The organism is Saprospiraceae bacterium (assembly GCA_016712145.1).
In the GTDB taxonomy this organism is placed as follows: Bacteria; Bacteroidota; Bacteroidia; order Chitinophagales; family Saprospiraceae; genus Vicinibacter.
Window position 1 is genome coordinate 692,059 of sequence record JADJRO010000003.1, and the last position, 57,671, is coordinate 749,729.

The window sequence follows — 57,671 nt, forward strand, 5'->3', positions numbered from 1 at the left end:
TAATCAGCATCGGGTATTTTATATACACCAGGAGAATAAATTCGATAAAGAAGTTAGAGCAGTTGAATTCAGATACCGTTCGTCAAATTGCAGAAGCGCGATTAATAGCACTTCGTGCACAAATGAACCCACATTTTATTTTTAATTCTTTAAACGCGATCCAACAACTCATATCAGAATCAGAAAACGAACTCGCGCTTAGATATCTTTCTAAGTTTTCAAAGCTTATCAGACTTATTTTAAAAAACGCTAGTAAGAATACCCATACGATCGCAGAGGAATTAAAGATTCTGGAATATTATTTGGAGTTGGAATCCCTTCGATTTTCACCAAAATTCTCTTACCATTTTGATATTGACCCCAAACTAAATGTAGAAATGATTGAAATTCCATCGATGCTCATTCAACCTTTTGTAGAAAATGCATTGGTTCATGGATTGCTGCATAAAGAAACAGCTGGATTTGTTGAAATTCGTTTGCAGAAAGCTGAGAAGTTCCTGATCTGTTCAATTACAGATAACGGAATTGGAAGAGAAGCTGCTGCGATCATTCAAAAACAGAAGGGGCTCGTTCATGAGTCGATGGCTGTTCGGCTTAGTACAGAACGTGTTGACACATTGGCCAGGTTGAGCAATCATAAAGTATCCATTGAAATTAAAGATATAAAGGATGCGAAGGGCACCATTTTAGGAACGTGTGTTACAATTGAGATTCCAATAGATATATAAGTATGATCAAAGCAATTATTATTGAGGATGAACCTAGAAGCATTAAGTTGCTTAAAAATTTATTGATTGAGTATTGTCCGGAAGTTCGTATCGTTGGTGAAGCCCAAACCGTTGAGGAAGGCTATCAATGCATCGTGCAACATCATCCGGATGTTATTTTTTTAGATATTGAGTTGCAACGAGAATCCGGATTTGATTTATTAAATAAGTTTGTTGACATCCAGTTTGAAATTATTTTTACAACTGCTTTTGAACAGTATGCGCTTAAAGCAATTAAGGCATGTGCCCTGGATTATTTATTAAAGCCAATCGATATTGATGAATTGCAATTGGCAGTCGGTAAAATTAGCAATGCCACGACAACACCTAAATCCAATAAAAAAATAGCTGTATTTAAGCAAAATTTGAATGAGTCCAAATCCGGAATCTATCAATTGGCACTCCCTTCTGTTGATGGACTTACGATTGTTCCTGTTAATGAAATCATGTATTTGCGATCCGATCGTCAGTATACCATTTTTTATTTGAATTCAGGAGAGAAATTGGTAACTTCAAAAAACCTGGGTGAGTATGAAGAATTATTATCGGAATATAATTTTTTTAGAGTGCACCATTCCTCCATCGTCAACATTGCAGAAGTAAAAAAATATTTGCGGGGAGAAGGCGGTTCGGTTGTGATGAGTAATGGCGAACAAATTGAAGTTGCCAAGCGAAGAAAAGACGATTTTTTAAATAATTTCATTCGAAGGTAATTGGTGTTTTTCCGGATACCAGTTGTATATTAGTTTCTACCGCAAGTAAATTCTCGCTTTCTAAGCTGTTTAATTGATTCATATTTGTGAAGGATTAAATAAGTTTATTCTTATTTAATCTACAATCAAGCTTTAACCTTACCTTTTTTATTTATTCAATACTTTTTACTTCTGACTTTTTGATTCAGTAGCATATTTTATTTTAATGATTGCCATAGGACGTAAGTGTCGGGCAATTGGTTTGTAAAGTCATTACATAGTCTTTTGCAAGTACTTCAATGACTGGTAGGTTTTATTGGAATAAATTAAATTATTATTTACTTATAATTCTAACTATGAAAAAATTAATTCAATTGGTTATTGTGTTTTCTACATTTGGAAATGCAATTGGGCAATCTTTTAATCCCAATTTGGCTTCTAAGTTACAACAGAAATTAGATGCCTTGGTGTCATCAAATCCGAACACGAAAGGGATGGCAGCGAGTGTGTATTATCCCGGTCAAGGTATATGGACGGGGGCAAGCGGGCTGTCGTACAGCGGCCATCCAATTACGGCGGACATGGAGTTTGGACTGGCCAGTAATTCTAAATTATTCACTTCGGTGATGTTATTAAAGCTTGCGGAGCAACAGGTTTTATCATTAGAGGATTCACTCCATGAATGGTTGCCAAATTATAATAATATCAATCCAAATGTCACAATTCGTCAACTATTGAATCACCGGAGTGGCATTGATGATATGTTTTATACACAAGCGCATTTAGATTCCATATTAAAAAAACATGACCGGATTTGGAAACCTGAGGAAGTATTAAAATGGATTGGCCCCATGCGATTTACTCCCGGTACGAATTTTTATTATTCTAACACGAATTATATATTGGCAGGTTTAATTGTCAAAAGTGCAACCGGGCAATCCATTGCAAAGCTCATCAGAGATAGCTTATTAACTCCACTGCAATTAGACAGCACATTCAGTGATGTTGAAGAAGCTCCGATCGGTACGATTTCACACCGATGGTATAATGGGATTGATTTTCACGATACGTCCAGATTGTCTTTAAATAGCGCGAGCGGACCTGCAGGTGCTATATTTTCAACCGTAAGTGAAATGGCACAATGGTATCATGCATTGTTGGATGGAAATATCTTGTCGCCAAATTCTTTAGCAGAGTTGACTAATTTTCTCACTCCTGGAAATTACGGTTTGGGTTTTGCTAAGTATACGTTCTTTGGAAATCTCTGTTGGGGTCATGGAGGTCAAACACTGGGTTATAAAACACGTATGATTTATGATCCTTGCATGAAGGCAGTAGTTTGTGGTCTTTCAAATTCTTTTCCTTCTGCATCTGATGGAATCACCGCATCATTGTATCAGGTGTTGGTAGATTATTTACCAGCCTGTCCAGGTTTAATAACAGGATTGACTACAGTTTGCCAGGGACAATCGAATGTTGTCTATACCATACCGGCCATTAAAAATGCGACGAGTTATATATGGACCCTTCCTGATGGAGCACAAGGCTTTAGTTCAACGAATAGTATAAGCATTCATTTTGGATCGAATGCAATTTCCGGAACTATAATCGTACGCGGTGTAAATGACTATGGTGAAGGTGCTATCGCAAAATTGGCAATCACTGTAAATCCAATGCCCAATGCGATTATTACCGCAAATGGTTCAACAACTATATGTCAAGGAAGCAAATTGGAACTTACAGCAAATCAAGCCAGTTCATATCTTTGGAATACGGGTGCAATAACACAAAGCATTGAAGTAGCAACTGCTGGAAATTATATTGTCACGGTAACAAATTCAATTGGATGCAAGGCGGTATCCAATCCAACTACAGTAAAAGTCATAACAATTCCTGGATTGCCGGATCCAATTGTTGGACAAACGTTTGCCGTGTGTGCAAATTCAAGTGGAACGTATTCAGTAAGCCAAGTGAATGATGTACAATATTATTGGACGCCTCCACCTGGATCAACAATCACCCAGGGACAAGGAACGCATTCAATTAGTATAAACTTCAATGGCAATTTTATAAGTGGAAGTTTAAGTGTGTTAATGTATAATGCCTGTGGTTTGGGTCCAAAAAGAAAAATAACGATTAGTTCTGTTCCAGCCGTACCTGGTTCAATCGTTGGAAAAGTGTATGCAAATTGCAATGCTACTTCCAGCTATTCAATACGGACGGTAGAATCGGCTTTAAATTATACCTGGACTACTGACATTCCAGGTGCAGAAATTACAACATATCAAAGTCCGGGTGATACCGCTGTCAGTATAAAGTTTCAACAATTTTATAGTGGGTACATACAAGTCACAGCCAATAATAATTGTGGCTCCAGTGCCCCTAGGAAATTGCTTGTATATGGCGTTCCTTCAGTTGCTGGAACAATTTATGGGAATACAGCACCTTGCGCTGGTTCAACACAAAACTATTACATCGCAGCGGTTACAGGTGCTACATCCTACCAGTGGACGGTTCCTACTGGATCTGTGATACTTTCCGGAAGCAATACCAATAACATCAAAGTATTAATAGGTGCAAATGGCGGGGATGTTTCAGTAATTGCAAAAAATGCATGTGGAAATGGTCCAGTTAAAAAACTTTCAATAACAGTTCCTTGCCAAAGTATTAAACAGCCGGATGATTTGGGATTGACCTTATCTGTTTATCCCAATCCATGCAATGAATCTGTTCACCTAAGTTTTAATGAGACAAAATTTGGGACAGGGCTCATTCAGATAACGGATTTCAAAGGGACTTTATTAAAGGAAATACAACAAGCTTATGTTTCTGGAAGCAATTCAGCCATTGTTCAATTAAATGGCTTAAGCAGTGGAATTTATTTTTTAAATTGGATTTCAAACGATAAAATCAAAACAGTTAAACTAATCAAGATGAATTCCAATTAAATGATATTGGAATCTTTAAAATCGCTTGGACAAAGAATGTAGTCCAAGCGATTTTAAAGATGTTTTATAAATTTTATTTATTCAACAAGCAGTTTTTTTGTTATTCGCTCATGCCCGTGAACGAGCTCAATAATATAAACACCTTTCACCAAATTGGAAACAGCTAACGGGATAGTGTGCAAACCGGAAGCCAAGGTTCCGTTTGTAAAAGTTTGAATCTTAGTTCCGTGAATATCAAAAATGGATAGTGAAACATCCTGGGATTCATTCAATTCAAAATTTACAAATGTCTGTGTACTGGCAGGATTTGGAATGATTTGAAATTTAATATTAGAGTTTGATTCATTGGTTGCAGTTACAGGAATGGATGCTTTCATCGTAACGATGCTGTAAGCTGGTAAGGAAATATTTGTTTGCAATCCGCTTACATTCAAGTTGCTGGATTTCCAATAATTATTTAAATAGGATGTAAATTGATTGAATTGCAATCCACTATAGGGTAAATTTAATAAAGCAGTTTGAACTGAATTCCGTGTATTGATGAGAACGATGGTCAAGGTATGATCCGTATCATGCAAATATGCACTGCCCAATAAATCTGTTGAACCGTTTGTAATGCAGAAAATGCGTTGAGCTCCCGGACGAATAAATTTATAATAGTGTTTAGCTGCATTGTATTTTGGCGAATTGGTGGAAGCATTTGAATTGGTTAATCCATAATTTGTAACATTGCCATTGTTGTCAGCCGTTGTAAATGTCCAATAGATCCAGGCGCTTTCCATACCGGTTGTTAAAGCTTGATGAATGCGAATACCAATTCCAAAAGCACCGTCTCCTGGAAATCCGTTTGCTGGAAATAACCATTCCGGACTTTCACCAGACGTTTCGGTCATCCAGGATTTTTTATTGAAGGAAGAAAATCCTTTGATGTTTGCAGGTATTCCAGGTGCCGGACTGGCATTCCATCCATTAACCCACCAATTCCATAAATTTGGATTTGCACCCGCTGCGGTTACACCATCATTTGCATAGCCATGAATACAGAAAAAGTCAATGGCTTTTAATGCATCTGGATCTTGTCCGATGGTACGCAGGTATTGTAAATTTTTATGAGTGGGTCCACCATATTCCCATAAACCATAGGAATCACCTCCCAGCAAATCCTCGGGTCCCATGATGCGGATGGATTTTAATTCGGGGTATTTATCAAATTCATTTCGAACGGCTTTAAGTGCGGCTATGTATTGCGAAGAAAGGGGATAGGTCATGCTGGAATAATACTCTTCAAAATTTAATTCATTTTGAATGCTGATCGCATAAAAATTCATCCCATGAAATCGTTGATATCCGGCAATGTATGCAGCCGTACTGCGTGCAAATTGAGTAAGTGAAGAAGTAGGTCCGGTTCCACCCTGAGATTGATCATTAAAAATTGCAAGGGGTGTTCCTGAAACATCCAAACGACCTCCTGCAAAATTACCGCCCCATACAAAAGGCCATGGAGTATTGGCAACCGGTCCCGGCCACCAGTTTTGATTGTAGCGATTTCCGGAACTGACTTTTAACCAAGGGAGCGGCGACCAGATAGATCCTACCAATTTGAAGTCACCCAATTGCGGGATCTTGGCTTTTCCGGTTGGAATGGCTCCATCCGTCTGATATCGAAAATAGCTGATGTTCTTTTCCATATCCGGACCCATTACGGCAATGGGCGCATTTCGACCTCCAAAACTTCTTGAATAATCTGTGGGATTTGTATAGGTTCGAACCCGATTTCCTTCAGGACCATCCGGGTTGGCAGCGTCTTCAAAGTTAAATACGTTTTTTACGGATGAACCCATAAACCAGGGAGAGAAATAACTGAGATCTGAATAGGGAGAAATTAAACTGGGTGTCAGATCCACTCTATAAATGCTGCAGCCCATGTCGTCAAAATACAATTGGTTCCACCAGGACTGATTTACGGAAGCATCGCCTTGATGGGCTCCAAATCCGTCAATAAACTGGTATTTTGTATTCGTAGATACATTGATCGTTGCAGTTTGCGAAAATGCGGTTGCAAGAAGGAACTGAACGATACTGAAGCTTGCGATTAGATAGTTTTTGTGATTATTCATTGCAATTTTTTAATAGAGGCAAATTAGATCGATAAATGAAAAGCTGTTTGACATTCTGACTCTTGGACTAAAAGACTCTTAGTTTATCAATCTATAGAGTGAAAGGCCATAAGAACCATAGAACCATAGCTTAAAGAAGAAGACCCCTTAAGGTACTAAAATGTTGTCTGTGAATCGTAATAAAATAGTAGGATATTATTTTTGGTAAGTATTGTTTTAAGTAATTAACTGGAGCATGTGATATTCAAAATTGGATATTTGAGATCCTGTGCTTTTAACTGCAGCGTATGGAAAGAGTGTGTAAAAATGTGCTCAATGAAATTTAAGATTTCTGATATAGGTATGACTAAAACAATCATCACAAATTTCGTTAAGTACCAATATATTTTTATGCAGGTAAATTGCTGCATTGTTGAAACCACCAAAATCCATAAGCCAATTGACATCGTTTGCAGGATTCAAAATCTTTTTGTATTTAAAATTGCTTTCATATACCAAGCTGTCATTGATAAATTCAAGATAACGTGTGCCATCGATGATCAGGCTTTTCGAGTAATTTTGATTTAAATGGCTTAGGGTCCATCCGCCAATTCCACCTTCAGATTTTTCCCAAATCCATCGACCGTTTAGATTGGGTTCAATATCCAGGTCATTTTGTTGGTTGCAAGATAGACTTAAAATGATCAGGCTGAGTACTAGCAATTTCATAGCATAATTATTAATTTAATTTCTAATTTTAAGATGCGGTCAATCGGTTCCTGCTTAAAATCTTTTGTGTCAATAAATTCCGTTTTAAAAAATTTCAATTAAATCCTATAGCGAATTTAAATAAAATTATTCAAAATGTCCATTCATTAACTAAATGCTGTCTAATGCATCGATTATAAAACATCAGAGGATGGTAAATTATTTTATAGAAACCCAAAAGAAATGACAGTAAATTGAATTCCTGACATAGCTTTATTTCTTTCTTGCTATCTCATACACCTGCCACGCTACTCCCTTTTCTAAAATGCATTTACTAAAATGCATCCCAATTTTCTGAAGCACGCAAATGGAAGCTGCATTTTGTTCCATTGCCCGTCCCACGATTGCAGGTAAATCCAAATGTTGAAATCCATAATCTAAACAAGCTCTTGAAGCTTCAGTTGCAAATCCTTGTCCCCAGTATGTTTTAAAAAATCTAAAACCTAGATCATATTCATTGAGATCCGGATTGTATTTTAAACCACACCAACCTAAAAATTGATCGGTTGTTTTATGGATGACAGCCCATCGTCCCAATCCAGGTGCCTGGGTCTTGATATATTGCTTTATAAAATTGTTAGCCTCCTCCAACGAATGGAATGGAACATCCCCGGTATATTTTAGTACATCCGGATCTTGATTTAAATTAAAAAGTGAAATGCCGTCTTCAATAATAAAGGGCCGCAGGACGGTACGTTCTGTTTCCAAAAATTGCATTCTCAAAAATAATTCTTTTACATTAAATCAGATCCATTCCAATTCGTTTACAGTCATCTCACTTTTCACCGTTCCGGTATGAGCAGTTTCTTTGGGTTCAAACAATAAATTAAAAACCAGTTCACCATCCGTATGGGGGCGGTGTTCTACACCTTTTGGAACGATCAATACTTCTCCTTCATGGACTGCTACCGTCGTGCCATCTCTAAAATCCATAAGCAGGGTTCCTTTGAAAACCATAAACAATTCATCTTCATGTTCATGACTGTGCCAGACAAAGTCGCCTTTAAGTTTACATAATTTAACATATTGGCCGTTTAGTTCGCCAATGATATGAGGCGTCCAAAGTTTATCAAACAATGAAAATTTTTGCATTAAATTAATGGACTGAATATGCTGATTAGCTTGCATACGTTTGTATTTATTTAGATCTAATGGATAAAATTATAAAATAAGCAATACTACCGACCAAACAAACTAATGCAATGGGGAGAAACCAAAAGCCAAGTTCATGCGATCCTCCTTTTGCAATAAAGATGGTTTTAATTACTAACGAACTAAAAATCAATACAAGAATTAATTTTACATAGCGAAGCATTCTGGTAGCGATTGCATATTGTCTGATTGCATTTTCTTTCGTAATTTCAACCGAATAATTATAGTGATGCGGATATTTTTTAAGAGCGCTAAGCCCTATATTGAGTAGGCTTGCAATACCTGCCAAAATAAATAAATTTGATTTACTTCCAAAGTCATCTGCTTTTCCATATGCATTGTAATGCTGAGGTATTACTTCAGGCAAATCGGAATAATTTGCAAGGAGAAAGACCCACATCGCAACGAGCGCAATCCAGCTGCATACTTCAACAAGGCTGTCTAAAGTACTTTCTTGATTTTTTATTTTAAATCTGGTGTCTATACTATTTGTTTTAAAGTTTTACAAGCTGTAAAGTCCATTGTCTCAGTTTATGCAATCATGTGCATTATGCATTAGTTGAATTGAAAAATAAATGGGAATATAAAAGTAACCAAACAGATCCACAAAATGTAAACTGGTATAAATAAAACGATGGAATATTCCACCCGCTGAATTTCAGCTTTTTTAAATACATGTCTCATGAGTTGAATCGTTATAAAAACCAGGTGAATCAACATCAAGGTATTTGCGCCCAATACAGCCATGCGGTTTGGGGTAATTCCCCATTCTGAAATTCTATATAAAATGGCAGAAAGTGCAATTCCATTTACAATAATGGTTACTAGTGACAATCCCAAAAGGATATAGCTTCCTAATTTGCCCGTGCGTTGTTTACCGGTTTCTGAAATTGAAAACAAGATAATTGCCATCACGCCTATTAAGAGTGCATTAAAGATCAATAAAAACTCGCGGTCATTGTATGGATCTTTTCCTGAATAGAAAATAGCCACTAGATAAATAAGCAGCATGATGAATACCAGCGGACTGAAAATCCCTGCAATGACAGGAGAAATTTTATTTACTAATTGGGGATTTGTTTGGGTTAAGTACGTACCAACGATAGGAGCAGCGGCAATTCCGAAGATCCCAAAGTAATTAAAATAGAAATCCTCAATTTGAATTCCAATGACAGAGAATAAACCAATGGTAATGCCAGTAAGCATTCCGCCTGAAATTAAAATCAAGCCTGTTATGATGATTAAGTCCCCATTGTATCGAAGAAACTCAAGAATTTTGGATGTGTTTTTGAATTCCCCGTTTGCATAGGAAAATCCTACGACGGCCCATAACAATAAAGGCAAGTGGATGCATGCTAAGATCAAGGTATCGCTTTTTTCAGCCGACGGCAATAAATTAATATACACAACACCAAAAAGGAAAATAAAACCGGCAAAGATTGTTCTTTTTATGGACAGTCCTCTGCTCCAGGCAAAGTAACAAGTTAATATTGGAAAGACTATAAATCCGATGTTTCTCTGATAAAACAACTCAGGATTTAAATCAAATAAGGACGGTATTTTAGCCAATGCACCTGCAACAAGTGAAGCAATCAATAAAAACAGGAGTTCATTTCGATTGCCCCAGGATATGTCGGGTCGATCATAGTTAATTCGTTCATTCCAATAGGCAATCAATTTTTGATCCATCTGCTGAGGATTAAGCAATTTCAAGGCTGCTTTAAATTCAGATTTATTGTCGCGGTACATTTTTTCCAATTGTTTTGGATTGTCAATGTGTGATTGTATGTCCATGATGTTCTATTTTACGTTGATGAGTTTATTGTTTTTTTAAGAATTTTTCCAACAATTTTAAATGGGCATTAAATGCCTTTTTTCCTTCACTGGTGGTGCTGTAGCTGGTGTTCGGTTTTCGATCTATAAATTGTTTTTTTACTTTTAGATAGCCTGCTTTTTCAAGAGCTGACAAATGGCTTGCGAGATTGCCGTCTGTTAGTTCAAGCAATTCTTTCAAGCTTTTAAATTCGACTTTATCGTTGACCATCAGTATGGACATGATCCCTAAACGGATTCGACTTTCAAATTCGCGATTCAGACCATAGATCAATTCTTTCATCGTTCATAATTGTAATAAAAACGAATTCCGTATACGATATGCAAGACCCCAAATCCAATTGCCCAGCATAGCAATCCATAAGCTGGAACCAAGGCTGCAATCAATCCAAGAAGAATTTCCAATAACCCCAGATAGCGAATTTCAGTTCGGGTAAAATGACTTGCATTTAATAGGGCCAGCCCATAGAAGATCAACATAGAAGAAAGTATCCATTCGATTCGTTGGTGAACGATGAGGATCAAGCAAAAAAAAGCTCCGGTTAAAAATGGGATTAATAAATTGATCAACAGACGTTTTGCAGTTGCATCCCAATGTTGCATTCCTTGTTTTTTGGCTAGCCGTTGGGTAAATAGATAGGTGCTTAGAATGGACAACATTAAAACCAACAGGGTGTCGATCATTAAAAAGACGGTTATGCTATAGGTAGATCCCTCTGAAGCGCTTGCAAATTGTTTAAAATAGCTGTTTAAATCTATGGATTGATTTAGAAGATACCAATAGCCAACAGCAGCACCAACAAGTGCGTACAATCCAATGCAGATACTGGAAAGTCCGCTGAGGGATAGGAAACGTGAAGAACGTTCCATGAGCTGTTTTATCTCAGAAAGCGTATTTAAATGGTCTTGTTCATTCATTTCAAAAGTACTTTGTAATGCAAAGTAAACGCATTTAAAGCGTATTATTGTATATTCATTAAAAAAATACTATTGATGTTAGCATATTTCTACATTCTTAATGGAATTACAGTGTGTATTGAGTCCGAATTGCTTAAATGAAAAATCTCGTAGGTGGATATTTCTTGGATTATGTATTTTTTTCTGTTAATTTGCTTTTATAAATGAATTCATGAAAATTTTACTCCTCATTGGGATCAGCTTGGTCGCTTGTATTTATTGGTTTTATGGCAGAAAATCTTTTCGAACGATTGAAAAGGATATTTCCTATGGACCTTTTACAATCCGCGCTACGGCAAACACAGGCCGCGAGCTCAATATGAATTATGGGATGGTTGATCGAACCCAGGTAGCCTATTCCATTTTATACCAAAACAAAGCCATTGAATTTCCGGGCGGTTTACAAAGCAATACCGGCTTGCCCTTTTTATGGAATGTCTATGCTTTAGAAGGTGCCAAGCAAGCCAGCTTGATAGCAGGCAGTCAAAATCTCTATTTAATTTATATCAACGAGGGTACTCCGGTAGTTGAACCCTTATTAAAACAATCCCACGATTTTGCTTCGTTGCAATTTTTAGATAGCAATCAGGGTCAGCCTGGTCTTTATGAAGAAGTATTTTCTAAAAGCGACACCACCAATCTGGAGCAATTGAATCGTCTGGTAGGTGGCCGTTTTTTAATGATTGGTGAACAAACGATTCTTGATATTCAAACTTTTGAGAAATGGAATTTTCATGTTAGCAATGAACCCATTGAAAATTATTCATTTCCGGTTCCACACGGTGCATTGGCTTTTGCACCCGATCAAAAAAGCATTGTCTTTCTGGCAGAATTTCAATCCTGGAATACTCAGGATGAAGATTTGCCTGAATCTGAAAATGCCCTGGTGGTCTATAATTATTTAAAGGATACGGGCTATGCTGTTAAATTTGATAATACAGCGACCCGCTTAATCAACATCAAGGAAGCAAACCTTCAATGGTTCAATCGATTTTTTGAATGGCGCCAAGCGCAAGAGGGCTATCATCTGGAATTGATCCAAAATCAAAAGCCTCCCAATTGGACCGGTCGATTTGATTCGACGGATGCTTATTATACCTTGTATCCGGTGAAGCCATCCATGTTGCCTGTTTTTTTAGATTTTGTTTTAAATCAATTGGGATGGACGAAAGCGAACATCGTCCGGGATGAAACCCATGAATACACAGGTCATTGTTTAGATCTTGAGTTTGAAAATACCAAATTGGATATTCGTTTTAAGGAAGACGAACAAAGCTTGACATTCAGCAAGAATTTATATGTAGAAAATTCAACTAAATATGGATTGCTTGTAAAAAAAATTGCCGATACGTTTGATGTTGAATTGCAATCCGGAAAATACCAGGATCATTTTGGACAGATCCTCAGTGAAACCAAGAAGATTCGGGGGGTGTATAAAGATAAATAGAAAACGTCACAATTGTTTTAATCAGTGTAGCTGTAAAATTGAGCTGGCTGAATAATCAACTCAATAGCTGGTTCATTCGTATTGACAAATTAGTTTTCGAGGATATTTTTCAAATTAGTCAAACTGCTGTCCATGTCCTTGGGAAGCATTTTTTCTAACATGGGGATCATGATGTTTATTGGATAGTTTAATGTACCTGCATTGCTCCAGGATACTTTGGTTTGATTGTCACTGATAGATTCTAAGTCCATTATAATATAGGAAGAAGTTTTCATAGGTTTTATAAAACGAATTTCCGCCTCCATTTTTTTTCCTTCTATTAGATTTATAATTTCCTTTTCACCCTGACCGGCATCTTTGTTTCCGCTCCAGGAATAAATAAATCCAACCGTCCCATCTGTGCCTTTATATTCTCTAATTCGGTCTGGTCCCGCCATAGCACTTTTGTTGAAATGGTCCTGGTTTTTAAGCAGCTTGATGTAGTCAAATACTTTTTGACGTGGCGCATTGATTATGGTTTCACATTTTACATAATGTTCTTTTTTCATGAAAAGTGCCAGGATTAAAAGCAATGCTATAATGCCTGCAATAACCATCAGAATTATAAGTATAATTTTCATTTCTATAATTTAAACTGTTGAATTGTAAAGGTAATAAACCGAAATAAAATTTACCTTATTAATAAATTATAGATAGATTTCTTATCTGGATTCAATTCTTCTAGAGGTGACCACTATGTCAAAACAATAGCCATCTTCTGAATATTCACCATATTGTAATGTTTTATTGTCAGATAATTTGACAGTTAAATTAAACGCATTTTCACCTCCACCTCTATATTTTAAACAAACATCGTTTCCGTTTTTAATATTATAGAACTTGATGGTATCGTTTTGATAGGCTGTCAAATATCCCGAAGGAATGTTTTGGCCACTTTCATTTTTTACATAGACACATACGTTTTTTGTCAAAAAACAAAAGCAACGGCAGTAATCATAATTAAGTATTGTCAAGAAGGTGATAGCAGATAAAACAATTCCTATATTTATTTTTTTACTCAACATAAGTTGTACTAATTATTTTTAATCATTTTATTAACAATCATGGATGAAATTATAAATGAAACTCCAAGTCCTTTAATAAAAAATTTTAACACCTGAAGGGGTTTCAAAGAAATGTCTTGTCAATAAAGTTAAGCTCATGCAGAGGGTCCCAATTGAAAGTAACTAAATTGGTGTTATTTTCATCTTATTGTTATTGATTTAGACTTTAAATTAATTTTCCTTTTTTTATTTGTCTAAGACATAAGCCATGATGCATATAATAAAATAATTACCCAATGGTAGAGCGTATCAATTATAAATGCAGGAATCCATCGTGCCAGAGTGCTTATCCAAGTATGACCAAATGCATTCTTTAATGCAAAAAAGTAATAAACTGCATTAATCACAGGAATTGATAAAAAGATTGCTTGCGATGCATGTGAATATACCATAATCAATCCCAAAATCCATATCCATATTGATTGGAAAAGTGGAATCCAGGTATTTAAATGCATGGTAAAAATCATTGAATCATAGTATAATAATTTTTTTCTATAAAGAATAGGGTACAATAAAAATGCATTGAGTGGAAGCAACACAACAAATAGGATGTTATTTGCTGCTGTCATCTTTTTTGTGTAGGCAGACAAACTTAATTGACTATTGATTTGTGCTCTATAAGCTTTTACCAATTGAACGTAAAAAAAATTGTAAGGATAATTTTGTTCTTTTAACCAATTTTTAATTTCTGCATCCTGAATGTTTTTTAAAACCCGCTGGTTGCTTACAGGTACAGAATGTAGCATAGGCCAAAATCCGCTTGTAATAATATTAATTGATGTACTTGTTGAATCAGACAGTGCATCAAAACGTTGACTCATTGTTTTGTTTACTTCAGCTAGTATATCAGTATAGTGTGTATACCGATCAATTAATAGCCAAAAACTAAACATAAAAAATGCTGTACACCAGATATACATTCTGACTGGTGGGGAATATCGATTGCGTTTATCTTCAATAAAATCTTTGGTAATTTTTCCTGGGTGTAGAAACAAAGTCTTTATGGTCGACCAGGTTTTATTGTCAAGATGAAAAATGCCTTCCACCAATTCATAGAGGTAATGAAAAAATGGCCTTCTGGGACTGTGATTTTCCTGACCACAATTAGGACAGTATTTCATATGCTGCAGGTCAATCCTAAAATCGTAATTGCAATTTTTGCAATGCTCAGTGCGTATTTTATTTGGAGGCAAGCTTTTATTCAACTTCATTTTCCAATAGATGAGACTTAAGGGAAGTTTTCCTGTTACCGTTTGACATACAAACAATTCAACCTTCCGTCCAAAGTTAAAATTAAAACAATATAATTCCTTATTAAAATAACTACCTGACAAAACGTGGCTTTATTGCTCTTGTCAACTTCAATTTGGCCACTTTTATCCTATCTTTAACTTATGATTTACCTGGTCTTAATTTATTTAACAGCCATGGATCGTTTTGGAAAATTGCAGGATTGTAACATAGATTCACCTCATATTGTCCCCCTCTTGTTCCCATACTGACCCGGGGTTGTTCCCATTATAATGGGTAAAATATAGGCTTTAAATGGGGTCAGAATTTATATATATTCTACTCTGAGCAATTTCAACATAACTTCAATTTGGGAGTATTTTGGGAGAATCTATTCTCCATCCATTAATGAACATGCGGTTATAGGTTAAATGCCAAAGTCTAAAGGATAATTATCAGATATTAAGACCAAAGAATTAAAATAAAAAATCAGCTTCAAATAGCTTAACAGCTAGCTTCCAAACCCACCGACGTTCAGCCCCCTAGACCCTCAGACCTCCAGCCCCCCAGACCTCCAGACCCTCAGACCTCCACCCCCCAGACCCTCAGACCTCTAGTCCTCCAGACCTCTAGTCCACCAGACCCTCAGACCTCCAGACCCCCCAGACCCTCAGACCCTCAGACCTCCAGTCCTCCAGACCTCTAGTCCTCCAGACCTCTAGTCCACCAGACCCTCAGACCTCCAGACCCACCAGACCCTCAGACCCCCAGACCCTCAGACCTCCAGTCCTCCAGACCTCCAGACCTCTAGTCCCCCAGACCCTCAGACCTCCAGCCCCCCAGCCCCCCAGACCTCCCCAATCCTAACGTTCTTTTATTAATATATCAAAATAATCTAAATATAATTTATTTTCACAAATTTCAGGCGAACAGGGAGATTTTAGGATGATATTTCACATTTTATTGTTAAGAATACATGATTGGATGATAAAAGCTCAAAATATTTAAATAATTTTGGGCATCCATTTATTCTAATCTAAAAATTAAGCTCATGCCTACCAACCGCAGTACCGCCCTCAGTTTGTTTTTATCAAGACCCAAAACCCCGAAAGAACGGGATAACGCTAAAATCTCCAGTTACTATGGGGAAAATGTGTTTACCGACAATAAGTTAAGAAGCTATTTGTCTAACGATGCGTATAAAGCCTATACCCAGACCATCAACAACGGACAAAAAATCTCCCGGGAATTGGCGGATCAGATTGCAGCGGCTTTGAAAGCCTGGGCTATGGAACAAGGCACCACCCATTACAGTCACTGGTTTCAACCATTGACGGGAAGTACGGCAGAAAAACACGATTCTTTTTTTACCTTGAGCGGTTCAGGTTCGGCGCTTGAAAAATTTGACGGCGATGCTTTAGTTCAACAAGAACCGGATGCGTCTTCATTTCCAAGCGGCGGTTTACGGGCAACTTTTGAAGCCAGAGGTTATACAGCATGGGATCCCATGTCGCCTGCATTTATTATGGATATCGCAGGCTCGAAAACACTTTGCATTCCCACAGTATTTATTTCCTATACCGGAGAAGCCCTCGATCACAAAGCACCCCTATTGCGTTCCGTCGAAGCATTGGATAAAGCAGCAACGGGTGTAGCGCGTTATTTTGATCGCTTTGTCAATAAGGTAACGGCCACCCTGGGTTGGGAACAAGAATATTTTGTAATCGATAAAGCCATGTATTATGCGCGTCCGGATTTAATGTCCAGCGGACGCACCGTCTTTGGTCGTGGACCTGCCAAAGGCCAACAATTGGAAGACCATTATTTTGGTACTATTCCAGAGCGAGTGTATGCGTTTATGGTAGATCTCGAACGGGAATGTCATAAATTGGGAATACCGCTTCGTACCCGCCACAACGAAGTAGCACCAAGCCAGTTTGAATGTGCACCGATGTTTGAAGTGGCAAACATTGCAGTAGATCACAATCAACTTTTGATGGACTTAATGGATCGGGTAGCACGAAGACACAATTTGATTGTATTGCTTCATGAAAAACCCTTCGCAGGCATCAATGGATCTGGAAAACACAACAACTGGTCTATGAGTACCGATACCGGTACCAATCTCTTGGGTCCGGGTAAAACGCCTCGCAACAATTTACAATTCCTTACCTTTTTTATAAATACTATCAAAGCGGTGCACGATCATGCGGATCTCTTACGTGCAAGCATTGCAGCAGAAAGCAATGACTATCGCTTAGGAGCAAACGAAGCGCCACCTGCCATCATCTCGGTCTTTATTGGCGATTACCTCACCAAAGTCTTAGAGGCGATTGAAATGCGCGTAGACAATGATTTGAAAGAGGAAGAAGAGAATGAATTGAAACTCGATATTCATAAAATGATTCCGGATGTCATGATGGACAATACGGATCGTAACAGAACTTCCCCCTTTGCATTTACAGGAAATAAATTTGAATTCCGGGCTGTAGGTTCCACTGCAAATTGTGCAGATCCGATGATGATCCTCAATATGATTGTAGCCAATCAGTTGAATGAATTTAAAGAGCGCGTTGACAAACACATTGCAGATGGCGAGAAAAAAGATTCAGCCATCCTCAAAGAACTTCGCGAATGTATAAAAACCTCCAAAAACATTTTATTTGAAGGAGATAATTACAGCGAAGCCTGGGCCAATGAAGCTGCAAAACGCGGCTTGCCCAACATCAAAACCACGCCAACTGCTTTGGATGCTTTCACAACAGCCAAAGCCAATAAGATCTTTAAGGATATGAAAATCCTCAATGACAAAGAGCAAGAAGCGCGTCATGAAATCTACCTTGAAAAATACATCAAAAAAGTAGAAATCGAATCCAGCTTAATTGAAGAATTGGCACTAAACCAAATTTTACCGGCTTGCATTCGCTATCAAACCGAGTTGTTGTTAAACATCAAAGCAAATAAAGATGCCGGATTATCCAAAGGAGCTTGCATAACCCAAGAAACCTTGGCAGAAAGTATTTCCGGACACATCAATGCAGCCTATGACGGAATTGAAAAAATGCGTGTTCAACGAGAAAAAGCCGAACACCAAAATTCAACCCGCTCCAAAGCCATTTATTTCTGCGATCATGTCAAACCAATCTTCCTTGAAATTCGCGATCACGTTGATCAACTGGAATTAATTGTAGAAGATTCTTATTGGCCATTGCCAAAATACAGAGAGATACTTTTTAATAGATAAATCATTTCACACAAAAAAAATCCCGGACTAAAACCTGGGATTTTTTTTTTTGAATAATGCATCCTTTATAAACGATCCATTTCATTCGAGATAAAATCCACCTCATCCCCAAATCAAGGGTTTGAAACCCTTGATTTTCGAATGCTCCAATCGAAGAAACAAAGCAAAAGCACTCCCAAGCTCCTACTAAAAATCAACCCCCTCCCCAAATCAAGGGTTTCAACCCTTGATTTTTCGAATACCCCAATCGAAGAAACAAACCCAAAAAGCTCTATATTTCACTACCACCAATCACCCTCATCCCCAATTCAAAAACATCCCCCCCAAATCAAAAACCCCACCCAATTATTCATATTTTACACATTATCAACTATATACACATTAAAGCCAGTATTATCGACCATTTTTGATAAAAAAGGCACATTTTTTAGATTTTTGATTCATTTTTAGCAAAACCCATGGCATTTTTAGCAAAATCATGTCAATTTGTCCCTGATTTTGTCAGTTTTTAATGCAAATAAGCTGGATTTTGACATAAAACCCTGCCAAAACGTGTTTTTTATTGGGATGGCATAATCTATGATATGGCACTAGTGTAATTCGCAATTTTTAATTCACTTAATAAAATTAGATTCATATGAAACCAATCAACGACCGAGTCGTAATTAAACCGGCTCCCGCTGAGGAGAAAACAAAAGGTGGGATTATTATCCCAGACACCGCTAAAGAAAAACCACTTCGTGGAGAAGTTATCGCTGTGGGTCCAGGTAAGGACGGCAACATGATGACTGTTCACAAAGGCGATATGGTATTATACGGCAAGTATGCCGGACAGGAATTCCAATACAAAGGACATGATTATTTGATCATGCGTGAAGACGACATTCTTGTAATTATCTAATCATTCATTCATTTTAAATAAATAGCAAACGATATGGCAAAAGAAATAAGATTTAATGCCGATGCCCGTGAAAAATTAAAATCAGGCATCGATCAAATGGCAAATGCGGTAAAAGTAACCCTTGGACCAAAAGGACGTAATGTTGTAATTCAAAAGAGCTTTGGGGCGCCTCAGGTTACTAAAGACGGTGTAACCGTTGCAAAAGAAATCGAATTGGAAGATCCAATTGAAAATATGGGTGCGCAACTTTTAAAAGAAGCAGCATCAAAAACAAATGACCTCGCTGGAGATGGTACAACCACTGCAACCGTATTGGCGCAATCTATTGTTGCTGCAGGTATGAAATACGTTGCAGCAGGTTCCAATCCAATGGATTTAAAACGTGGTATTGACAAAGGCGTTGCAACAGTTATCAATGATTTACAAAAGCAATCCGAACAAATCGGAAATGATTTTAGTAAAATCAAACAAGTTGGTTCGATCTCAGCAAACAATGACGAACAAATCGGAGATCTAATCGCAAACGCAATGAAAAAAGTGGGTGTGAATGGAGTGATCACCGTTGAAGAAGCAAAAGGAACTGAAACTACAGTTGATGTTGTAGAAGGTATGCAATTTGACCGCGGCTATTTGAGTCCGTACTTTGTTACCAATGCAGAAAATATGACGGCTGATTATGAAAATCCGCTGATCCTGATTTACGATAAGAAGATCTCTAACATGCAAGAAATGTTACCGATCCTTGAAAAAGTAGTTCAAACCGGAAAACCATTATTAATCATTGCGGAAGATGTAGATTCTCAAGCATTGGGCGTATTGGTGGTAAACCGTTTGCGCGGCGGATTGAAAGTGGTTGCGGTTAAAGCTCCAGGATTTGGAGATCGTCGCAAAGCCATGTTGGAAGACATTGCCATTTTAACAAATGGAACGGTGATCTCTGATGAAAAAGGATACAAACTTGAAAATACCGAGTTAGACAATTTGGGTACTTGCGAAAAAATTTCCATCGATAAAGACAACACCACCATAGTAAAAGGAAAAGGTGCAAAGAAAATGATTGAAGCGCGTATCAACCAAATCAAAGCACAAATTGAAACAACAACATCTGAATACGATAAAGAAAAATTACAAGAGCGATTAGCTAAATTAGCTGGCGGTGTTGCAGTTTTAAATATCGGTGCTCCGACTGAAGTTGAAATGAAAGAAAAGAAAGATCGCGTGGACGATGCATTGCATGCAACCCGTGCAGCCGTTGAAGAAGGTATCGTAACCGGAGGCGGCGTAGCATTGGTGAGAGCAATCCCATCTTTAAACAGAACCCGCACCCTCAACGAAGACGAAGCATTGGGTATCGAGATCGTTAAAAAAGCACTCGAGTCACCAATTCGTGTAATTGCTGAAAATGCAGGCGTTGAAGGATCTGTTGTATTTATGAATGTTGCTGCAAAAAAAGGCTCTTATGGCTTCAATGCAAGAACCGGTGAATACGAAGATTTAAAGAAAGCAGGTGTAATCGATCCAACAAAAGTAACCCGTATCGCTTTGGAAAAAGCAGCGTCAATTGCTGGAATGATCCTTATGACCGAATGCGTTGTAAACGACAAACCAAAAGAAGACAAAGGCGGAGGCGGCCATCACCACCACGGCGGTGGAATGGACGGTATGATGTAAGAACCGTTTTTTTAAACTATACTACTGAAAAAAGTCCTGCCTAAAAAACAGGACTTTTTTAATTTTACAAAGCTACAATCCTGCAATGCTGAAATCCTTTAGTCCTGTAATCCTGAAATGAAATAATTCTATAATATAATTTTGTTTGTTATTTATAAAATACAACCATTGCAGAAATAAACTTAACAGCTTAACTACTTAACAGCTTAATACCTCAAAATCCTAAGAATTGCCTTAATTTTACCAGTTCAATATTGCACATGAAAAACCTACTCCAATTCCTCAGCTTCTTATTAATCTTAAATAGCCTCGCCGCCCAGGATACCATCACCGTCCAAACCTTCACCTGGGACAGCACATCCCGAAGAGCTGTATTTCAATTTCCCGATGATCCGACACAATCCTATCGCAAAATTATCATGCAATACAACATGCGTTGCCACGGGGCACGCGTAGGAGTTGGCAGCGTTGGCTGTTATGAATGGGATTACAGTTGCAATACCTTTATCACCGATAGCACCAAACAAGATAGCAGCTTAGCCACCATTGGAAATTATGTGATTTCCGGTTTTAATGGATTGCAATTTTATTATACAAGCATTCCGGGTTATACCTATTATCAACTGTTTCAAAAAAATACTACGTATTCTGCAATAGTTTCCGAACAAAAATTTACGATTGGAAACGGAAACCATCCATTGGCTTTTAATTCTAATGACGGATTGTATCGCGCACAATACCTGATCTCTGCTGCTGAGTTGCTTGCAAGCGGGATGAAAGCTGGAAAAATTAGCGGACTGGATATGTTTGTAGCTGTTCCTGGAACTAAATTATCAAATTTTAGAATTCGAATGAAACATACCAAACTGAATTCGATTTCAAATCCAGATAATGAATCCCTTACGGAACTGTATTTTAAAGATACCGATTTTAATGCAACCGGTGCACAACATTTTCAATTTTATACGGGCTTCACCTGGGATGGAAGCTCCTCGCTGCTTGTAGATTTAAGTTATACCAATCAGACAGCAACTGCAGTTCCGCAATTTGAATCTCAAGATCTGGGTACAACCCAACAAGCGCTTTATTGCAATGCAACCGAACGATCCCTGGTGTGGGATGGTTTAAACAGTAAACTGGATGGTGGTAAATTGAATGCAATTTCAAATGAACTCAGTGTAGCATTTTGGCTGTATGGAGCAACACCAATTCAACCAAATAACAACAGTGTGTTAGAAGGAGTCACGTCAAACAATCAACGTTCGTTTAACATACACCTGCCCTGGAGTAATGGAAGCATTTATTTTGATTGCGGTTTTAAAAATGGAGGCTATGATCGGATAGAAAAGGCTGCTGCTGTTTCTGATTACGAAGGGCAATGGAATCATTGGGCTTTCACCAAGAATGCAGTGACCGGCGAAATGAAAATTTATAAGAATGGTGCTTTATGGATCACAGGTCTTGCTAAATTAAATCCCATCCAGATGAGTTCCTTAACCATCGGAGATGCATCCACCAATGGAATTCCTTACAACGGACGTATGCGTGAATTGTCTATCTGGAATAAATCATTGGATTCGATACAAATCAATCGATGGAAAAACAAAAGCATCGATCCATCCCATCCAAATTATTCCAATCTGGTTTTTTATTTTCCATTTCAGGAATCAAATGGTTCTCAAATAAATGATTTGGCTCCGAATGCACAACCTGCGTTCTTACCAGTATCCTTAAACAGAAATCCTGAAAGAGGACATCAATTGGTGATGAATCCGAATGCAACACCGTATCGTCCCAATCTGCGTTTTGTGCAAGGAGTCTATACCGGACAAGTTGTTAAAGATATTCCCGTTCTGGATTCGATTCCAAATGGACCATGAACTGTTCGTCAATACAAAGTGGATAACAATAACCTGATTTTAGATTCTACCTTTTATGTGTATGCAGCTGGAGAAGACAAAATTTATCTCGAGAATGGAGATGCATTCGGTAACACATTTATTGATCCGGAAGATTTGATTGATATTCAGAATTTAAAATACTATCTCCGCACACCTGCAAAATTTGAATTGCTTTCATTGGTCACACCTTATGGCAACAACCTGGATCTTGGAAAAGATGGAAAAACATTTCAGTTTGATGTGACGGATTTTACACCCATTCTTAAAGGCAAACGCATGCTGTCGATGGAGTTAGGAGGCGAACATCAGGAAGAAATCGACATCAAATTTTTATTTATAAAAGGAATTCCGGAACGCACTGTATTGGACATTGCAAATATTTGGCCCTTTCAACGGGGTTATTTTTCAGAGATATTAAGCAACAAACGATTTGAAGCGCGCAAACTTCGATTGCATCCAACCGCTAAAAATTATAAATTGAGATTCTCTGTTACCGGTCACGAACAAAATGGAGAGTTTACACCCAGAGCACATTTTGTAACGGTCAATGGTACGAGCAATAAAAAATTTCCATTTACAGTTTGGAAAGAATGTGGCTTTAATCCAATCTACCCACAAGGAGGTACCTGGATTTTTGATCGCGCCGGATGGTGTCCTGGCGCACCTACAGAAGCCTTTCACTTTGATATCAGTAATTTGGTAAACAGTGGTCAGGAAATTAATGTGGATTACGGTTTAGAGCCTCCGCAATTAGACCAGGCAAATTATTTAGTGTCGAGTCAATTGGTTTCCTACGGTCCTTTAAATCACAAACTGGATGCATCGATAGAAGAAATCGTAAGACCTGTCAGCAATCGGGTAGAATTTGATCGCCTGAATCCTTCTTGTAATTTACCAACCGTATCAATCCGCAATACAGGGGCTGACGAAATCCGTACACTTAAAATTGAATACGGTATAAAAAATCGAATCAAAGAAATTTATACCTGGAGTGGTGTATTGAGTTCGCTCACCGAACAACGCATTGAATTGCCAGTGCTTCAAAGTGATTTTTGGAATCCTGGACCCGATAGCATCTTCCTGTTTGAAGCAGCTATTTTAGAAGTGAATGCACAAAGTGACGAAAATCTTTCAAATAATATTAAAAGGGTATCGTTCAAACCGGTTGATCGATACAACGGATCCATCTTGTTTGAATTTAAAACCAATAACATCCCACAAGATAATTCTTATAAAATAGTAAACAGCCAGGGTCAAATCGTAATTGAGCGTTCCAACATGGCACCCGTTACAGCGTATCGCGATGAGTTGTTATTACCTCCCGGTTGTTATACATTATATGTAAACGATGTTTCGAATGATGGATTAAATTTCTGGTACTTTCCAACATATGGAACCGGATCTGCGCGCATCATGCGCAAAGTAAACAACACCGTGATACCGATTAAAACATTCAACCCTGATTTTGGTGAAGCCTTTCAATACGATTTTGTTTTGAATGGTCCGGTAAAATCCAATGAAGAGAGCCTCACTGGAATGTTGAGCATTACACCCAACCCCAGTCATGGAAATGTTGACATCGCATTTCAATCACAACAAGCAAATCCGGTGCAGATAAACATCAGAACCCTGGAAGGCAAAACAGTGTTTACCGACATCCGCAATCCTGGAAAATCCGGGCAGACAATAAACTGGTCGCCAAAACAATTGGAAGCCGGCAGTTATTTTGTACAGATCATTCAGAATAATAAAATTGTTACGAGGAAATTAGTGGTGCAGTAAATACTGCAATTTAAATCCACGTTTTAATTTTTTAGGATGCATTGAATCCGCATTATGCTTTGGTATAGGGTATTATTCTTATCAGTTGACTACATCAGCTTTCAAGAGGAAAAGTGTTCTATGCAAGGTTTTTTATGCGATGATATTTTGAAGGGAACCAATTCATATATAAAACGGAACACTAAATAAATTTTAGAATATGGACTTGAATTTAAAATCAAATCCCTAAAATTTAAACGCTGCTTCAAATTCCGGCTGATCTACTTTTAAAGATTTGCGTTGATTGCCTACCGTAACATGCATGATGTTGATCTGTCCATCCAGGGCTTGATAGAGTAGGGTATTTTTTATTTGAACCGAACTGGGCACTTCGCATGCATCGGATTCAAAATAACACCATACGGCTTCTTCTTCTTTTTCAAGTCCCAGAAATTGAATGGCAGCTGGTTTTCCATTTACACTTAGAATTAAATTGTTCTGAATGTATTCTTCCACCAGTTGATCCCGAATATCAAGATCTTTTGGAAATGTTAAATTGATCGATTGACCGGATACTTTGTGAAGGGTATTCTCAAAATCGTCAATGAAAATTTTTACACTTAACTCCAGGTGCTTGCTTTCTGAATTGTACTTGATCTCGCTGACGCTGAGATAAAACGGATGTAATGGAATATTAAAATTTGTAAAACTCAAGCTGTGCACCAAGAATATTAGGAAGTTCAACATTAGAAAAATTTACATTTGCGGAATAAAGTTAATAGAGATGGATGAATTCAAGCTATGGTTTTCAACCGGACTGCAACATATTTTAGATATAAAGGCTTACGATCACATTCTTTACATTGTTTGCCTGAGTTTGTTATTCAGGCTAATAGATTGGAAAAAACTTCTGATCCTGGTCACTGCGTTTACACTCGGACATTCATTGACACTTGCATTGAGCGTTTTTGATTTGGTGGCCATTCCATCTTCATGGATAGAAATTGCGATTGCCTTGACAATCGCTGTAACCTGCCTTATAAATTTCAGAGAATTGGCTTTGAATCAAGCCAGCATTCAGGCCCGGTATTGGACTGCATTGCTGTTTGGATGTATTCACGGATTGGGCTTTTCATTTCTTCTAAAGGCGATGCTTGGCAAAGAAGAATCAGTACTTTTTCCCTTGTTTTCCTTCAATCTGGGATTGGAAATCGGACAAATTGCAGTCCTGGTTCTCGTACAGGCTGTTACTTTTTTTATCCACCAATTTGCAATTCAATTTGAAAAAATAATTCTATCTACGATAACTTTCGTAATTTTGTTGGTCAGTATCTATCTTATCCTTGAAAGGATCTAATAATTTTAATAAAATGAATCGGACGCTATTTCTTTTAATTGGACTGCTGGCTTTTGGACAGATGCTTCAGTCCCAGAATATCCGCAACAATCCTACTTCAAATCACGGAAATCGATTCGAACAATTAGGTACCATTTTACCGGATCCCAATGGATATCGGACGGCTTCTGGAGCTCCAGGCTCAGCGTATTGGCAAATGCGTGCAGACTACGATATCCAGGCCAGATTGGACGAAGAGAATACTAAATTATATGGTAGTGAATGGATTACATATTATAATAATTCACCAGATAAGTTGTACTACCTCTGGTTGCAGCTTGATGAAAATGAGCACAATCCAAAATCACCCAACAATTATGAATCCTATGACAGCAAAACCGATGAGCGTGTCAGTCAAAATGATATAGATAATCTTGACCGCAGACCGATGACAACCGGATACGGTGTCAATATTGAATCTGTGAAAGAGGGCAGTGGCCGTCCCTTGGCATATACCATCAATCACACCATGATGCGGGTAGATTTGAATAAAGCGCTGCTTCCCGGTAAGTCTGTTAAAATCTTTGTGCAATGGAATTATAAAATTCCGGATCGTACGACAATGGGAGGTCGCGGAGGTTTAGAGTTTTTTCCTGAAGATGGAAATCATTTATTTACTATGTCCCAATGGTTCCCAAGAATGTGTGTGTATTCAGATTTTCAAGGATGGCAAAACAAACAATTTACAGGAAGAGCAGAATTTGCACTTGCATTTGGAAATTATAAAGTTCAACTGACAGTCCCTTCCGATCATGTGATAGCCGCTACCGGAGAATGTCAAAATTATAAAGATGTTTTAAGTCCTGCGCAGTATAGACGTTGGGAATCAGCTCAACAAGCAACAGATGTCGTTGAAGTGGTTACCCTGGAGGAAGCCACCCAAGCAGAAAAAAATAAATCGGGCAAAACGAAAACCTGGATTTATAAAGCAGAAAATGTAAGAGACTTTGCATGGGGCAGTTCGAGAAAATTTGTTTGGGATGCCATGCCAATTCTAGTAGGATCAAACAAAGTCATGTGCATGAGTTATTATGCTAAAGAAGCCTACCCATTGTACAGACGATATTCAACAAAAACCATTGCGCATACCATTAAATCATATTCTAAATTCACAATACCGTATACCTATCCCGTTGCAATTTCAGTTGAAGCAAATAACGGAATGGAGTATCCTATGATTTGTTTTAATTTCGGAAGAGCTGAAAAAGATGGTACCTATTCTGAAGGAACCAAGTATGGAATGATCGGAGTCATTATCCATGAAGTAGGGCATAATTTTTTTCCAATGATCATCAACAGCGATGAAAGGCAATGGACCTGGATGGATGAGGGACTGAATACCTTTGTTCAAACCCTGACTCAGGAAGCTTTTGACAACAATTATCCTACGGATCGAGGCAATCCTTCGAGAATAGCAGATTACATGCGTTTGCCAAAAGATCAGTTAGAACCCATCATGACAAACAGCGAAAACCTGGTCCAATTTGGTTCGAATGCTTATGCAAAAACAGCAGCCGGCCTCAGTATTTTGCGGGAAACCATCCTTGGGCGTGAATTATTTGATTATGCCTTTAAGGAATACGCGCGTCGATGGGCTTTTCACCATCCTACGCCGGCCGATTTTTTTAGAACGATGGAAGACGCTTCTGGTACAGATCTGGATTGGTATTGGCGTGCCTGGTTTTACGATATTGAGCCTGTTGACCTAGCTATTGACTCGGTTCATGTCAAACTAACCAATGAAGCCGTTCCAATGACACAGCTCAATTATTACATGCAAGCGGATGAACCTACAGAAACACTGACGAAATATAAAAACAGAACATCCGGAATGTCATTTTTGGTGGAGCAGGATACCAGCCTTCGCGATTTTTATTATTACTACAACCAGACAGAAGAAAAAAAGCGCGTTCGCATTCAAGCCCAATTGGCTTCTGATGAATTGCAAAAAGGGGGTGATAGTACCTACTTGTATGAAGTGCAGTTCTCTAATAAAGGCGGCATGGTGATGCCGATTATTTTAAGATGGAATTACACAGATGGAACCTATCAGGATGAACGATTGGATGTACAGATCTGGAGAAAAAACGAACATAAAATTGTCAAAACCTTCATTCGAAATAAAGTAGTGAAATCCATTCAACTCGATCCTTTCAAAGAAACGGCTGATATCGATATAACCAATAACCAATGGAATGTTGCAGAAACACCCAGCCGGTTTGAAATCTTTAAGGCCAAACGAGAACCACGAAGAGGAGGCAGACGCGGTACAACAAATCCAATGCAATTGGAGAAAAAGGAAAGGCACCAATTAATACCGCTGTCGGTTGGATGGGTGACTTTATAAGCTAATGGATGCTCATTTAAGACTATTCTAAGCGAACAGGACTAAAATCCGGTTTCGGTATTATTTTTGCTGGCTTAACAACTCTATGGATATATTCGAACGTTCCATTCGACTGCACCAGGAATTGCAGGGGAAAATTACCGTTGAAAACAAGTTGGACATCCGCTCAAAGGATGATCTGTCGCTTGCGTATTCACCGGGTGTCGCAGCTCCCTGCGAAGAAATCCATAATGACCCTTCCAAAGTGTATGATTATACCATTAAAGGAAATACCGTTGCCATTGTCTCTGATGGATCTGCAGTTCTCGGTTTAGGGAATATAGGCGCCCATGCAGCCATTCCGGTTATGGAAGGGAAAGCAATGCTTTTTAAGCGGTTTGCCGGAATCAATGGCTTCCCAATCTGTTTGACTACCCAGAAAACAGACGAAATTATTTCAATTGTTAAAAACATTGCACCCGTTTTTGGAGGTATCAATCTGGAAGACATCTCTTCACCCCGCTGTTTTGAGGTAGAAGAAAAATTACAGGATATTGGAATCCCCGTATTTCATGACGACCAACACGGTACAGCCATCGTTGTATTGGCTGCATTGATGAATTTTTGCAGGTTGACCGGAAGGAAAATGGAGGACCTCAAGATAGTGATCAATGGAGCTGGTGCTGCCGGCATTGCCATTGCAAGGTATTTAGGTAAAAAAGACCGCGATGCCCGGAATCAACAAATCGCCAAGGAGATTATTATGTGCGATACCATGGGAATCATACATAAAAATCGATTGGGAGTCAACGACATCAAAGAGGAACTTCTGCTCTATACCAATCCCAGAAATTTGATGGGAAATGTTGAAGATGCACTCGTAGGAGCGGATGTATTTGTTGGAGTAAGTAAAGCAAATCTTTTAAATAGAAATCACATCCGTTCAATGGCAAAGGATCCACTCATTTTGGCTTTGGCAAATCCGATTCCAGAAATATTGCCGGATGAAGCCATGGCAGGAGGTGCCTTTATCGTTTGTACCGGACGTTCTGATTTTCCCAACCAGGTCAACAATGTCTTGGCCTTTCCAGGCATCTTTTTAGGCGCATTGCATGCCCGTGCCAAACGAATTACGTTAGCCATGAAATTTGCAGCGGCCCAAGCTATTGCTTCTGCAGTTGAAAATCCGACCCGCGAACAAATTATTCCTCCAGCACTGGATGAATCCATCGCTCACCGCGTGGCGAAAGCAGTTGCAGATGCTGCACATTAATTCAATCAGGATCCTTTGGCCCCCACCACAATGCGAGCGCCTTCTTGTATCTTTGTCTTTACATGCAAGTGCCCAAGCAAGTTGATTCTTCAATTGAATTAGAAACAGTGCATTCCATTTTTAAACAGATGGAAACTGATTTTCATCAAGCTTCTATTACGAGCTATGAATTCCGAATAGCGGGATTAAAAAAACTTGAGCAAAATCTACTGCTTTTTAAAGATCGCATATCAAATGCGGTCCGCCTTGATTTAAATAAATCCGGTTTTGAATCAGATACTTCGGAACTATTAACATGTTTATTGGAATTGCGCAAAGCAAAGCGCAATCTAAAAAATTGGATGCGAACAAAATCCATTCAAACACCTACTGAGTTAATTGGAAGCTCTCATTTCATTCGGCATGAACCTAAAGGGGTCGTATTAATTTTGGCACCTTGGAATTATCCTATAAATCTTTCGATCATACCTTTGATAGCTGCATGGGCGGCAGGGAATAAAATAATAATAAAACCTTCTGAACTTGCTCCTAATTCTGCAAAATGCGTCAAAGAATTGATTGAAGCTAGCTTTGCTCCTGCAGATGTTCGGGTAGTTTGCGGAAATCATGAAACTGCTGAAGCATTGGTTCAGTTACCTTTCAATCATATCTTCTTTACCGGGTCCCAAAAAACTGCAAAAAAAATTTTAAAAGCAGCTTCAGAAAATTTAACCAGTGTAACGTTGGAACTTGGAGGAAAAAATCCATTGATACTTGACGATACCGTTTCATTAAAAAAATGCATGCCTGACATTGTTTATGGAAAATGTATCAATGCCGGGCAAACTTGTATAGCACCTGATTTTATCCTGTTGCCAAATAAGATGCTAGCTGAATTTGTCAGTGAGTGGAACACCGCGCTACGGAACATGTTTGGAGAAAATTTGATTGAGAATCCAGATTATTGTGGAATTCTCAACGATGCACACTATAACAGATTATTAAAAATTGTCAACGAAAGCTTAGATCAGGGAGCTCAACTTATAGAACCAATCCAATTAAATGCTGCTGACCGAAAAATTAAGCCAATCCTTTTACTTAATACGAGCTGGAACCATGTGAGTATGCAATCCGAACTTTTCGGCCCGGTGTTGCCTTTGATTGCTTATGATTCTTTGGAAGCTGAATCCTATAATATTCAAAAAATGGACAGGCCACTGACCTTATATATTTTTTCGAATGATACACAACATCAAAATTTTATTTTAGATACCATTCGTTCAGGCGGTGTCACCATCAACAATTGTTTATTAAATTATTGCAATTTTAACTTGCCGTTTGGAGGTACGCATCAAAGTGGTCATGGTTCAAATCACGGTTATTATGGATTTGAAACATTCTCTCACAAAAGAGGAATCAGCAAGCAAGGTAAACTGATTAATGCCTTGCGATTTTTTTATCCACCCTTTACAAAATCAAAGATTGTTCTTAAAACCTGCTTAATAAAACTAATAGGAAAAATATGATGCATCGCAAATTATTAGTGCTTTCAGGAATTTTTTTAATACAGTTTCTTACAGCACAATTAAAAGAAATCAGCTTAGAGGATATTTATGAAAAAGGAGTTTTTGCTGCAAAAGGTATTCCCGGTTTTCAATTTATGAAAGACGGACAAAGTTATGTGCGTTTGCAAAATTCTACAATCACCCAATATTTTTTGTTAAGTAATGATATTAAAAAAATTATATTAGATGCAACAAAAATTGAAAATGGACTCTTGATAGATAAATTGGAGTCCTTCGAATTCAGTTTGGACGAAAAGAAACTTTTATTAAAGACCGAGTCAGAAGGAATTTACCGCCATTCCTCACGAGCTATTTATTATGTCTATGATTTAGAATCTGAAAAATTACAACAGATTTATGCACCCAATAAAATCATGTATCCTGCTTTTAATCCATCTGGTGATAAAGTAGCCTTTGTGTATGAAAATAACTTGAATTTTCAAGATTTAAAAAATGGAAGTGTAAAGCAAATTACTCAAGATGGAATAAAAAATGCTATTATCAACGGTGCTTCAGATTGGGTTTATGAGGAAGAATTTAAATTAACAAGGGCTTTTGAATGGTCTCCGAACGGAGATGATATTGCCTATTTGAGATTTGATGAAAGTCGGGTTAAAGAATTTACCTTGCAGTATTATAAAAACGAAAATTATCCGCAAGCTTTTTCATTTAAATATCCAAAAGTTGGAGAAGAAAATTCTCAACTAACTATTTGGAATTATTCTTTAAAAAAGAAAAAATCAGTCCAATTGGATATCGGAAAGCGTGAGGATGATTATATACCAAGATTTAAATGGACAAGTACTGAAGGTGAATTATGCATCACTTGGATGAATAGAGATCAAAACCATTTAAAATTGATTGTAAATACAGTTTCAGACAATACATACAGAACGTTGTTGGAGGAACAAAACAGATATTATATTGAATTGCATGATAATTTACATTTTTTAACAAATGGCAATTTTATTTGGACCAGTGAGCAATCCGGTTACAATCAAGCTTATTTATATGATGGTAGCGGTCGTATGATCAGGGCGCTCACAGAAGGAAATGAGGAGTTGACTGAAATTTATGGAGTGGATGAAATGCAACAAAATCTACTGTTTCAAAAAGCGGTAAACAGAGGACTGGATCGTTCAATTTATAAATTGAATTTGGAAACTAATAAAATTACACCTTTTGCCATAGATCCCGGCTATAACAGTGTTCAAGTAAGTCCTGGATTGAAATACATTATTCTATCACACTCAGAAATCAATGCACCACCAGTATACAGTCTTCATAATAATGAAGGAATACGCATTCGGATATTAGAATCAAACGAAACCCTAAGAGAAAAACAGAAAGAATATAAATTGTCCAATGTTGAGATTAGTAGTGTGTTCAATAGACATGGGGATCAATTAAACTCATTAATTATTAAGCCGGTCGACTTTAATCCGGCAAAAAAATATCCAGTGTTTATGTTTTTATATGGAGGTCCGGGTAGTCAGGAAGTCATGAACCGTTGGAATAGTTTCGGACAGTATTACTGGTTGCAAATGCTCGCACAAAAAGATTATATAATTTGTGTGGTGGACAATCGGGGAACAGGAGGCCGCGGTGAAGAGTTTAAAAAAATGACCTATTTGCAATTGGGTAAATTTGAAACAGAAGACCAAATTGATGCAGCCAAATATTTTTCCGAATTGCCATATGTAGATGGAAGTCGAATTGGGATTTTTGGGTGGAGCTATGGTGGTTATATGTCCAGTTTATGTATTTTGAAAGGCAATGATGTTTTTAAAACAGCTATTGCAGTTGCGCCTGTGACCAATTGGAAGTGGTATGATTCCATTTATACCGAGCGCTATATGAAGCGATTAAAAGATAACCCAACTGGCTATGACGAGAATTCTCCTGTTAACTTTGCAGACCGTTTGAAAGGAAATTACTTATTGGTGCATGGAATGGCTGATGACAATGTGCATTTTCAAAATACCGTTGAAATGGCCAATGCCCTGATTAAAAACAAAAAGCAGTTTGATACCTATTTTTATCCAAACAGAAATCATGGGATTAGTGGACAAAATGCGAGAATCCATTTATACACAAAAATGACTTCCTTTGTATTGGAAAAAATTTAATGCATTAAAAATTAATTCAGAATTAATATGAAATCAATACTAAGTTGCCTTTGTCTATTAGTCCTTTTTTCTTGTGGATCGGCACCTAAATTAGTTAATAAAAAACCCATTGATGTAGATTGGATCCTTGGCAAATGGAAACAAAAAGACATTGAAGTGTATGAGAAATGGGTAAAAATTTCTGAAATGGAATACAGCGGATTAAGCTACGATTTGAATTCAGGCTACGCAACGATTAAGGAAAAAATGCGCATTTTTTCTAAAGACAATAAAACCTGGTATTTTGAAGCTACCATTAAGGAAAACAACAACCTTCCCATTCTTTTTACCTGGGTGCCAGATCCGGTAATCGCATTAAAATTTGTGAATGAGCAACATGAATTTCCGCAAATAATCCAATATAAAAAGGAAGCTTTTGATGTCATGACTGCTACTATTTCAGATAAGAATGGAGATAAAAAAATGATTTTTGATTACAGCCGTTACGCAACCCAGTGAAAGACATTGAAATCCTAAACCGAAAAGCCAGTTACCTCTATAATTTTATTCAAACCTACGAGGCTGGAATCCTATTATCCGGACCCGAAGTAAAGTCAATCAAAGCAGGCAATGCCAACATGAGCGATGCATATTGTATCGTTGAACACGGTGAGGTGTGGATTAAAAATTTAAATATCAATCCGTATAAACAAAGCGCAGAATCTGATTACAACCCCAAACAAAATCGCAAACTCTTATTAAACAAAGAGGAAATCCGTAAAATCGAACGGAAGATTTCAGAAAAAGGATTAACGCTCATTCCCTACAAAATTTATATAGCAGACCGCGGAATTATTAAAGTTGAAATTGTCTTGGTCTCTGGTAAAAAATCATACGACAAACGAGAATCCATTAAAGAAAAAGACGAAAAAAGAAATCTTGACAGAAATTTTAAAATAGGATAAAATGAGAAGACTATAGGCTATAGACTAGAGTGTCAGGTGAGTACCAAAATGATACTACAATGAAGCGTTCTTAAATCCAGGAAGCTCTTAATTAAATTTACTTACATGTGCAGCTTAACCCCGAAGGGTTCGTTGCATAGTTATCAAAGTCTGTTTAAGGGCTAAAAAGCCCATTTTTGGGGCTATAAACGGCCCAAGGTTCAATTCCGTGAAGATAACTTTGATCTAATTGCACTTATGGTATTTTTAAGCTGACGGTGAAATTCGGCTATTTCCTCAGGAGAGTATAATATCGCTCGAATATGGGCCCTGTCAAAAAATAGACTTTTCGCAACCCTTGTGTTTTGAATGGTAATTATTTCCTTGTTTTTGCCAACGGCATAACCTAATTCCAGGAAAGCATTCTTATTAGGATAAGAAGTATCGGCTATAATGAATTCTGATTGCTCAATTTGTTTATAAATTGTATCAATGATAATGTCATTATCATTGAAATCATCGGCTCGAAAAACATTGATTCGTAATTCTGAGTGAAGAAAATTCTTTATATTCTCCAAGTAAAAACTATTTAGCTTAAGATGCTTAAAAGGCATTATCATAAAAACTTTGTTTGATTCTGTGGATTGGAGTGCATCCAGTCTTTTTAATATACAGGTGAGCGAATTCGTTGTATTGATTTCCATCAATCTATACAGAGATACTCTGTCAAAGCTGAAATAAACGCTCTTTCTTTCTAAGTAATTAGAAAAATAAGTATAATTCTTATCAATACGATCATGAAACGCTCCTCTAAAGTTGGTGTGGCCTAAATATCCTTCAATAAAATTATTATCAAGCCGTTGATTGATTTTGAAATAACAACTAGGACCGGAACCCTTAGCAAAAGTATCTTTATTCTTAATGGAACGAAGTCTATCTTCATCATCTATAAACCAACAAGGCATTGTTCCTTGTGGAATGTGTACACCATAAATATTGTATGAATTATTTTCTCCCATTTTATATTGTTGTAATATTGCATTCAATTAATTATGGTTTTCCTCATTTAATCTTTATTTTTTCTTAAAGAAGAAACAATAATATCTTTCAAATTCCTTTGCTGGTTAGCAGTATCATTTGAAGCTCGGTAATTTAGCTTGACCCTATAGCCCTTCGCTCTAATCTCAGTTGGTTGTGATCTTTGTGCAAGCAATAAATCTAGTTGGCTAACAAACTCATCTTTTGAAACAAAATATAGCAAACTATGAAATGATTGCTCTACTTCACTAATCGCTAATGCACGAATATCATTTAAATGTTTTTGGTTATTGGAAATCAAAAAAACTAATGGATATCCAGCGGTAAAACATTTTTAATATTTTGTACTTCATATTCTATGGTATTCGTAACAGAAATCTCACAAGCAATTTTTAGATCATCCCGATGCAAGCTGACATCGACTTTTCCTGCATAGTTATTTATTGGCTCCTCCAAAACAGCTTTAAAGTTTCTCGCTTCAGCTACTTTCTTAATATATTCCTGAATGAATCGGTGCTCTCGTTGTTTTTCCTTTTCCGTCTCTTTAGTAATAAATTTCTCCGCTTCAACTGCTAAGTCAATTTTTGGATTGGTTACTTCTTCAACTTTTGGTATTTCAAGTTTTTCAATTGGTGTATCTAGTGGTGGCTTTTCTTCTTTAACCACCTTAATAGGCTTCTCCGGTTTAACTGGAATAGTTTCAGCCTGTAAAGCCTCTCTCAATATTTCTTCAACTCTACTCTGATGGAGCGCATACGTTGATCGACAATGATCAATTACCGTCCGCTGTTTGCCTTCAGCTATTAAGGATTCAACTTTTGGGAGCGGAATAAAAGATAAATTGAAATCATGATCTTTTTGTCCAACACGGACAATGGACTGACCAATAGGTAAACTCTGCAAGTCAGTTGAATCAAAATATGAAAATCCACTCTCTAACTTCGTAGCGTCTTTATCTCCACATCTGAAACATACCCGAATAGCGGGATTCGATAAAACAGAGTTTGCAAGTTCAGTATCTCTATGCGCTAATTGATCAAGATCTTGGTGAGCAAGTATTAATCCTAATCCATATTTACGAGCACCAGTGAGGATTGCAGACATTGAGGGGGTAATGAAATTCTGGAATTCATCAATGTAGAAATAGAACGGCTTTCGCTGTTCTGGTGGAATATTTTGTCGTTGTTGAGCAGCTTGGTGTAGTTTGGCCACAAAAAGTGTGCCTAACAAATAACTGTTTTCTTCTCCAATTAGGCCCTGAGCAAGTTTTACCAACAATATCTTTTTGTTTTCAAGAACGTCGCTAAAATCAAGACCTTCTTTTTGAGCCATCATGTTTCTGACAATTCGAGGTCGCAGAAAGGTATCTAATCTTGTAAGAATGGGAGCCACAGTATTTGCTCGAAGTAATTGAAATTCATTTTTCCAGTAATAGATGATATTGGGATCGGTAACAGTTTGAAGGAACTTGTTTCTGAAATTGGATTCAACTAGAAATCGTCTTAAATCAATTAGCGTTCCACCGTTATCACTTTCAAGTATTGCATTGATAGCATTTGCCAACACCGAAGTCATTTGATCACCCCAAGAAGTTGCAAAACGTCTGAATAATGCCACAAGGTCGGATGATAGGATTATCTTTTCTGGATCAGAATATGCAGATAATAGATTAAGACCAATCGGATACTCACTATCGGATGGATCAACTAAGATTACATTTTTCAATCTGTCGTCGGGAATATTTTTTATTACTTCATCAATCAAGTCTCCATGTGGATCAAGAACTGCTATCCCTCTATCTTGATAAACATCTTGTATGATTAGTTTGAGAAGCAAAGATGATTTACCTGCACCAGTGGCACCAATAACATGCATATGACGTAAACGATGTTGATCAGAGAGAGTAACAACCACCTCTTGCCCTAAATGTGCATTAATACCTAATTCAAAAGCATGTCCTGATACATCTGTAGGAGCTTGTTTCGTTTTTCCGGCATAAGCTCGAAGTTTTGGTGAGACAACAGAGCGATCAGGAATATGCACCATTGAAGCAATCTCATTACTATTAAGCAACATTCCAATTCTTCTTGACCTACGGAAGATAATGTCATTGGCATCACAACTTAAAGCTCCCGAAAGTGGAATCAATGTATTACTTCCGCTCCGGTGAAAAGAAAAAAGACTTTGCGCTATTTGCTCCGAAATTATTTGTGCTCTCTCCTGTTTTCCAGCTTGGCCAATGGTTCGAATTACTGTTGCAAACAAAGGACTTGAAACTTTCTCTTTTGCCAGTGGTAACATATCGGCTGCATCTGTAAAGAAAGGGCCTCCCTTGCCATCAGTTAATGACCTATATATACTTTCAGCCCAGGGATTCATTGCTGGTTGAAACAAGATTTGAAGCATACCAAATTCTCCGTCTCCAATTGATTCAAGTGAAGCAATACATCCCGAAAGCGGATCTGGATCAAATTTGTTCCATACTCGAATAGGGCGCATAAATTCATCTCGTAGCCCTACATCATTAACCCAAACCGTTTGAGTGAAATCAATTGAGTTACTTAGATTATTAGGACGTTCATTGATAACAACCCCTGGAGCATAGGCAGCTATATGCGATTTAAAAGCACCCGCCTTATGACTGGTACAAACAAATTGAATTGTAATTCTATCTTTCGTACCGAATATCTCAAATCCTACTATTCCCTCACAGGTTGAAAGCATTAAGAGCAACTGCTCAATATTCTCAAAAGAAATTCTGGTGTCCTTATCAAAATTGATTTGTAATTCTGTTACCGGATTTGAATTTTCATAACTATAAGCTTCAATGGAATAGATCTCTTCCAGTTTTGCGAATGCTTCCTCTCCATACAAAGTTGTTGCTGGTTTTTTGAATAGCCCTAAAGCTTCTCGTATTTGTGGAAAGAATATTGGTCGTTTACCATCATCAATCAGACCAGTTGTTTGAGGCGGGAAATGACCAAAGAATGGAATGAATTCCGATTCTAAATGAACTGGTTCATTAAATACTTTCCAGCCACGCCCTCGTTGTTCCCAAGCATAGAATTGAGTAGTGAGATATTCTGACAGTCCGTAACTCATTTGCCAATCATCCGCAAATCAGCAGTGCGTTCTAATTCGGTAAGACCTCGAATACCTTTGCCTTCTGTAAGTTTTTCTATAGCTGCCAACACACTTTGATGCACACTGGTTCGGAACATCATATCAGTATCCAGTTTGTAATATGTGTCATAGTCGATTCTTGATGCAAAGATTTTCCCGACAAATGGTAGATTTTTCAACATGTCTCCAAGTGGGTCATCCATTTTCCGCATCCACCAAGAAAAGAAAAATCCGGTACCCCACGGTGCGCCGCAAATATGAAAGATATAGTCTCCACGAGAGATTTGGAGATACAAGCGGTGAGCTGATAAAATACCGCTTTCTTTGAATGTTGTGGTATCAGTCTTGATACCAGGAATTTTACGTTCCTTTAAAATTTCTTTGACGAGTCCATAAAAGTCTTCGGGGTCATGTTGGATGTTCGGAATGAGAGTACTCCAGTTCTTTACTGCTTCTGATCTGTTAAACAGAGCGTAGAGAATAAAGGCAAGAATAGCGATGACGAGAATCGTGCTCATGGTTGGTTGGTTTGAGTTAATAAAATAGGGTTTAGGTCGATTTTAGGGCATCGGAAGCAGGGATAGTGAAGCAAATTTAAGAAAAAATTGAAATTGATTAATATCTTGAATTGATGTATTCATGATTATCAATTTCGATTTTTGCCAATTTTTTAAGTGCGCTTGACACTCAATTGTTAGGGATTTCATTTATATCCCAATCAATGTTTAAATGATTAGTAATTAATTTAGCAACTCTGATAGACTCTTCCCATCCACCACAAAATTCAGGACTAAGTGCAATTGTAAAAACGTCAATTAAATCCCAGGATTTCTTAATTTCTTCAGCAGTTAATAAAATATATTCATCAGACAGAAACTGAAAACATTTATCCTCGTTGTCTGTAAAAAAATAGTCGATATCAAGATTAAGAATCCATCTATTTTCTTTTTTTCTATCTATCCAAAAATTTATATTTCCATGCAATTCAATAATTGCAGGTTCATACATCTCAAACTCTTCACTTTTATCACCATCCTGATGTGTAGCAAAATAAGTTAAATTTATTAAGTCAGGATAATATCTCCTTAATATAGTAAAATAATTATCCCATCTGAACACTGGACATAATTGAGATGAAATTCCTAAAGGATTATAATTTATTGAAATAAGTTCATTAATTGAACTATCTCTGAAATTAAATTCAGCACTTTCCAATGCCTTAAGCCAACTGTCTATTTGGCTATCTAATAAATCATAATGTCTGTCTATATGAAAATAGTTATACTTTTTAGATGGATCAATATTTTGCATCCAACACCAACTTGCCGCTAAATGATTATCCATTATATAACATTTTCCACTGTTATAGAGAAAGTTTAGATTGTTTGAGGCGGATCGATTTTTTCCTTTAAATGGAATAAGATGCATAAATTTGATTTATTTAAATTATTAAGTTAGTATAAACAAATAGTTGCAAGTCCGTTTTATATGTCTTACCCAGCCTATTAAATCCAAACTTCGTTAAAATATGAGCCATTGAAGATTTGCGTGTGGTTGCAAACATATTTTCATTTTTAATACGTGCAAAAAAATCGGTAAATTATTTTTGACATAAATTTTGCCCTCTATATTCAGGATGGGTCACCACATAACCTAATTCTTTTATAAACAATTTTCTTTGACTTTCAACACCAGCCGAAATAAATACAGAATCTCTATAAGAGGGCAAAGGATTTTTAAGAGTTGCCGCAGTAATTATTTTATCGTCGTGTAAATAAATTGCAATTAGATCTGCTTTTGATAGGCCTCTTTCAATGAATTTACGATCCACTTGATCTCCTTCATCAATTAAGTCCACAAGTTTAGTTAATATGACTTTGTTAATATTTGTCGGTTTGTCAATTATAGTCTTCATAATATTGGTCTATAACATTGAGTGTGAATAGTATTGCAATTGCTGGCATGTACACTTAACAATATATTTTCAGCTTCTTTTGTATTTATCTTGAAAGAAATTGAATCCAAGATGATAAAATCTATGCATCAGGGCACCCCCTTTATCCGACCATTCAATAGCTTCTATAAGCCGTTTTTTTTCCTCATCCTCTAAGGATTTAAAAAGCCTTGGTGAAATAAAGCCATTTTCAATTTCATTTACCATTAAACTACACGTAACAGATTCCAAATCATCTTTATTTAATTTTTCTAAATCATCCAAAAACTTCATTGATTTTGCGTGTTCAGGAAGACAACTATACAAAATATATGTTTTGGTTTTTGTTGGTATTACAGTAAGGTAAACATGTTCATATTTATCTTTTAGGTTATCTGAGAAATTAAATATTTCATCATCAAAATAAAATTTGGGTGTCATAATGGATGAACATGCTAATGGAACAGTGTAGTCCAATGTATGGGTTAAATATCTTAAATCTCCATAACTTTTTTCTTGAAGTATTCTATTTGCTATTGTTCTATGATGCTCTAATTCGTCTAAAGCGGCTTGACTACCATTAATTCCACTTTCTTGTTCTTTTTTCAATTCTGGTTTATTCCAAAATTTATTGTTTTTGAATGATTTCACCTGTTCTACTTTTCGATGATATTCTTTTGCGAGTGCTCTATAGCTCAGTAGGAATTTATGTTCGTCATTAGTAATATCAACTTCATGATTTTCTATTGGTTGAAATATTTTCGTATCATGCTTATCGCAAAATCCAAAAAAAGTAGAGGCATTCCCTTTGCCAATATTTTCAAATCCCACGTATTGGTTAAATGCATTTGTTTTCATCCTTTGAAAACAAAATACTATCATATTGCCCTCAACTTCATCTTCTATTATATTTAATACACCATTTTTTTGTAAGGAATGAGCGTTTTTAATTTCTCCCTCACATTCTTCATGATTGTAATAAAAGCAATCTTTTGTCCTCCCATCTTTTTCAAATTTTGACTTAGATTCTCTCAGTTCTCTAATTGCTTGTTTTTCCGTTTTCATTTATTTCTGGTTAAAATTCGGGCGCCAAAATAGCAGCTAGTCCGCTCTCAGCGATCACCAAAAGTAACAACTAATTTAATATTTTGAAAGCCAAGTAGCAATGAAAATATTTAAAGGCGGGATCGTTTGAAATTCATTGTATTGATCATGCTTGTTTCTGAAATTTGCAATAATTGAAGAAAAAATCCCTGTAGGTTTCGCCTTACAGGGAATGTAATAGGTGTTTTCATAATGCACGGCCTTATTCGCCTTTCAACTGTCTCCGGTTTAAAATGTAGTCTGCCGCCTTCTGTGCATCAGCAGCAACTTTAAAAATGAACTTGCTATCTTCTTTGAGCACCTTCAACCATCCAGCGAGATATGCTACATTGTTTTCGACAATGTTGTCATAATCAATCTGTACACTTGAACAGAGAAAAGATGCGCCCATTTCTGCTATCAATTCTTCTTTGCTATATGGTATGCCTCCAAATTTTTGTGGATTCATTACTTCTTCTCTTGCAAGACGTGAAGCATGACCGGTTGAGTGGACAAGTTCATGAAAGAATGTTGAGTAGTAGTACTCTGCTGATTCAAACTGCTCAATGGAAGGCATATTTACAAAATCAAGCTCTGGTGCATAACATGCCCTATTTGCGTTGATTTGCCTCAATTCCGGCCTTTTAGGCATGTTCTCGATGATTGACTCACATCTGGCTATTTTCTCATTTGGCTTAAGCTCAATTTCCGGAATCTGAAATTCAAATCCTTCTATGTCCTCAAGATTAAATACATTGTAATACTTGATGAACTTTAGAATCTGAATTTCTTCTCCATTCCTTCGACGTATAGTTGCTTCTTCCTTAGTCAATGTCTTGTCATTTCCATCTTTGTAATACACATCGAAGTAAATGACTTTCTCTGCTTTTGCATCCTTCTTTATACTTCCACCTTGTTCCTTAACCTGATTAAAGGTTAAGAAATATGGGATTGGATGCATGGTGTTGTTCATTAGGATCAGATTGATACCTGTGTAAATATGATCTGTACCATAATTACGAGCCAGTCCATAGGTGCTCCATGTTCTACGCCATGGTGCTACACCGTGCTCAATCAATAAAATGATTTTGTTGGTTACTTCTTCATAAAGATTTGAAGTAATAGTGGTTGCTTCAGTAGTTACTGAATTTTTCATAATGATAAAATTTAATGGTGAATGAATGATTTACTTAGAGCATTCCCTCGTCCGCGAAGGAATAGAAGCCGGAATTCGGCACAAGGATGATGTGATCCAAAAGTGTTATATCAAGAAGTTGTCCAGCGTGCTTTAACTTTCGAGTCAGGTCAACATCCTGTGAACTAGGTTTAAGACAGCCTGAAGGATGATTGTGAGCTACAATTATTCCAGTTGCTAAACCTTTTAATGCTGCCGCAAAGAGAATACGAGCATCTGCAACGGTTCCGGTAATACCTCCACGGCTTAATCGGAGAATGCCTTTTACATAATTAGCTCTATTGAGAAACAAAACATTGAATTCTTCAATCAATGCCATGTTATCGCTCCAATTTGCACGAAATACTTCTTCCGCCGATTGTGAACCTTTAATTATAGGCCGATTGGTAATGCTTAACTTGCCTCGGTACTTAACTTGCACTTCTGCCACACGCCAAAGCGTATTCATGTGGTCGATGCCATTTATTTTTTTCATGTTTTCTGATTTAGATTGTTAAAGAATTTTACTAAACCAGTTTATTCAAGACAGGAAGGAATACCAAGACGGTATAATTTGCCAGATTGGCAATAATTAATAAATGAGGATTAGAATCCTGAATTTTCTATCTTTAGGCAACCATCTTGCCGCTTTATTCGTCTTGAAGACTATTAAGCTAAAAACAAATAATGACTGGAAGTTGGGATTGAATGCTAAAAGGCTTCACCTTAAACTCTGGCTATAATTCAAAATCACAGCAAATATTTTTCAAATGAATCAGATCTTAACAAATTTTATAGCCTTTAAGAGGGCCGGATATTTACTAATTTTAGTGTGCCTGCTAATGGGGTTTCAGCAAGGAAATGCTCAGCATTGCATACCAGGATTTCATTTTTCTGTCGATGGTAAAACGGTTACTTTCAGCGACCAGTCAACCAGCAATGGGACAATTACCTCGTGGGCCTGGAATTTTGGTGATGGTACTACCTCCACTGAACAAAACCCTTCCCATATATATGCAAATCAGGGCACTTATACTGTCTGCCTGAACATCACAGATGACCATGGTTGCACCAGTCACGTATGTCATCAGGTTGTGATTCATCATCCGCCCGCCGGTGTGTGTCATGCTGCTTTTGTTTTTCACCAGACAGACCTTAATCAACCAAATTTTAGTTTTACGGACAAGTCCACCAGTGATGGCACGATCGGTTTCTGGAGCTGGGACTTTGGCGATGGTACCACCTCCTCGGAACAAAATCCGATTCATACTTATGCGAATCCTGGGACTTATACGGTTTGTTTGACAATCACAGATGAAGATGGTGTCTGCAGTAGTCATGTATGTCAGCATGTTGTTGTGCATCATCCACCTGCCGGTGTCTGTCATGCAATATTTGTCTTCCATCAGATTGATCCAGACCAGCAGACCATTAGTTTTACAGACCAGTCCACCAGCGATGGCACTATAGGTACCTGGGCTTGGGATTTTGGTGATGGCAATACCTCCAACGAACAGAATCCTACCCATACTTATACTCATCCAGGCACATACACTGTTTGTCTGATCATAACGGATACTGATGGAGGCTGCACCAGTCATGTATGCCACCATGTAATAGTCCACCATCCTCATGGATTAGGATTAATTGGAGAATCTGTGACTCTACTACCAACGGAATATAATGATTTGAAGGGTGGCAAGTACAATTACTTTGTAAATTACCCCAATCCATTTATGACATCTACAACAATAAAATACGAACTAACAGATGAAGCCGATGTATTAATTGAAATATATGATATGCAGGGCATCAGAACAAGTACAATCAATAACAAAAAAGAATCAAAAGGAGTACACACCCAAGTTATAAATGCTTTTAATCTGAATCCTGGATATTATTATATAAGGATGGCTGTGGGTAAGGAATCATACGTTAAGAAAATAACAGTTGAAAAATAATCCCATCAAAAAATTAAACTTGTGTTTAAAAAGGAGCATTTGCAAAACAAGGCTCCTTAAAAAGCTTATTGGAATATTTTTTTTGTTTAATATAGTTTCTATTTATTATTAAATTTGTAAAGTCAATCAAAATAATTATTATTAAAATTGGTTATCAGGTCATTACATATTATAATTGCTATTAACATGTTGATCTGCTCGTTTGGAGTTCCAATTTTGAGCATATATGTAGTAAGAAAGGTGTTACAGCATGCTTTTATTTTAAACCAAAATCATGTTGTTCAGCTAAAAAGTCAAACTGCCATTCAAACAAAGATCTTCGTAGTCAAACTACGAAAAACTCACCGGTTGAATTCAGTAGAAAGCCCTGTTGTGAAGATCGTACTCACTTCATCAAAGGATCAACACTTGGGATTAAACAAATTGGTATTTCTTTTTGGAAACAACTTGGCTTTGAAAAATCACTACCCTTAGTACCAATTTTTTGCTTCGTTAATAACATTTTATTCCATTCAAGAATTTCATTTCAACATTATAACCCTCCTCAGATCGTCTTTGACATTTATAAGGTGATCCGGATCTATCGTTGTTAACCCTTCCTTTTTAATGTTTCATAGTATCAATCCTCCATCTGTTGGGATTGAAGTTTAATGTATTCATTACAACTGGTTTTTGTTTCATTGAATTTTTAGCAATAATGTCGCAATTAGGCAATACAACAATTAAAGAATTAATCATTAATAAAATCAAAAATTATGAAAAAACTTTTCCTCTTTATGATTCTCATTGCTTTGGGACAATCATCTCAGGCACAAACCGAGGTTATACTTCGTTTTGATCACCGTCTTGATGGCAAAGCCTTTGCTTTAAATCAGGAAGCGACTTCACCGAAAGGTACAAAGTATAAAACCACCCGATTGCAGTTTTACATTTCAGGATTAAAAATTACACATGATGGTAGCCAGGAACTTGCCTTAAATAATGTATATCTTTTTGTAGATCCTTCTAATCCAAATTCAAAAGAGTTTTCATTGGGCACTTTTACCGACATTTCCATTATTGAAAAGATTGATTTTGCAATTGGGGTGGACGCAGCTTCAAATCATTTAGATCCTGCTTCTTATCCTCTTAATCATGCTTTAGCACCTAAAAATCCAACCATGCATTGGGGTTGGACCGCAGGCTACCGTTTTATTTCATTATCGGCAAACGCAGCGAGAACAAATGGTTCATTCTTAGATGTTGTAAATATTGAAGGACTGGGTGATACCAATTTCAAAACAAAATCTTATCCTGCACAAACAATTGTAGAAAATGGTAAAATATATATTGATTTTTTAGCTGAATACAATCTATTACTTGATGGAATTGTAATAGCTGGTGGGGCTAATAATCATGGGGAGACAGGGAGTGCGGCAGTATTGATTGCTAATGGTTCTCAAAAAGTTTTTAGTCCTTTCATACATCATACAGCGACAAAGGATGCATACAATAATTTATATTCTGAAGTAATTTATGGTGGGAATGTTGTTTTTATTAAATATTCGTTTACTTCAAATTCTAAGCTTCAATTCAAATTGTATGACTCGAATGGTAAGACCATGCAGGAATCTACATTAAATACAAAGGAAGGAATACTCAATATTGAAGATCAGGTACCAACGGGAAACTATTTCTATTCTTTTACACAAGAACAGCAAGTAGTATCAACCGGTAAATTAGTGAACAGATAATTGTTTAATATAATGAATTGGAAGCCCGGAATCGGATGTGTTTTTCTGTTTGCATTTGTTTTGATATGCTCATGTCAAAAAGAAGAAACAAAATCAAATACATATTTCGATCTTCCTACTGGGTTTCCAATTCCATCTTTTCCTACGGATAATGAATTTAATCAGTCCAGATTTCTACTTGGGCGAAAGTTATTTTATGATCCGATATTATCCCGCGATTCAACAATTTCTTGTTCTTCTTGCCATATACCAGAGTTTGCATTTACTGACAGAAAAAAGGTTAGTGAAGGAATTATGGACAGAATAGGTATACGTAACGCTCCTTCTCTTGGCAATGTGGTATATCATCCATATTTATTAAGAGAAGGTGGCGTGCCTACCTTGGAAATGCAAGTGGGGGTTCCTATACAGGAGCACAACGAATTTGATGACAATATCCTACTTATCGCAGATAAATTAAACCGACAGGCTATTTACAGAGAAATGAGTCTACAGGCTTACAATCGAATTCCCGATCCATTCGTAATTACCCGATCAATAGCAACTTTTGAAAGAGCTCTCCTTAGTGGAAACTCACCTTATGACACATTTATCAATGGAGATCCAAATGCTTTATCACATTCTGCTCAAAATGGATTAAAACTATTCAACAGTCCTGACTTGAAATGCAGTCAATGTCATTCAGGATTCAACTTTACCAACTATGCATTTTTTAATAACGGATTATATGAACATGATCCTGACGAAGGACGAATGCGACTTACAGGAAAAGAAGAGGATCGTTCATTGTTCAAAGTTCCCTCACTTAGAAATGTCGAAATTACTTATCCATACATGCATGATGGAAGCGTCAACACACTGGAAAAAATCATAGAACATTATGCATCGGGTGGAAAAAACAATGTGCAGAAAAGCAATTTAATTTCCGGATTCATAATTACCGAACAAGAAAAAACAGATCTCGTTAATTTTTTAAAAGCATTAACGGATACCCATTTTATTACGAATCTAAATTATAGAGTCAAATGAAAAATGAATTTCTATTTACCGCTTTAATTATTTTATTCATAACGGCAACATGTAGTAAAGATGATGACAAGCCGGTTTATGATACCACTCCTTATATATTGAACTTAAACGGAGATCTTCCCGATCCTGTAATTCCGGCAGACAATCTACTTACCAAAGAAAAAGTAAAACTGGGAAGAATGCTATTCTATGAAAAAAAAGTTATCCAAAGACTTAACACAAGCCTGCGCTGATTGTCATGCACAAAAAGATGCTTTTACAGACATCAGACCATTCAGTATTGGAGTTGAAAAAATGGAAGGAGGTCGAAATGCCATGCCCATATTTAATCTGGCATTTCACAACAATGGATTCTTTTGGGATGGCCGTGCTCCCTTATTGAGAGACCAGGCTCTAAAACCAATCCAGGATCCACTTGAAATGAATGAAACATTACCCAACATGGTTTCTAAATTACAAAGTGATAAAAAATATGCGGATCAATTTATTCGTGCTTTTGGAAATGATACAGTAAGCTCTTTAAAAGTGAGTCTGGCGTTAGAGCAATTTATGATGACCATTGTAAGCCATGACTCCAAATACGATCAATACCTAAAAGGTGAGGTCGGTTTTACACCAGAAGAATTGCGAGGTAAAGATTTGTTTTTTGCTGAAACAGATCCATTAAATAATCTGAAGGGCGCAGAATGTTTTCATTGTCATGGCGGATATAATTTTACAAATAATGATTACATGAATAACGGTTTGGATGAAGAAGGAAATTTTATAGATCTGGGCAGATTTAATGTAACCAAAAAAGACCTTGATAAAGCAACATTCAAAGTTCCTTCATTACGCAACATAGCTTTGACTCCACCTTATATGCATGACAGCCGGTTTAAAACTTTAGAAGAAGTAATAGATCATTACAATTCAAATGTTAAAAAGTCCAGTACAACCACTGAATTTTTGCAAAACAATTTTTCTGGATTGAATTTGACTGCCCAGGACAAAAAAGACCTCATTGCTTTTCTAAAGACTTTAAATGATCCAACTTACATTAACAATCCGGAATATGCGAATCCATTTTAAAAATTAAATATCATGAAGAGTTCACACCATAACTTAATGATTCTATTTATTATTTCGTTTTTGAAATTGGAAATTAATGCTCAAACATTAATTCCTATTCCTGATACATTATCGGGTAATCCAATTCATATTACTATTAAAGAAGGTGTTAAGCAATTTTATAATGGTTTTAATACCGCAACCATCGGATATAATGGAAATTATCTTGGGCCTACGCTAATTTTAAATAAAGGACAAAAACTAAACTTTCATGTAGTAAACGATTTGTCCGATACCACAACAACACACTGGCATGGATTGCATATAAGTCCAAAGAATGACGGAAGTCCTCATAATCCAATCCTGCCTGGTCAAACTTGGTATCCATCCTTCACCGTGATGGACAATGCTTCGACGTATTGGTATCATCCACATTTACATGGTAAAACGTTTCAACAAGTTATCAAAGGTGCCGCCGGTTTAATCATAGTGAGAGATCCGGAAGAAGCCAAACTAATATTGCCACGTACTTATGGAACTGATGACATACCATTGATCTTTCAATTTCAGACAATGGATGCTGTAACAAAACAAATCAGAGTAAATGATGAATTGGATAATACAACTATGGTCAATGGAACCATTAACCCAATGGTAAATTGTCCGGCACAGATTGTACGATTAAGACTATTAAATGCATCCAGTCATAGGGTGTTTCGATTTGGATTTAAAGATGGACGTACATTTTATCAAATAGCATCCGACGGTGGTTTGTTAAATACACCAATTGCAATGACTAAATTAAATTTAGGCAATGGGGAACGTGCAGAAATTTTAGTTGACTTTTCAGGACAGGAAGGCAAATCATTTTATATCCAACAATATGGGAATGAACTTCCACAAGGATTCATGGGAGGTCCTTCTATGATGGGCATGCAATTGGGTCCCTTGGATAATAAAACATTTGATCTGTTAAAGATTAATGTTTCTACTCAAACACCAAACGCCGTAACTACTATTCCTCAAAATTTAACTACTAACAAATTAATACCAGAATCAGGAGCTGCAGCAAGAACCATTCGATTAACAGCACAACCGATGATGAGTACAACCAATTTTTTTATCAACGCTGTAAAATTTGACGAAGAAGTCATCAATTTCACCGTAAAACAAAATGATGTTGAAATCTGGACTATTACAAATCAAACTATGATGGCTCATCCATTTCACATACACGGTAATCCTTTTTATATTTTATCAATCAATGGTTCTGCACCACCAGCCAATATGCAGGGCATAAAAGATGTAGTAATGATTCCTCCGATGAATGGCTCAGTTAGATTGGTTACAAAATACAGTGATTTTTCTGACCCTGATATACCTTACATGTATCACTGTCATATACTAACTCACGAAGACAATGGAATGATGGGGCAGTTTTTGGTTGCACCGAACACGACCGCAAATGTTGATGAATTAAACTTTAGTGATATTAGGATATTTCCGATTCCTACATATGGATTTTTAACTATTGAGAATAAAAGCATTTTGAAACATATAGAGGCCATAACAATATATGATGTATTTGGAAGAATCATATTAAAGAATAAAATAAAACCAATCGAAAACTTTAAGCAATTAGATTTAAGCGAGCTTACAGCAGGTCAGTTTTTTCTTCACATGCAATCCAGTACTAATGTTCAAATATTTAAAATAATTAAAATTTAAATTGATCTTATTAATTGACAAAACTAAATCGAAAAATCATGAAAAAATTATTATTTCTGTCATTATTGACAATGTCAATAATTCAAGCTGGTCAAAGCAATTCATTAAATTCTTCAATTGACTACAAAAATTTATTTTCTGAATTAACTAGTTTAAACACTTTGGCATTGGATTGGGATATAAAAAATATTAAAATCAAAAGCAAATCGTACTCTCAAATAGGTAATTTCATTATTACCGGAATAGTATATAACAATGGAAACAACCCGATAAATAATTTTAATATCATTTACCAGATCAATAATGAAATTCCAGTTTCAGCGAAAGTAGATGGATTAGCTATAGATTTTGGGGTGTCATATACTTACGTCCATCCAATTCCCTGGATTGCAAATCAAGTTGGATCCTATGAATTAAAAGTATGGGTTGAAGATCTCAATGGCAATGTCGATATGGATCATTCCAACGATACCATTAAAAAAACGATTATCATTGCTGATCCGATTCCAAATATTGTAGACAGTTATTTGTCTTATGTTTCTAAAAAGACGATCATCGGGAATAGCACAAAAGGAGTCAGTGAACCAAGAGATTTGGATTTTCATCCAGTTTTAAGTCGTTATGAATTCTGGGTAATCAATAAAGGTACAGAAGCAAGTGGCGGACGCACTGTGAAATTTTCTAAAGCAGGATTGACGGGCCAAACTTCTATAGTTCAAAAAGATGGAAACTCATATCATTTTATGAGCTTACCAACTGGTATTGCATTTAGTGAAAATGAAAACTTCGCCACATCAACTGGAGTATATGATGCAAATCACAATGGTGGCGATCCATTTACAGGCCCAGCATTATGGTCTAGTGACCCTGCAATCTATGCCAAAACGCCACCCGGAGGAAACGGGAGTCATTTGGACATGCTCCACCAAAGTCCATATAGTATGGGCATTTGCAATGAAAGTGAAAATGTATTTTGGGTAACAGATGGAAATAGTAATGACATTGTAAGATATGACTTTGGAGAAGACCATGGACCTGGTCAAGCCGATCATGGAGATGGAATCATAAGAAGATATGTTGATGCTGAATTTTATTCAGATCCTACACATGATGTTGTCAGTCATCTGGTGTTAGACAAAAATACAAATTGGTTATACTATGTTTCTACTGCCGACAAGAAAGTAAAACGACTAAACATCAACACTGGAACATTTGCGTATAATCTTCCACCGTATGAGCCTGTTGCGGAATATTCAGTATACTCTAACGCAACAGTAGAGGATGTTATAACCACTGGCTTAGTGATACCTTCTGGCATTGAATTATTCAATGATAGACTTTTGGTAAGTGATTTCTCAACCGGCGATATCAATATATATGATATCTCAGGACCTGGTGCAATATTTATGGGCAAAGTTCAAACCATTAATCCCGGTATTATGGGAATAAAAATCGGACCCGATGGTAAAATATGGTATGTAAATAAAACATTGAGTCAGGTGGTCCGATTGGATACTACTGAGACTTTAATAACCGGAAATAAAAATTTAGCCCAAAATATTGAATTAAAAATCTACCCGAATCCAACTTCATCAACCATTACAATTAGTTCTGAAAATATTCCTGAATATATCTCGATAAACAGCATGACTGGAAATATTTTAAAATACGTAAAGCCAAATTCTTCGAATTCAACTATTAATGTTACAGATTTTAATTCCAGCATTTATATGGTCAGGGTTTTTGTTAATAACCAGTTTATAAACCAAAAATTCATTAAAAAATAGTAAAAGCATCTGAATTATCATTAAATATCTTCATTGCTTTTCTCTTTATATATATTTTGTAATGGATATTTTATTAAAAATTAAAAACATATGAAAATGAAAAAGCAAATCATCACAATAACTTTATTACTTACATTGACAATTTTCATGACTTCATGCGGAGGTAAAAACGCTGATAACAAAACAGATAAAACTACTACAGAGCAAACTGAAAATCAAAAATATCAATGCCCCATGAAATGCGAAGGCGAAAAAACTTACGACAAGCAAGGTAAATGCCCCGTATGCAATATGGATCTGGAGCAAGTTAAAAGCAATACATCAAAATGATGACCATGACCACAAGCATTAATTGTATTGTGAGTCAGTAACGCATTCAAGTTTTTCAATTTAGTAATTCTTATATTGGTAGATAAAGCAGTAGTAGTATATTTTACATTTTCTGATCAAATAAGAGAAAACTCTTTTGAGGCAATTTAAATATTGAAGAAAGCAGGAATTAAAAACCTATTACTTACAGGCAACAATGAAAAAGTGGCAAAGAAAGTAAGCGATGAATTAAACATGGACGGATTTTTAACCAATGTATTACCTCATGAAAAACTTGAAAAAGTAAAACAACTTCAGGAAAAAGGTGAATATGTCGCAATGACCGGTGATGGAGTAAATGATGCCCCCGCACTGGCACAAGCAGATGTAGGCATTGCAGTTGGATCAGGAACAGATGTGGCAGCAGAAACAGCAGATATCATATTAGTCAACTCTAACCCAAAAGATATTGCCAGTCTGATTTTATTTGGAAAAGCTACTTATAATAAAATTATACAAAATATTTGGTGGGCCGCTGGATATAATATTATTGCAATCCCATTGGCAGCAGGAGTACTTTACAAATGGGACATCATGCTAAGTCCTGCAATTGGTGCTGTATTAATGAGTTTAAGCACCATTGTAGTAGCTATTAATGCACAACTTTTAAAAAGAAAATTAGCATGATAGAAACAGGACTGACATCAGTGGAAGCAACAAGTCGGCTTGAACAATACGGCCACAATATTATCCAATTTAAAAAGGGGAAACATCCTGTCAGAATATTATTAGCCCAGTTCAATAACCTCATGGTTTATTTGTTGATTTTCGCAGCAGGATTGTCCTTTTGGTTTCAAGAATATCTGGATGCAACAGCAATAATATTAGTAATTCTGATAAATGCAGTTATTGGTTTTTGGATGGAATTACAAGCTGAACACTCCATGAATACATTGAAAAAGATGGCGAGTGTCCCTGCAAAAGTTTTCAGAGATGGGAAATTGCAAGAGAAACCTTCAGAAGAAGTTGTTCCGGATGACATATTATTTGTGGAAGCAGGTGACATGATATCTGCAGATGCAAGGGTAATTAGTGCTATTCAACTTTCAGTAAATGAAGCCTCACTTACTGGAGAAGCAATGCCTGTTGAAAAAAATGAAATAGAAATTTCTAAAGATGTTCCAATATCTGAATGTACCAATATGTTGTACAAAGGAACTTATATCACTAATGGCAATGCAAAAGCAATAGTGGTGGCAACAGCAATGCAAACCGAACTTGGCAAAATCGCTCATTTGGTGCAAGAGGCTGAGCAATCGGCTACTCCGCTTGAAAAGAAATTACAAGTTTTCAGTCGCAAGCTAATTTACATCACAATTGCTCTGGTTGTCCTTATTTTTATCGTAGGATTATTTACACATGGAGATTACGTGGAAATGCTTGAAACAGCTATCGCACTTGCCGTGGCTGCTATTCCAGAAGGACTTCCCATTGTAGCTACTCTTGCCCTGGCTCATGGCATGATGAAGATGGCAAAGCATAACGTGATTGTAAAAAAACTATCTGCTGTAGAAACATTGGGTGGCACAACAATTATCTGCACCGATAAAACCGGAACACTTACTCAAAACAAAATTGAAGTAACGGAAGTAATTTCAGCAGATGAAAATTCTGAAAAGAACAAACAGTTATTGTATCAGATTGCAGTCTTATGTAACACAGCATCAATTCAGGTTTCAAGAAATGATACAAAAGAAATTGGCGACCCTCTTGAAACTGGTTTATTAAAATATGCATACAAGCATGGAATTGACATTGAACAAATGAGGCAACAATTCCAAAAAATTGATGAAGTTTCTTTTTCTTCCGAATCCAAAATGATGGCAACATTGCATAGTAATGGTAAAGGTTTCATAGTTTACACGAAAGGTGCAGCAGAAGAAATCCTAAAACAATGCACTCATATTTATAAAGATTCTGAATTCTCTATATTATCCAATGAGAAAAGAGAAGAATTGAAATTGTTATCAGAAAAACTTGCTGCATCAGGCTTACGAGTAATTGCCGGAGCATATAAAGAAGCTTCTTCTAAAAATATTTCACTTACAAATGATTTAGTTTATTCCGGACTTTATGGAATGATGGATCCACCTGCTGCTGATGTTTACGAAGCCATAAAGGAGTGTAAGGATGCAGGAATTCATGTTGTAATGATTACAGGCGACCATCCTGCAACCGCCAATTTCATAGCAAATCAACTTCATATTTCGGGAAGTAACGAACCTGTCTTAGGAAAAAACATGCTCCCTTATTCACAGTTAAGCATAAAAGACAAACAGGTTTGGATGAACACTGCCGTTTTCGCAAGAGTTTCCCCTTCCCATAAACTTGATTTGGTGACTGTGCTGCAGGAAAAGGGAAACATTGTAGGCATGACCGGCGACGGAGTAAATGATGCCCCAGCGTTAAAAAAGGCAGACATCGGTATATCTATGGGAAAAAGAGGAACTCAAGTAGCACAGGAAGTATCAGACATGGTATTGAAAGATGATGCTTTTTCTTCCATTGTTCATGCCATTAAACAAGGGCGGGTTATTTTTAGCAACATACAGAAATTTGTTATTTACTTACTTTCATGCAACATGAGCGAGTTATTTGTAGTATCGATAGCTGCCTTATTAAACCTGCATTTCCAACTATTTACCTTACAAATATTGTTTATTAATTTAATAACAGATGTGCTTCCTGCTCTTGCTTTGGGTTTGAGCGAAGGAAATCCTTCAGTGATGAAACATAAGCCTCGTAATCCTGCTGAACCACTTTTAATAACCAAACAATGGTATGCCATATGGATATATGCAACTATTATTTCAATTTGCACACTTGGAGCTGTGTTTATAAGTCATTTTTTTATTCATACCGGAACAAAATTTGATCCGAAATTGTGTAATAATATTTTGTTTTTTACACTCATCTTTTGCCAGTTGATTCATGTGTTTAACATGGCTTCTACAAAGTCGCCATTCTTTAAATCTGAAGTTTTCCTAAACAAATATGTATGGTATTCATTATTGTCAAGTACCCTTATAATACTATCCGTTTTTTTTATTGCACCAGTGAGTAAAGCATTAAATGTTCAACCACTAAAAGCATATGATTGGTTGGTAATAATTGTTTCTGCAACTGTTTCTTTACTCGCAATACAACTTTTGAAACGCACTAAAATAATTCATGATGAAAATTAATATAGTGAATACAAATATCCAATCTGCTTTTCCTGACAATCATGAATTTCACGATTTTATAGATATGGAATTTCATAGCGATGAAGAATTGGCTGTTTATGATAATTTTCATAAGATAATGAAGATTAACTGTGCTCTGCAAAACTCCTTGTTATAAATGAATAACAATCCTTCACATCATCTCAAAATAATAAACCTCGGCATTGACACCTATCGGGAAAACATTATCTATATGCGTTCTGATTGTCATGTATGCCTCTCTGAAGGATTTACTGCTCTTACAAGGGTAATTGTTAACTGTCTTGATAAAAGTATAATTGCAACACTTAATGTTGTACAATCCGAACTAATTAAACATGGTGAAGCAGGGCTTTCAATTGAAGCAATCAAAAGATTAAATGCACAAGCTGGAGATGTGATAACTGTTTCACACTTGCGACCTATTTCTTCTGTAGGGTTAGTTAGAGCTAAAATATTTGGGAAAGAATTAACTGAAAATGAATTGGAGCAGATTATTTCAGATATTGCCAAAGGACATTATTCTAATATTGAACTGGCTGCATTTATTACCGCTACCGCGGGAAATCAACTTTCATCAAATGAAATTATAAGCCTTACTAAGGCAATGGCACGTTCTGGAAAAAAATTAGATTGGAATGAAAATTATGTTTATGACAAACATTGTGTGGGTGGTTTACCCGGAAACCGTACTACCCCTATCGTAATAAGTATTGTAGCAGCTGCGGGATTAACCATTCCAAAAACATCTTCCCGGGCAATAACATCACCTGCGGGAACAGCAGATACCATGGAAGTGATGACCAATGTGGAACTAACCATCAACCAAATGAAGGATGTGATTAACAAGGAAAACGGTTGTTTGGTTTGGGGCGGTTCAGTTAACTTAAGTCCCGCAGACGATATTCTCATTTCCATAGAAAAAGCACTTGACATTGATAGCGAAGGACAAATGATAGCTTCTGTACTCTCTAAAAAGGCAGCAGCAGGAGCAACCCATGTGGTGATTGATATTCCGGTTGGCGAAACAGCCAAAGTTCGAACATTAGAAAAAGCAAAAGAGCTTAAAGCTCAATTTGAAATTGTTGGTCAAAAAATTGGATTAAAGTTAAAAGTGGTAATTACTGATGGAACACAACCTGTTGGAAGAGGCATCGGTCCCGCATTAGAAGCAATGGATGTTCTAAACGTGCTTAGAAATGAAACAGATGCTCCAATGGATTTAAAACAAAGAGCATTATCACTTGCTGGTATAGTTTTAGAATTATCAGGCAATGTAAAAGGAGTGAGTGGAGTAAACCAAGCAGCAGAAATATTATCGAACGGAATGGCTTACAAAAATTTATCGCTATTTGTAATGCTCAGGGGCGTTTTACAGAACCTTCATTTGCTACTTACAAACAAGATATAATCTCTAATCAATCTGGCGAGGTGGAGAAAATTGATTGCAGGCGACTCGCAAAACTTGCCAAACTTGCGGGAGCGCCAAAATCTCCAAAAGCCGGAATATCGTTTCAATCACCTTTAAACAAAAAGGTAAACAATGGAGATGTTTTGTTTACCATTTATGCTGAAGCGAAAGGTGAATTGGATTATGCATTGGATTATTATAAAAGTCAACCCGACATTGTTAATATAAAATGATGAAACGTGAAATCATACTTTTTGGATTACCAGGCAATGAAACTATCGTTGAGGCAATAGTAAAAAATTATAACGTTAAGAAAGGTGAAATGACTGTTCGAAATTTTCCGGACGGAGAAACATATATTCGCATCCATTCAGATGTAAAAGGTAAAAAAGTGATAATGGTTTGTACATTAGACCGCCCCGATGCAAAACTTTTACCTTTATACTTTTTATCCAAAACCGCAATGGAATTGGGTGCTGAATGCACCTGCTTGATTGCTCCTTATCTTGCGTATATGCGGCAAGACAAACAATTCCACACCGGAGAAGGGATTACTTCAAAATATTTCGCTTTACTGATTTCCAACTTTGCTGAAACGATAACCACTGTTGACCCTCACCTTCACAGATATGGTTCTTTGTCTGAAATTTATTCGGTTCCTACAACTGTAGTTCATGCTGCAAATCACATTTCCAAATGGATTATAAATAATATTTCAAATCCTGTATTGATCGGTCCTGACAGCGAAAGCGGTCAATGGGTCTCTGAAGTAGCGAAAAACGTAGATGCTCCTTTTATTGTCTTGGAAAAAATCAGGCATGACGACCGAAATGTTGAAGTTTCAATTCCACAAGTAGAAAAATATTATAACCACACACCTGTGTTGGTTGATGATATTATTTCTACTGCCCGAACTATGATTGAAACTGTTGGGCATTTACAAAAAGTGGGTATGAAAGCTCCTGTTTGCGTTGGCATTCATGCTGT

47 protein-coding genes and 2 pseudogenes (2 of these 49 only partly in view) are annotated in these 57,671 nt (G+C 36.8%); 28 read left to right on the forward strand and 21 right to left on the reverse strand.

The features are described 5' to 3' along the window. The 3 genes from IPK91_15505 to IPK91_15515 form a co-directional block, all read left to right on the forward strand. A protein-coding gene (locus IPK91_15505; GenBank protein ID MBK8298650.1) for a histidine kinase crosses the window boundary here: on the forward strand, positions 1-728 show its final stretch. It extends 2,437 nt beyond the left edge of the window; the window shows 728 of its 3,165 coding nt (coding positions 2,438-3,165); the start codon falls outside the window, past its left edge; its stop codon occupies positions 726-728. A 2-nt stretch (positions 729-730) separates the two neighbouring features. Further along, positions 731-1,480 (forward strand): response regulator transcription factor, encoded by a 750-nt coding sequence (locus tag IPK91_15510; GenBank protein ID MBK8298651.1) that lies wholly within the window; start codon positions 731-733, stop codon positions 1,478-1,480. Positions 1,481-1,815: 335 nt separating this feature from the next. Next, positions 1,816-4,407, forward strand: coding sequence for a serine hydrolase (locus IPK91_15515; GenBank protein MBK8298652.1), 2,592 nt, complete (start codon positions 1,816-1,818; stop codon positions 4,405-4,407). Positions 4,408-4,484: 77 nt separating this feature from the next. On the opposite strand, the gene IPK91_15520 is transcribed toward IPK91_15515, so the two are convergent. The 8 genes from IPK91_15520 to IPK91_15555 all read right to left on the reverse strand — a co-directional run bounded on the left by IPK91_15520 (position 4,485) and on the right by IPK91_15555 (position 11,174). Then, positions 4,485-6,524: a T9SS type A sorting domain-containing protein gene (locus tag IPK91_15520; protein ID MBK8298653.1), complete on the reverse strand. Its 2,040-nt coding sequence runs from the start codon at positions 6,522-6,524 to the stop codon at positions 4,485-4,487. A 312-nt stretch (positions 6,525-6,836) separates the two neighbouring features. Further along, a complete protein-coding gene (locus tag IPK91_15525; GenBank protein MBK8298654.1) occupies positions 6,837-7,232 on the reverse strand; it encodes a hypothetical protein in 396 nt (131 codons plus the stop codon). 252 nt (positions 7,233-7,484) lie between these two features. Beyond that, positions 7,485-7,988, reverse strand: a complete 504-nt coding sequence (locus IPK91_15530) for a GNAT family N-acetyltransferase (protein ID MBK8298655.1) — start codon at positions 7,986-7,988, stop codon at positions 7,485-7,487. Between the two features lie 27 nt (positions 7,989-8,015). Next, positions 8,016-8,399: a cupin domain-containing protein gene (locus IPK91_15535; protein MBK8298656.1), complete on the reverse strand. Its 384-nt coding sequence runs from the start codon at positions 8,397-8,399 to the stop codon at positions 8,016-8,018. A gap of 10 nt (positions 8,400-8,409) precedes the next feature. Continuing rightward, positions 8,410-8,823, reverse strand: coding sequence for a DUF1648 domain-containing protein (locus IPK91_15540; GenBank protein ID MBK8298657.1), 414 nt, complete (start codon positions 8,821-8,823; stop codon positions 8,410-8,412). Between the two features lie 155 nt (positions 8,824-8,978). Next, positions 8,979-10,217, reverse strand: a complete 1,239-nt coding sequence (locus IPK91_15545) for a DUF4153 domain-containing protein (protein ID MBK8298658.1) — start codon at positions 10,215-10,217, stop codon at positions 8,979-8,981. Between the two features lie 25 nt (positions 10,218-10,242). Next, positions 10,243-10,539, reverse strand: a complete 297-nt coding sequence (locus IPK91_15550) for a transcriptional regulator (protein ID MBK8298659.1) — start codon at positions 10,537-10,539, stop codon at positions 10,243-10,245. Then, complete coding sequence (locus tag IPK91_15555) at positions 10,536-11,174, reverse strand: hypothetical protein (GenBank protein ID MBK8298660.1); 639 nt, start codon at positions 11,172-11,174, stop codon at positions 10,536-10,538. Before IPK91_15555 ends, IPK91_15550 begins: the two co-directional genes overlap by 4 nt. A 211-nt stretch (positions 11,175-11,385) precedes the next feature. On the opposite strand from IPK91_15555, the gene IPK91_15560 reads away from it, so the two are divergent. Continuing rightward, positions 11,386-12,660 (forward strand): hypothetical protein, encoded by a 1,275-nt coding sequence (locus IPK91_15560; protein MBK8298661.1) that lies wholly within the window; start codon positions 11,386-11,388, stop codon positions 12,658-12,660. 89 nt (positions 12,661-12,749) lie between these two features. Here the strand turns inward: IPK91_15560 and IPK91_15565 are convergent, their stop codons facing one another. The 3 genes from IPK91_15565 to IPK91_15575 all read right to left on the reverse strand — a co-directional run bounded on the left by IPK91_15565 (position 12,750) and on the right by IPK91_15575 (position 14,884). Then, on the reverse strand, positions 12,750-13,280 hold the full coding sequence (locus IPK91_15565) for an SRPBCC family protein (protein MBK8298662.1): 531 nt from the start codon (positions 13,278-13,280) through the stop codon (positions 12,750-12,752). An 81-nt stretch (positions 13,281-13,361) separates the two neighbouring features. Then, positions 13,362-13,631, reverse strand: coding sequence for a hypothetical protein (locus IPK91_15570; GenBank protein MBK8298663.1), 270 nt, complete (start codon positions 13,629-13,631; stop codon positions 13,362-13,364). Between the two features lie 326 nt (positions 13,632-13,957). Next, positions 13,958-14,884 (reverse strand): DUF3667 domain-containing protein, encoded by a 927-nt coding sequence (locus IPK91_15575; protein MBK8298664.1) that lies wholly within the window; start codon positions 14,882-14,884, stop codon positions 13,958-13,960. 1,160 nt (positions 14,885-16,044) lie between these two features. Here IPK91_15575 and IPK91_15580 point away from each other — a divergent pair. From IPK91_15580 to IPK91_15600, 5 genes are all read left to right on the forward strand, one after another. Further along, on the forward strand, positions 16,045-18,237 hold the full coding sequence (locus IPK91_15580; GenBank protein ID MBK8298665.1) for a glutamine synthetase III: 2,193 nt from the start codon (positions 16,045-16,047) through the stop codon (positions 18,235-18,237). A 637-nt stretch (positions 18,238-18,874) separates the two neighbouring features. Then, positions 18,875-19,138 (forward strand): co-chaperone GroES, encoded by a 264-nt coding sequence (locus IPK91_15585; protein ID MBK8298666.1) that lies wholly within the window; start codon positions 18,875-18,877, stop codon positions 19,136-19,138. Between the two features lie 33 nt (positions 19,139-19,171). Next, the gene (gene groL / locus IPK91_15590) at positions 19,172-20,809 is read left to right on the forward strand and encodes a chaperonin GroEL (GenBank protein MBK8298667.1); all 1,638 of its coding nucleotides are present in this window, start codon (positions 19,172-19,174) and stop codon (positions 20,807-20,809) included. Between the two features lie 260 nt (positions 20,810-21,069). Next, positions 21,070-22,689 carry a LamG domain-containing protein gene (locus tag IPK91_15595; GenBank protein ID MBK8298668.1) on the forward strand — a complete coding sequence of 540 codons (1,620 nt, stop codon included), beginning with the start codon at positions 21,070-21,072 and terminating at the stop codon, positions 22,687-22,689. 18 nt (positions 22,690-22,707) lie between these two features. Further along, positions 22,708-24,492: a T9SS type A sorting domain-containing protein gene (locus tag IPK91_15600; GenBank protein ID MBK8298669.1), complete on the forward strand. Its 1,785-nt coding sequence runs from the start codon at positions 22,708-22,710 to the stop codon at positions 24,490-24,492. Between the two features lie 225 nt (positions 24,493-24,717). On the opposite strand, the gene IPK91_15605 is transcribed toward IPK91_15600, so the two are convergent. Beyond that, positions 24,718-25,218: a hypothetical protein gene (locus IPK91_15605; protein MBK8298670.1), complete on the reverse strand. Its 501-nt coding sequence runs from the start codon at positions 25,216-25,218 to the stop codon at positions 24,718-24,720. A gap of 37 nt (positions 25,219-25,255) precedes the next feature. On the opposite strand from IPK91_15605, the gene IPK91_15610 reads away from it, so the two are divergent. The 7 genes from IPK91_15610 to smpB all read left to right on the forward strand — a co-directional run bounded on the left by IPK91_15610 (position 25,256) and on the right by smpB (position 34,083). Then, a complete protein-coding gene (locus IPK91_15610; protein MBK8298671.1) occupies positions 25,256-25,828 on the forward strand; it encodes a HupE/UreJ family protein in 573 nt (190 codons plus the stop codon). A 13-nt stretch (positions 25,829-25,841) separates the two neighbouring features. Then, positions 25,842-28,214 carry a M1 family metallopeptidase gene (locus tag IPK91_15615; GenBank protein MBK8298672.1) on the forward strand — a complete coding sequence of 791 codons (2,373 nt, stop codon included), beginning with the start codon at positions 25,842-25,844 and terminating at the stop codon, positions 28,212-28,214. An 85-nt stretch (positions 28,215-28,299) separates the two neighbouring features. Next, entirely contained in the window at positions 28,300-29,466 is a 1,167-nt protein-coding gene (locus IPK91_15620; protein ID MBK8298673.1) for an NADP-dependent malic enzyme, read from the forward strand. Positions 29,467-29,594: 128 nt separating this feature from the next. Beyond that, on the forward strand, positions 29,595-30,971 hold the full coding sequence (locus IPK91_15625) for an aldehyde dehydrogenase family protein (GenBank protein MBK8298674.1): 1,377 nt from the start codon (positions 29,595-29,597) through the stop codon (positions 30,969-30,971). Next, positions 30,968-33,139: a DPP IV N-terminal domain-containing protein gene (locus tag IPK91_15630; GenBank protein ID MBK8298675.1), complete on the forward strand. Its 2,172-nt coding sequence runs from the start codon at positions 30,968-30,970 to the stop codon at positions 33,137-33,139. The genes IPK91_15625 and IPK91_15630 overlap by 4 nt, the downstream gene beginning before the upstream one ends. A gap of 27 nt (positions 33,140-33,166) precedes the next feature. Next, positions 33,167-33,637: a hypothetical protein gene (locus tag IPK91_15635; protein ID MBK8298676.1), complete on the forward strand. Its 471-nt coding sequence runs from the start codon at positions 33,167-33,169 to the stop codon at positions 33,635-33,637. Continuing rightward, complete coding sequence (gene smpB, locus IPK91_15640; GenBank protein ID MBK8298677.1) at positions 33,634-34,083, forward strand: SsrA-binding protein SmpB; 450 nt, start codon at positions 33,634-33,636, stop codon at positions 34,081-34,083. Before IPK91_15635 ends, smpB begins: the two co-directional genes overlap by 4 nt. Before the next feature lie 200 nt (positions 34,084-34,283). Here the strand turns inward: smpB and IPK91_15645 are convergent, their stop codons facing one another. From IPK91_15645 to IPK91_15685, 9 genes are all read right to left on the reverse strand, one after another. Next, positions 34,284-35,108 (reverse strand): hypothetical protein, encoded by an 825-nt coding sequence (locus IPK91_15645; protein ID MBK8298678.1) that lies wholly within the window; start codon positions 35,106-35,108, stop codon positions 34,284-34,286. A 20-nt stretch (positions 35,109-35,128) separates the two neighbouring features. Further along, a complete protein-coding gene (locus IPK91_15650) occupies positions 35,129-35,401 on the reverse strand; it encodes a hypothetical protein (protein MBK8298679.1) in 273 nt (90 codons plus the stop codon). A 5-nt stretch (positions 35,402-35,406) separates the two neighbouring features. Continuing rightward, entirely contained in the window at positions 35,407-38,202 is a 2,796-nt protein-coding gene (locus IPK91_15655; protein MBK8298680.1) for a type IV secretion system DNA-binding domain-containing protein, read from the reverse strand. Continuing rightward, a complete protein-coding gene (locus tag IPK91_15660) occupies positions 38,199-38,741 on the reverse strand; it encodes a hypothetical protein (GenBank protein ID MBK8298681.1) in 543 nt (180 codons plus the stop codon). Before IPK91_15660 ends, IPK91_15655 begins: the two co-directional genes overlap by 4 nt. Positions 38,742-38,910: 169 nt before the next feature. After that, positions 38,911-39,567, reverse strand: coding sequence for a hypothetical protein (locus tag IPK91_15665; protein ID MBK8298682.1), 657 nt, complete (start codon positions 39,565-39,567; stop codon positions 38,911-38,913). Between the two features lie 256 nt (positions 39,568-39,823). Next, the gene (locus IPK91_15670) at positions 39,824-40,138 is read right to left on the reverse strand and encodes a hypothetical protein (protein ID MBK8298683.1); all 315 of its coding nucleotides are present in this window, start codon (positions 40,136-40,138) and stop codon (positions 39,824-39,826) included. A gap of 69 nt (positions 40,139-40,207) precedes the next feature. Next, positions 40,208-41,221 (reverse strand): hypothetical protein, encoded by a 1,014-nt coding sequence (locus IPK91_15675; protein ID MBK8298684.1) that lies wholly within the window; start codon positions 41,219-41,221, stop codon positions 40,208-40,210. 241 nt (positions 41,222-41,462) lie between these two features. After that, positions 41,463-42,395: a DUF1738 domain-containing protein gene (locus IPK91_15680; protein MBK8298685.1), complete on the reverse strand. Its 933-nt coding sequence runs from the start codon at positions 42,393-42,395 to the stop codon at positions 41,463-41,465. Positions 42,396-42,429: 34 nt separating this feature from the next. Next, positions 42,430-42,882: a JAB domain-containing protein gene (locus tag IPK91_15685; GenBank protein MBK8298686.1), complete on the reverse strand. Its 453-nt coding sequence runs from the start codon at positions 42,880-42,882 to the stop codon at positions 42,430-42,432. Between the two features lie 301 nt (positions 42,883-43,183). On the opposite strand from IPK91_15685, the gene IPK91_15690 reads away from it, so the two are divergent. The 12 genes and pseudogenes from IPK91_15690 to IPK91_15745 form a co-directional block, all read left to right on the forward strand. Then, a complete protein-coding gene (locus tag IPK91_15690) occupies positions 43,184-44,374 on the forward strand; it encodes a PKD domain-containing protein (GenBank protein ID MBK8298687.1) in 1,191 nt (396 codons plus the stop codon). Positions 44,375-45,129: 755 nt separating this feature from the next. Then, on the forward strand, positions 45,130-46,107 hold the full coding sequence (locus tag IPK91_15695; protein MBK8298688.1) for a T9SS type A sorting domain-containing protein: 978 nt from the start codon (positions 45,130-45,132) through the stop codon (positions 46,105-46,107). A gap of 12 nt (positions 46,108-46,119) precedes the next feature. Then, positions 46,120-47,136: a cytochrome-c peroxidase gene (locus tag IPK91_15700; GenBank protein MBK8298689.1), complete on the forward strand. Its 1,017-nt coding sequence runs from the start codon at positions 46,120-46,122 to the stop codon at positions 47,134-47,136. Then, positions 47,133-47,369 (forward strand): hypothetical protein, encoded by a 237-nt coding sequence (locus tag IPK91_15705; protein MBK8298690.1) that lies wholly within the window; start codon positions 47,133-47,135, stop codon positions 47,367-47,369. The genes IPK91_15700 and IPK91_15705 overlap by 4 nt, the downstream gene beginning before the upstream one ends. Next, on the forward strand, positions 47,326-48,207 hold the full coding sequence (locus tag IPK91_15710; GenBank protein ID MBK8298691.1) for a c-type cytochrome: 882 nt from the start codon (positions 47,326-47,328) through the stop codon (positions 48,205-48,207). The genes IPK91_15705 and IPK91_15710 overlap by 44 nt, the downstream gene beginning before the upstream one ends. Positions 48,208-48,219: 12 nt before the next feature. Further along, on the forward strand, positions 48,220-49,914 hold the full coding sequence (locus IPK91_15715) for a multicopper oxidase domain-containing protein (GenBank protein MBK8298692.1): 1,695 nt from the start codon (positions 48,220-48,222) through the stop codon (positions 49,912-49,914). A gap of 38 nt (positions 49,915-49,952) precedes the next feature. Next, on the forward strand, positions 49,953-51,701 hold the full coding sequence (locus IPK91_15720; GenBank protein ID MBK8298693.1) for a T9SS type A sorting domain-containing protein: 1,749 nt from the start codon (positions 49,953-49,955) through the stop codon (positions 51,699-51,701). A 96-nt stretch (positions 51,702-51,797) separates the two neighbouring features. Continuing rightward, the gene (locus IPK91_15725) at positions 51,798-52,031 is read left to right on the forward strand and encodes a hypothetical protein (protein ID MBK8298694.1); all 234 of its coding nucleotides are present in this window, start codon (positions 51,798-51,800) and stop codon (positions 52,029-52,031) included. Positions 52,032-52,142: 111 nt separating this feature from the next. Further along, positions 52,143-52,697, forward strand: a pseudogene (locus tag IPK91_15730) (HAD-IC family P-type ATPase). Beyond that, on the forward strand, positions 52,694-55,255 hold the full coding sequence (locus IPK91_15735) for a cation-translocating P-type ATPase (protein MBK8298695.1): 2,562 nt from the start codon (positions 52,694-52,696) through the stop codon (positions 55,253-55,255). Before IPK91_15730 ends, IPK91_15735 begins: the two are co-directional and overlap by 4 nt. A gap of 157 nt (positions 55,256-55,412) precedes the next feature. After that, positions 55,413-56,917 (forward strand): annotated as a pseudogene (locus tag IPK91_15740) (thymidine phosphorylase family protein). Continuing rightward, positions 56,917-57,671: the 5' portion of a ribose-phosphate pyrophosphokinase gene (locus IPK91_15745; protein ID MBK8298696.1), read on the forward strand. Its footprint extends 127 nt past the window's final position; the window shows 755 of its 882 coding nt (coding positions 1-755); its start codon is at positions 56,917-56,919; its stop codon lies off the right edge, out of view. The pseudogene IPK91_15740 and the gene IPK91_15745 overlap by 1 nt, the downstream one beginning before the upstream one ends.

Bases quoted from the DNA above. Each gene is read 5' to 3' on its own strand.
- IPK91_15510 (MBK8298651.1), top strand. From the start codon at position 731: ATGATCAAAGCAATTATTATTGAGGATGAACCTAGAAGCATTAAGTTG.
- IPK91_15515 (MBK8298652.1), top strand. From the start codon at position 1,816: ATGAAAAAATTAATTCAATTGGTTATTGTGTTTTCTACATTTGGAAAT.
- IPK91_15520 (MBK8298653.1), bottom strand. From the start codon at position 6,524: ATGAATAATCACAAAAACTATCTAATCGCAAGCTTCAGTATCGTTCAG.
- IPK91_15525 (MBK8298654.1), bottom strand. From the start codon at position 7,232: ATGAAATTGCTAGTACTCAGCCTGATCATTTTAAGTCTATCTTGCAAC.
- IPK91_15530 (MBK8298655.1), bottom strand. From the start codon at position 7,988: ATGCAATTTTTGGAAACAGAACGTACCGTCCTGCGGCCCTTTATTATT.
- IPK91_15535 (MBK8298656.1), bottom strand. From the start codon at position 8,399: ATGCAAGCTAATCAGCATATTCAGTCCATTAATTTAATGCAAAAATTT.
- IPK91_15540 (MBK8298657.1), bottom strand. From the start codon at position 8,823: ATGTGGGTCTTTCTCCTTGCAAATTATTCCGATTTGCCTGAAGTAATA.
- IPK91_15545 (MBK8298658.1), bottom strand. From the start codon at position 10,217: ATGGACATACAATCACACATTGACAATCCAAAACAATTGGAAAAAATG.
- IPK91_15550 (MBK8298659.1), bottom strand. From the start codon at position 10,539: ATGAAAGAATTGATCTATGGTCTGAATCGCGAATTTGAAAGTCGAATC.
- IPK91_15555 (MBK8298660.1), bottom strand. From the start codon at position 11,174: ATGAATGAACAAGACCATTTAAATACGCTTTCTGAGATAAAACAGCTC.
- IPK91_15560 (MBK8298661.1), top strand. From the start codon at position 11,386: ATGAAAATTTTACTCCTCATTGGGATCAGCTTGGTCGCTTGTATTTAT.
- IPK91_15565 (MBK8298662.1), bottom strand. From the start codon at position 13,280: ATGAAAATTATACTTATAATTCTGATGGTTATTGCAGGCATTATAGCA.
- IPK91_15575 (MBK8298664.1), bottom strand. From the start codon at position 14,884: ATGAAATACTGTCCTAATTGTGGTCAGGAAAATCACAGTCCCAGAAGG.
- IPK91_15580 (MBK8298665.1), top strand. From the start codon at position 16,045: ATGCCTACCAACCGCAGTACCGCCCTCAGTTTGTTTTTATCAAGACCC.
- IPK91_15585 (MBK8298666.1), top strand. From the start codon at position 18,875: ATGAAACCAATCAACGACCGAGTCGTAATTAAACCGGCTCCCGCTGAG.
- groL (MBK8298667.1), top strand. From the start codon at position 19,172: ATGGCAAAAGAAATAAGATTTAATGCCGATGCCCGTGAAAAATTAAAA.
- IPK91_15595 (MBK8298668.1), top strand. From the start codon at position 21,070: ATGAAAAACCTACTCCAATTCCTCAGCTTCTTATTAATCTTAAATAGC.
- IPK91_15605 (MBK8298670.1), bottom strand. From the start codon at position 25,218: ATGTTGAACTTCCTAATATTCTTGGTGCACAGCTTGAGTTTTACAAAT.
- IPK91_15610 (MBK8298671.1), top strand. From the start codon at position 25,256: ATGGATGAATTCAAGCTATGGTTTTCAACCGGACTGCAACATATTTTA.
- IPK91_15615 (MBK8298672.1), top strand. From the start codon at position 25,842: ATGAATCGGACGCTATTTCTTTTAATTGGACTGCTGGCTTTTGGACAG.
- IPK91_15620 (MBK8298673.1), top strand. From the start codon at position 28,300: ATGGATATATTCGAACGTTCCATTCGACTGCACCAGGAATTGCAGGGG.
- IPK91_15625 (MBK8298674.1), top strand. From the start codon at position 29,595: ATGGAAACTGATTTTCATCAAGCTTCTATTACGAGCTATGAATTCCGA.
- IPK91_15630 (MBK8298675.1), top strand. From the start codon at position 30,968: ATGATGCATCGCAAATTATTAGTGCTTTCAGGAATTTTTTTAATACAG.
- IPK91_15635 (MBK8298676.1), top strand. From the start codon at position 33,167: ATGAAATCAATACTAAGTTGCCTTTGTCTATTAGTCCTTTTTTCTTGT.
- IPK91_15655 (MBK8298680.1), bottom strand. From the start codon at position 38,202: ATGAGTTACGGACTGTCAGAATATCTCACTACTCAATTCTATGCTTGG.
- IPK91_15660 (MBK8298681.1), bottom strand. From the start codon at position 38,741: ATGAGCACGATTCTCGTCATCGCTATTCTTGCCTTTATTCTCTACGCT.
- IPK91_15665 (MBK8298682.1), bottom strand. From the start codon at position 39,567: ATGGATAATCATTTAGCGGCAAGTTGGTGTTGGATGCAAAATATTGAT.
- IPK91_15670 (MBK8298683.1), bottom strand. From the start codon at position 40,138: ATGAAGACTATAATTGACAAACCGACAAATATTAACAAAGTCATATTA.
- IPK91_15675 (MBK8298684.1), bottom strand. From the start codon at position 41,221: ATGAAAACGGAAAAACAAGCAATTAGAGAACTGAGAGAATCTAAGTCA.
- IPK91_15680 (MBK8298685.1), bottom strand. From the start codon at position 42,395: ATGAAAAATTCAGTAACTACTGAAGCAACCACTATTACTTCAAATCTT.
- IPK91_15685 (MBK8298686.1), bottom strand. From the start codon at position 42,882: ATGAATACGCTTTGGCGTGTGGCAGAAGTGCAAGTTAAGTACCGAGGC.
- IPK91_15690 (MBK8298687.1), top strand. From the start codon at position 43,184: ATGAATCAGATCTTAACAAATTTTATAGCCTTTAAGAGGGCCGGATAT.
- IPK91_15695 (MBK8298688.1), top strand. From the start codon at position 45,130: ATGAAAAAACTTTTCCTCTTTATGATTCTCATTGCTTTGGGACAATCA.
- IPK91_15700 (MBK8298689.1), top strand. From the start codon at position 46,120: ATGAATTGGAAGCCCGGAATCGGATGTGTTTTTCTGTTTGCATTTGTT.
- IPK91_15705 (MBK8298690.1), top strand. From the start codon at position 47,133: ATGAAAAATGAATTTCTATTTACCGCTTTAATTATTTTATTCATAACG.
- IPK91_15710 (MBK8298691.1), top strand. From the start codon at position 47,326: ATGAAAAAAAAGTTATCCAAAGACTTAACACAAGCCTGCGCTGATTGT.
- IPK91_15715 (MBK8298692.1), top strand. From the start codon at position 48,220: ATGAAGAGTTCACACCATAACTTAATGATTCTATTTATTATTTCGTTT.
- IPK91_15720 (MBK8298693.1), top strand. From the start codon at position 49,953: ATGAAAAAATTATTATTTCTGTCATTATTGACAATGTCAATAATTCAA.
- IPK91_15725 (MBK8298694.1), top strand. From the start codon at position 51,798: ATGAAAAAGCAAATCATCACAATAACTTTATTACTTACATTGACAATT.
- IPK91_15735 (MBK8298695.1), top strand. From the start codon at position 52,694: ATGATAGAAACAGGACTGACATCAGTGGAAGCAACAAGTCGGCTTGAA.